This window comes from Microcoleus sp. B6-A1, from assembly GCF_036705085.1.
GTDB lineage: Bacteria > Cyanobacteriota > Cyanobacteriia > Cyanobacteriales > Microcoleaceae > Microcoleus.
Genome location: NZ_JAUBTU010000053.1, coordinates 1 through 49215 on the forward strand (window position 1 = coordinate 1; position 49215 = coordinate 49215).

Below are 49215 nucleotides of genomic sequence, written 5' to 3' on the forward strand. Positions count from 1 at the left end.
ACCGCAGAGGGCGCAGAGAACGCAGAGGGAGAGAATACAGAGATGAATACAGGACGATGCTACCGGATTTGATATCATACAAAGCTTATTGAGAATGGTGCAACATCTCCCATTACTAGCAACTTGAGTTATCATACAATCTGGACGTAAAGAAATGTAAAGGGATATGCACGACAAAGTTGTGGTTGTGGTGGGTGCGACTGGCGGCATCGGTTCAGCCGTGGCCCGGAAACTCGCTGATGCGGGTGCGAGGCTAGTGCTCGCCGCCAGAGACAGCAGTAAATTAGACGCTTTAGCTAGCGAACTTTCGGCAACAGAGGTACTGTGCGTACCGACAGATATCACTGATTTGCCGCAAGTCGAGACACTGATGCACAAAGCTGCGGCGCATTTCGGACAAATTGATGCCCTCATAAACGCCGCTGGTGCCGGAATTCTCAAGCAGTGGAACAAGTTAGAACCTGCTGATTTAGATGCCATGCTTGACTTGAACTTAAAAGGCAGTTTTTACACGTCTCAAGCAGCGGCGAATGTGATGAAAGAGCGTAAATCCGGCCACATTTGCAATGTCATCGGGATTTTGGGCAAGCATTCGATGGCGATGGGAACCGCTTATTGCGCTTCAAAGTTTGGGGTAGTTGGTTTCAGCAAGTGCATGGCAGATGAACTGCGACGCTACGGCATTAAGTTTACGCTATTCTATTTTGGCGGGGTGGATTCTCCGTTTTGGGATAATGTGAGTTTGAAGGTAGACCGGTCAAAAATGCTGAGTACCGAAACTGCTGCAAATGCGATTATGTTTGCTCTTTCGGCTGACCCGCAAGCTGTGCCGATGGAGATTAATATTCAGCCGGAAAGTCATTTGTTCTTTTAGCTATTGAGGAGTGATTTGAAGGCAGAACGCAGCGGAAGCTGAAGGCAAGAAAAATTATGATAGTTTTAGGTTTGAGAACTTGTACAGCACTTAATTATGTAGGGTGCACGGGCTGGCGCACCTTACCCCTATAATTCGCGCGTAAAACTATTTGTTTTTTGCGTAAGTCCTTTTGGCGAAGGCGTCGCGGCAAACCCAAGTTATCCCAGACACCGGGTGTCTTTTCTTTTAAGTGCTGACTTATTTCTGCCTTCAGAGGGAGCTAGGATATTCAATCTTTAGGTTATTATTAAGTGGGCGCGCAATAAAAAATATGAAAAATATCCATTACTCACTCCCTTCCTTGCAATTTCCCCTTGAAAATCAGCAGATTTTCCATTTTTCACTTTCCATTTTCAATTATTGATTATGGAGTTCGATCGCATTCAATTTTACGTTGAAAACGCTCAAGTATCCCGCGACTGGTTTGTCGGCAAGTTAGGCTTTCAATCAATAGCAGGTTATGCCAATAGCCACACTCACACTGAAGCTGTCAGCAGCGGCAATGTATGTTTTATTTTATCTTCGCCCCTGACACCCGCTAGTCCCGCTGCTAGTTGGTTGAAGTTTCATCCTCCAGGGATTGCCGATGTGGGTTTTCGGGTAAAAAATGTTGAATTAGCGGTAGCTAGAGCGGCTGCAAAAGGCGCTAAAATCCTGGAACCGATTCAAGAAGACCTAAACGCAGGAGGTTATTTTAAGCGGGCAAAAATCGCGGGCTGGGGGGATTTAAGCCATACCCTCGTGGAGCGAATTGGCAGCCATTCACTGCTATCGGCTTCGGATAAGCTGCCGTTGTTTACCCGGATTGACCACGTAGTGTTAAATGTTGAATCTGGGGATTTGTCAAGTGCTGTTAGTTGGTATCAAAAAATATTAGGTTTTCAACCGCAGCAAAATTTTGATATTCAGACTGAGAAATCGGCTTTGCGGAGCCAAGTTATGGTGCACGCTGAAGGTGGGGTGCAATTCCCGATTAATGAACCGGCATCAGCTAATTCTCAAATTCAAGAGTTTTTGAGTGCAAATCGAGGGCCGGGAATTCAGCACATGGCTTTGCAAACTAATAATATTGTGGGGGTTGTTGCCGATTTGCGATCGCGCGGTTTGCCTTTTCTGCCTGTTCCTCCAACATACTACTCCGAATTACAGCAGCGACAAAACTATTTGCCCGCAGATTGGCAAGCAATTGCAGCTTGTCAGGTTTTGGCAGATTGGCAAGAAGATACTCCCGCAGCGATGCTGCTGCAAATATTTACCCAGCCAATTTTTGCAGAACCGACTTTCTTTTTCGAGATTATTGAGCGCCGAGTTAGTTTAGTTAACGGCAAACAGGTGCAAGCTGGAGGTTTTGGGGCGGGGAATTTTCGAGCTTTGTTTGAGGCAATTGAACGGGAACAAATGAAAAGAGGCAGTTTGATAGATGATTGACAAAAATTCCACTTTTTCGGTCATACCGGCGGGTTAATCAGCACTGCGATATCTTTCCAACCGTAGGCAATTTCTTTGAGTGCAACTCCTGCTCTACTTGTTTGCTGTTCGTCTACTTTTTCACCTCCTAATAATTCATAAAACCTATAGGCTGAATTGTCTCCTAGTACCCAAACTAGCATCGAGTTCAAACTTAATTCTGCCAATTTTGTGGCAACGGTTCTCACGAGTTGCCGTCCGATTCCTTGACGCTGATATTCCTCCAAAATATAGATGGCAAATAATTCTCCTTTATATATATATTTGCCCGTGCGCTCGCAACCACCCGCAGCAAAACCCACAATTTCTCCCGATTCATTCTCCGCAACGCACACAAAATTTTTACTTTTTTCTGCGTTTAGGAGGATTTCTTGCCAATTGCTTTCTCGCTTTTCATAGGATAACTGTGCGAGGTAATCTGCTGGTACAATTTCCCGGTAAGCTGTCCGCCAAGTATCTAGATTAACTCGTGCGATTGCAGGTGCGTCACCGATTTTAGCTTCTCTCACAATCATCAGAAAATACTCCTTTGGGGCCCTGAAATTCTCTTTTCAAGTCGAGGGCAACTATACGATCGCGCCCTTCTAGTTTAGCTCGATACAGCGATCGATCGGCCTGTCCAATTAACCCCTCAATCGATAAACCAGCAGCAGGCACAGTAGTAGCCATCCCCATACTTAGAGTTATAAACTTACTTACCTTGGAAGCTGCATGAAAAATTGCCGCCGCTTTCAAATCGCTGCGAATTGCTTCAGCTACCCGCATTGCTCCCTGCACATCAGTTTGCGGCAAAATTACCGCAAATTCTTCGCCGCCGTAGCGGGCGGCTAAATCTCCTGCCCGCTGAGCGTTGTTAGCTAAAATCTCGGCCACTTTTTTTAAACATTCGTCGCCTCCTTGATGGCCGTAATGATCGTTGTAAAGTTTGAAAAAATCGATATCGCACAAAATTAAAGACAGCGACTCTTTTTCTCGCTCCATCAACTGCCATTCTAACTCCAATTTTTTGTCAAAACAGCGGCGGTTGGGAATTTGAGTCAATCCATCCACCGAAGCGAGCCGCTGCAATTCCATGTTAGCTGCTTGTAATTCTACTTTGGCTTGTTCTAAAGCTAAATTTTGCCGAGCTAATTCTTCACTTTGCCGTTTTTCTTGTTCGTACAAAAATCGGATTGAAGCTTCAGCTTCGTACAATTCTTGCTCTGCATATTTGCGCTTGACAAATTCTCCTAATTGAGAACTTACCACAGCTATTATTTGAAGTAAATCTTGATCCGGCTGCAGTTCTTCCCGGCAAAAAAAAGTCATTACTCCTACAACTTGGCCCCTAGCGTGAATGGGGAAACCGAATCCCGATCGCAGTCCCGCTTCCTCGGCCAAGCGCGATCGCACGAAATTGCGATCGCCCACCAGATCAGTAATCCACTGCGGAGAACCGCTTCTGGAAACTGCTCCGGGCAAACCCTCACCCGCCCCCAAAGTAATCTGCTGGTCGTTTTCGGCAAACTCCCTAACTTCCTCCGCTGCCTGCCAAACTGCCACCCGTCGCAAACCCGCAGTTGCCTCGATCGGACAGCAAAGTGGCAGGCACCAAAGTGACTCTTTTTCAGATTTTATTTCCCCACCCAATCTAGTTTCTTCCTCCGCCTCTGCAGGCGTCCAAAGTTCGCCAAGATCCCACCCAAAACTTTGGCAAATAGCTTGCAAAATTCTCGGAGTTGCGCTATCTAGAGAACTTGATTCTGACAGGATATGAGTAACAGCATACTGTGCTTCTTGACACTTTTTTATGCGTTGTTGTTTGGTAATGTCTTTGCCGATATAAACAAAATCTTGTATAACCTCGCTATCTGCATCCGGGCTTCCTGTGCTTGTCTCGAAAGTAGAGCATGAAAACGCAACCATCAGCTTTAAACCTATTTTCGTTTGGCAAGCTACTTTTACTTGAGGCCAATATTCGCTTTTAAGTGCAGGAGGTAGCTGGCTGACTTTGCGTAACAATTCCTCCTCAGCCGTAATCATGGATATGGATTGGCCGATTAATTCCGATTCGGTATATCCAAATAATTGCTGTGCAGCTTGATTCACTTTTTTGATTTGGCCCGATGTTCCTGTTACGAACAAAACATCCCCTAGGGAATTAATAATTTTGTCAATATAATCGCCAGCCGCAGCTAAGTTATCGCCTTTAATACTTTTTTTCTTGGCAGCCTGAACGATGGTTGGCGGAGATCCAATGCTATCTGTCACATCTTCGCATAAAATAATCAATCTGTCAGCAGTGGCTTGTCCCTTACAACCAAAAATGTACAAATTTAGATAGAAATAAGAGCCGTCTTTGAGAACTCTGCTAATTGATTTTAACTGAAAGTCTTGCTGTCGTTCTTCAATAATATCTTCAAGGATTCCTTCAATTCCGATCAGTTCGGGAAAACTATCGCGCACGTCTTTTCCTTCGCCTACTTCCTCATGAATGTAGGCAAAATCTTGCACTTTCAAAGATATTTCTTGAATCTTAAGTTCGCGATCGACTGTGAGGTATTCAATCCTGCGTAAGGATAACAGCTTATAAAGAAGAATATTAATACTTCGGGCGCTGCTCTCTACAGTTAATGTGGGAAGCATCTCGTTATTGTAGAGCATCTCTCTCAAAGGTTAGCCGGTAAAGTTAGTTGTTGTTTGGCGGCGATTTCTCATGGGAATTTTTATACTGGCAAATGTCATCACCTGTTACCGCTGGCTAATTTATGCAAACAGTACACTTTGGATTCTCCAAGCAGTTTTTTGCTTATTTTAAAAATGGTGCCAAATATTAATTTGACCCACTTTTTGAGAGAAAGCGCAATCAAAAGCATCCTCGATTGAGGTGGAGATTTATAAATAATATGTAGCGGTTTACACTATTTGTGCGACACATTTTAATTTTAAATTCCCCGCTATGGGTTACAAACGCTAAAGTTGAGGAACAGCACAGTTTAATTCAAATGTTTGCTTTAATTAGCACCATTCCTATAGACCTTACCTCCCCTGGGTATTTGTGTCAATTTTTGTAAAGAAAGTGTTACCTTTAAATGATATATAGCCTTTCTCAGTAACATGAGGTGCACGCTTGATAAGCGGGCATAGGCCTCCGTGGGGGAGCATCTCATATTTGTAAAAACACTTCTTCTGGCTCCTTCCTTCTTCCTTCTTCCTTCTTCCTCTTTTCTCCTGGCTCCTGACTCCTGACTCCTAACTCGAATTTCTAGCGGAGGGCGGCTTTCATTGAGATGCTCTCCTCCGTGGCCTCCGTGGGCGTACCTCACCAAGATTGAGAACTGCTATAGTATCGAAGGATTTGTATAAAAGCTTAAAAATACTCTGCTAAATGCTGAGACTTATTACCGACTTTGACGGCCCGATCATGGACGTGTCCGATCGCTACTACCGAGTTTACCAGGAGTGTCTCGCCGAGACTAAGCGTTCGGGCCAAGCAGTGCGCGAACTCCCCAAAGCCGAGTTTTGGGACTTGAAGCGCGCGCGGGTTCCCGAAACCGAAATCGCCATCCTCTCAGGATTAGATGCAGATCAAGCCCGCGATTTTGCCCAGAAACGCCGTCAAACCGTCCACACCCTACCCTACATGATTTACGATCAACCAGTTCCCACCGCTGTGGAAACCCTCGAAAAGGTGCAGCGCGCTGGAGTAGACTTAGCGGTGATGACCATGCGCCGCGTCAGGGAACTAGACGAAGCCTTCAACCGCTGCAATTTAGGGCAATTTTTCCCAGAAAACCGCCGCTATTGCCTCCCCAACGATTACGTTAAAACCGGGGATGTCAAAGATAAGCCGCTGTTGATGGCAAGAGCTCTCGCCCAACTGCCGCCGGCTTCTGACACTTGGATGGTTGGCGATACAGAGGCGGACATTATAGCAGCAAAAACGCACGGTGTCAAGGTAATTGGTGTTTTGTGCGGAATTCGCGATCGCACCCAACTAGAAATGCACCAACCGAATTTAATTGCCAACAATTTGAGCGAAGCAGTTGAGATTATTTTAGGTGGCAAAAATTAGTCATTAGTCATTAGTCATTAGTCATTAGTCATTAGTCATTAGTTATTAATTGTTAGCTGATGTTATTTTTCAGAGGTCTTGATTTCACAGTTATTAGTTGTTGGTTGCTGACTAATAACTGCTGACTAATGACTGCTGACTAATGACTGCTGACTATCGCAGAAAACCGCTGACCAGCCACAGAATTAAAAACGTAAACAAAGCGATAAATTTCTCTGTTGTTATAAATGCCGGACTGACCAAAGAACCCAAAAATCCTCCTAGCAACAAGCCTATAACCAAGCCAGCCACAGTCAGCAGCACGGCGCGACCAAATTTTTGTTCCTTGCGATTAACAAAATAAAGACAACAGCCGACCCCAAGAGCCAGAGTCAACTGTAGTAAACCATCATTAGCCGCCGGATAAATACTCAGTCCGCCTAACCCCACATACACCCCAGCCGGCCACAAAATGTCCGATCGACTAGGAGTATCGATTAACCGCTGCAACCAAGCTGGGCTGCCACTAGGAGGAGACGGAGTAAAGCTTGGGGGTGGGGGAGTCAGCCGTTCGGGAAAGCGGATGCGTTCGGGTACTTTAATTTTCCCTTCCTGTCGCTGCCGCAGGCGATCCATGAGGATCGCATCGTAAGCGGCTTCGATCAATTCCAAACGTTTCTTGTCACCGCTGTACTGCTCACCTAGGCGCGTGCGGGCCTCTTGCACTTCATCAAAGGAAGCATCTTCATCGACTTCAAGCAGTTGATAGGGAGTTGGCTCACTCATTGTAATAACCCGCTGAAGACTCTCGTTATAGAGTAATCTTAACAAGAGAGGAAAGCGGGGCGGGGGCGATCGCCGCTTTCCCAAAAGTTTTGCTGCTAGTTTTTGGTGGTTTAAAACAGGAACCAGCAAACCTTACGAAAATAGAAACTAGAAGGCATTTGGCATTCGTAAATAAAAAATAATGAATCCAAAGATTTTTATTTTTATCTTGGCCGTCTAAAATTTTACCTTCTGCCAAATGCCCTCAGAAGGGACTTGTCCCGCAGGCACTCACAATTCCCGACCACTGGACTTTTTTAAGTCGATCGCGGCGGTAGGAAAAAAAGTGAGCCGAGTCAGAATAAGTACAGAAAGGAGCGATCGCCACTTGAGAAACATCGATTCCCAACTGCTGCAATTGCAGAGCATTGCAGAGGCGAACATCCAAGCGTACTTTTCCCGGTTCTGGATCGGCTAAGACAGGCGTTTCTGGCAGTTGGTGCAAAAACTCGCAGATGCCGTCGGCTGTCGCACTAACGCCACTCTTAGGAGCAATAGTGGCTCCCAGTTCCGCTGCTACTTCCACAGATACCTGGTAAACCTTTCCAGCGATCGCCGGCCCCATAGCAATCTTCAGATTTTCTAGTTGACTGCCTTGTGCCACAAGTTGAGCGATCGCCTCTGGTAATATCTTAGCAGCAGTCCCGCGCCAACCCGCGTGAACTGCCGCAACCAGTCCCGTGCGATCGTCAGCAATCAGCACCGGCACACAGTCAGCCGAGCACACCCACAGCGCCTCCAATTCTCGCTCGGCCACCAAGCCATCAGCCTCAGCATAGCTTGGGACATCGGTTTCCGGGCCCGGAGCCACAACCGGGGACAACTCACTCGTTTTGAGTACCGCATTGCCGTGTACCTGTTGGAGTCGGTAAACCTTAGCTCCAGGTGCGAGAACTGCCGTCAGATCGATCGGCCCCTGGGGCGAGAAATCGCGAGTAAAAAAGCCGTGAGACCAGCGAGAAAGCAAGCTGCAAGTCAGATAAGGCAAGCCTTGCCAGCTCTGCCAGTCCCAACTGATACCGTCAGGTTGTCCGGTGCATTCAGAGTCAGGAAAATTTGTCAAGCGATCGCCAGCTAAAGTCATGAAAACCCATCCCTCCCCAAGCGAATCATTTAGCTTGTATTCTAAACAATCAAAAATTTTGTCCGCGAAGTTTAAAGGCAGGGCCAGGTTTCAGGAAAAAATCACGATGAGTCGGCGGTTTTAGGACGACTCACATCTTGCACCATTCTCGCTTAAAAGGCTGGACGGCCTGTTCCACAAAGAGTAGATTTGGGAGCATCTCATATTTGTAAAAACACTTATTCTGGCTTCTTCCTCCTTCCTTCTTCCTCTTTCCTCCTGACTCCTGACTCCAATTTTGGGCTTGGCTGCTTTCATTGAGATCCTCCCGTAGATTTTCTTTTGGGGAGTAGGGGTTGGGCAGGAGAGCCCGCCCTGAAAAGATTATTGAGAATGGTGCAATATTTCAGGACGACCGACTGCGCCGAAATTTTGCATAACCCGAGAAATCTAGGCAACTAATTAACATAGACGAACGCCAAAGCGCTATCATCAGTGTGGCCCTAAGACACTTTTACGCAAGTGCCATCGGGATCAAAAAAACCGGATATCGATCGCGACTGAATGTGCAAGGCATTCGAGCTTGTTCTAGGGGCAAAAAAAATTGCCTCAAGCCCGGTAAAATCAGTTAGGCCTGTATATAAAGACAAGGATTGCCATACATTCGATCCTGACTTCGAGATCCTTGTGCCCCCTGTTGAGTTGGGAAAAAAAATCGTGAAACCAGTTCCAGACAAGCAAATAACAGCCCACTTGAACACCAAACAGCAAAAAAAGAACCCTACAGGCGCCCGGACTCGATCGCGCCTTTTGTCCGATCGCTCACTGCTGGTGGGACTGGGTTGCCTTGCCAGTCTGGGACTGCTCAGCAAAGGCCTAGTTTGGGCCCAAGCCGAAACTCCGCCCGCAGAACAAGCCGTCCCCGGCGCAGCAGACCTCCAGCCATTATTTGAAGCTCCTCTCCCGCCCCCGGAACCCGAATTCAGCCAAGGGTCGCCAGAACCCTACCCTGAACCGCAGGCAGAAGTTCCGCCGTCAGAGCCTTTCGATGCCCAACCGCCGTCAGAGCCGGAGTACGCCAGCGAACCACCTCCCACCCAATATTATCTGCCAGAGCCAGCGCTGATTCCTTTGCCAGAAGCGACGGCCCAGGAGCCGCCTTTTGAAGCGCCAGTTAACCCAGCCCACGCTGAAATCGACCAAACAGACTACAGTGTTGGCGCTACCACCCAGTACGAAGAGTACGAAGCGCCAACCAGAATAGAGTTTGCAGAACGATCGACCGGCTGCGAAGGAGAAGGCGGTTTGTGCGCGCCTCCTCCTGTTTCCGAGCCAGTGACGGCAGATGCCGGAGAACCAAACTACAGAGAGGAAACTCCGATCGCAGACGACGGCTATATTGCAGCCCCTCCTCCTCGAAATCTGCCAGAAAGCCTTCCGGGCGAGGTTCGGGGAACTGTTGCCGGAAATAGTAGCGGAAATCCTGTGAGTAAACTCGGTCAAGCCGTTCAACAAATAGGCACCCAGGTTTGGGGGAGTTCAAACCCGCCGGAATCTGCTTACGCACCCCCACGCTACTCGGCTAACGCTGGATACTCCGCAGACACCGGCTACTCGGCTAACATCGGATACTCCGCAGACACTGGATACTCCGCAGACACTGGGTATTATGCCGGATCTGCATCTTACGGCGGCGGCGCTCCAGCGCCCAGCATGGGACTTGGGCCGGTTCAAGTCGGTGCCGTTAGTGTCAGCAGCGGCAGCAATACCGGTTTTGCTTACTACAATCTCACGCCGCGTCCCCCAGGCCTGCCCGGAAATGGCAACACCAGCTTGCTGTTTCCGCTATCTATTGCTTCGGCAATTACTTCGCCCTTTGGGTGGCGGACTCATCCAGTTCTGGGCTACGGCAGGTTTCACACCGGAACTGACTTGGGAGCCCCGATGGGAACGCCCGTACTGGCGGCCTATGCGGGTCAAGTGGCGATCGCAGATTGGTTGGGCGGCTACGGTTTGACGGTGGTTCTCAACCACAGCAAAAATTCTCAGGAAACTCTCTACGCCCACCTTTCGGAACTTTTTGTGAAACCGGGAGAGTTCGTGAAACAGGGAGATACGATCGGCCGCGTCGGCAGTACGGGAATGTCTACAGGGCCTCACCTTCACTTTGAGGTTCGGCAAATGACTGACCAGGGTTGGGTGGCGATCGACCCAGGTTCTCAGCTAGAATTCGCTCTGGCAAAAATGATCGGCAGTTTGGAAACCGCCAAAGTACCGCAAATGCCGAAAATGGTGGAAATACAAACCGCTAGCGGACTCAAGGATTTGGAAAACGATCTCCCCCAGCTTCCACCTCTGCCGCTGGGAATGGACATCGAAGTTCACAACCTCCAGCCGCCATTCCCCGAACTGTTAAAAGCTGACATTTCTAAGCCCAAAGATCCCGAAGCAGTCAAACAACCCAAAACTCAGAAGCAAGCTAACAGGTAAAAATTGGGGATTGCGTAGATAAATTTTCTTGTGGAACGGTCGAAAAGCCCAACCCCTACTCCCCACAAGAAAATTTATGTTTTGTGCAACGAGCTCGCGTGTCCGTTACTTTTCCTCGTTACCAGGCTCTTTCGGGTAACGAGGAAAAACTGATAAAAAATGGTAACTTGCAGCTTATGCTAATAGCGCAGCATTTGTGGGAATTAATTTTATTTCTAATTATTCTAGTTGGCCCGATTCCCTTAAGCTTGTCTCTTGCCTTCGAGAATCAGAAAGAAAACAATAACTATTCATTTCCCCATTTTCTCCTCGTACTCCTGACGGGATGGAGTATTGCCCAAGTTTGTATCGGCTTGATTTTAGGAAGTGCCGATCGACTAAATATTGCTGCGGTGATTATAGCAGAAATTCTGATTTGTGCGATCGGCTTCATCCTGATTTATACCAAAAACCACAAAACTTTTACCTTCTCGCAGTGGCCGATTCCCCAACTCAAGCAACCTCTGGGATTATCCGAATCCCTAATTATTGTTGCCACGGCTGTTGCAGGATTTGTGCTGTTAGAAACTCTCGCAAGCAAACCCACAACCAATTATGATTCATTGTGGTTTCACCTGCCTGCGATCGCCCGATGGTATCAAACCCATTCATTTACCTTATTAGATGCCGCCGGAAATTGGATTTTCGATCACGAGCAAGCACGAGTATATCCCTACAATTGGCACGTTTTGTCTGCTTTGTGTTTGCTGCCCTTCCGAGAAGATTTTCTCACAGCTTTTCCCCTGCTAATTGCGTGGGTACTTGAGGGAATTGCCGTTTATCTGTTGAGCGTAAAATTTGGAGCCACCCGAATTCACGGTATGGCAGCAGCATCTTTAGTCTTGACAGTACCGATGGTGCTCAACCAAGTTAACACCATTCACCCAGACTTACCGCTAGCTGCAATATTTACAGTGGGTTTGTATCTAGGTTTATCCTATCATAGCAGCCGATCGCAATCCGAACTTTCCCTATTTTTGGCAGCCACAGGAATGCTAGCCGGAATAAAAATTACGGGGATAGTCTATGCAGCCTCACTTTTAGGAGGATTAGCAATATTAGAAATTAAAAGATTCGCGGTTAATAAAAATTCCACACCAGATAAATTTAGAATTCGCCACTTTCTCAAACCAGTGTTACTGTGCGGCATAGCTTGTTGCTTGCTTTTAGGATGTTTTTGGTATGCGAGAAACTTGCTGCACATCAATTATCCTGTCGCCGATGCCAGCGATATTAAAGTTCCCTTACAGCCTGTTCCCTTACCGTCTCCAGTACCTGCGCCCACACCTCCCATACAGCAGCCCACACCTATCCTACCTGCGCCGCCCGCTTCGCCGTCTTTCAATGCTTGGCAAAGCACTTTACTAGCTCAATTTAATCCCAGCAATATTTCCCACTGGCAAACTGTCGGCTTACAAATTATCATTAGGTTGCAACTGCCCTTTCTGGCGATCGCACTTCAGGTATTGGCAGCACCTCTGGCTTTTATCCAGGGTAAAACCAGAATAATTAATCAAAATAATATTATTTTAATTATACTTCTCGCCAGCACAGGAATTCTGTATCTAATTACACCTTACACGTCCGGTACTGCCGGAGAGTCGATCGGTCAACTCAGCCCTATACTCGGTTTTAACCTCAGATACGGATTTACCTTTTTAAGCGTACTCGCCATCGCCGCAGCCGCTACAGCAACTCTCTTGAAAACTCCAAATCTAGTTGTTCTGGCAGTGGTTTTGGTTAGTGGTTTGTTCGGAATTACTAGCAACACAATTTTTGATTATATTAAAAATGCTTCTTTCACCGGAGATAGCATTGTGTGGGGAAGTTTGTTGATTGACAATTTGAAGTCTAACCCAAGACAAGCTATTAATACTATCAGAAAAATATTAGGCCCCAGTTGGCCATATATATTACCATATCCGATCTTTTATCTTGTGTCAGTGACGCTGGCTGCAATATGGTTGAAAATCAATCCTGGCTATAGATGGCTGAATCATCTATTTCCCACCCGAAAAAAAGCGATTTACCTAGTGATAATTGGTGTCTGTATAGGATTGATAGTAATCGGTCATTGGAGGGAAAAGCGAGATTTTGCACGCACCGAACTGTATCGTGGTATTTACGAATATATTGATAAAAATACAGTACCAGATGAAAGAATAGGATTCTGTTTAAGTTCGCGCAGCTACCTGTTTTACGGGAGAAATTTGGACAAAAAAGTTTTATATGTACCATTTAGAGCCGATCGACTTTCGGCATGGATTGACAACCTGCGGCAAAATAAAATTAGGACTGTGGGATTCGGGCCCCTGACAGAGACAGACTCAGCTACCAGAAAAGCTTTATCTTGGCTGACAAGTGCCCAGGGCCCGCTGCAACCAGTTTTCGGTAAAGATGTTAATACTGAGTCGGTGCTATATCGCTTGAAAAATTAAAAGTTATTAGTTATCATGAACCAAGCTAAAACTCTATTTTCAATTATTGTTCCGACCTACAATCGCCCCGATAAATTAGCGGCCTGTATTCAGTCTTTTGTTGAAATTGAATATCCCCGCGATAAATTTCAAGTTATCGTCGTCAACGATAGCACCGAAATCTCTGTCGAAAATACAATTTCCCCTTTTCAAAATCAGCTAAATATCACACTGCTGACACAACCCAACTCCGGCCCTGCAACGGCGCGAAATACTGGATATTTTGCCGCAGAAGGCAAATTTTTAGTGTTTACAGACGATGACTGTACTGTGGGGGTAGATTGGCTGCAAAATCTGGAAAAGCGATTTGTGGAAACACCAGATTGCTTAATCGGAGGTCGCACTGTAAACGCGCTGCCGGATAACATTTATTCTACTGCCAGCCAGCAACTGATCGATTACCTTTACAGTTACTATAATGCTATTGGCGATCGCGCGCAATTTTTTACTTCTAACAATTTTGCCCTTCCCGCTGAGGCTTTCCAAAAAATCGGCGGCTTTGACACGACTTTTTCTCTAGCGGCTGGAGAAGACCGGGAATTTTGCGATCGGTGGTTGCATTCGGGCAATGCCGCAATTTACGCTCCCGAAGTTATAGTTTATCACTCCCATGCACTAACTCTTCGCAAATTTTGGAAACAGCAATTCAATTATGGTAGAGGTGCTTTTTTGTTTCAGCAAATGATCTCGAAACGCGGGACTCATGGGAAACTACAACATCCGTCATTTTATTTGAATTTGCTAACTTATCCATTTTTCCACGCACCGGGCTTTCAAAAGCTATTAATTGCTGCCTTGTTTTTGGTTTCTCAGGTGGGAATTGCGGCGGGATTGTTTTGGGAGAAAAACAATTTTGTTGAGGAATAGAGTGGGATTATTGAACCGCAGAGAACGCAGAGAACGCAGAGAGAGGAGTAAGAGTTAGTGGGGTGCGTCTGCTTTTAGCCGTCAATTATTGATAAAATAATTCGCGGATTACGCACCCGACAAATTTATTCTTTAGTCCGCGGAGGCGGACTTCGTTTGTATAGTAGCGGTTTCAACCGCCGAGTGTGATCTACGATTAAATAAATCCGTGTTCTGCTAAGAATTCTGGTGTAATTGTTCCCAAACTGTTGATTGTGGGGGTTTCTTCCCACGGTTCGGGATGGGATTTTGAGCCACTGCGGAGAAATTTGGCGACATATTTGCCCAGAATATCTGCTTCTAAGTTTACTAAACTTCCTGGTTGCAAATAGCTGAGGTTTGTCTCACCAAAACTGTGGGGAATGACAGCAACTTCAAACCAATTGCCGTCAGCATCGCAATCGGCCACGGTTAAGCTGATGCCGTTGACGGCGATGCTGCCCTTGGAAACGATGTAAGGTGCGATTTGACGTTGCCATCCCGAATTTGCTGTTGGTGGGGCAGTAAACCGCATCTCCCAAGCGTTGGCGGTTTGGGTTGATGTGGCTAAAGTGCCGATCGCATCTACGTGCCCCGTCACAAAATGTCCCCCCAATTTGCTACCGGCGCGCAGGGAGGTTTCTAGGTTCACAAAAGCATCGGGGAATGATCCCAGAGTAGTGCGGCGGAGAGTTTCTGGGGAAGCGACGGCGACAAAACCTTGGGGCAGAACTTCCACTACCGTCAAACAGACTCCATCCACGGCTACGCTGTCCCCAATGGCTAAATCTTGTAAAATCTGGTAGGAGTTGTTTGAGGTGCAGGAAATTTGGAAATAATCGTTGCCTAGCGACTTCAGTTTTCCGAGAGATTGAATTAGTCCTGTAAACATAAGTATTTTTCCTTAGTCGATCGCCTATTTACATCAAACCACAGTCACAAACCAGATGCAGGAGCTTTTTCTATCCCCCCTCTCCCTCTTTGTCAATTCTTTAATTTAAAATCGACAGTCCCCGATCAGTTGCAGATTCAGGCGAAGATCGAGTCATACTGGATTTAGGTCATCTTTATGTCCGAGTTTTCTACCGCCTTGCAGTTTCTTAATTCTGTCAGTAACCCAGCCCTAAAACCAGGGACTGAGCTTGTAAGAGCAATCGAAGCAAGCTGTGCTGACCAGCCTCAGCCTTAACTGGCTACGTTATTTGAGTCACGACACCGGAGAATGCGACGCTAGTTTTCCGCCCTGTCATTTGCAATTAAACAGTCTTAAGGTCACTGAGACAGTGTTGCAAGTCTAACAAGCTCTCATAACATTGACCGACAAGCGAACATTACCCCGAAAGGGAGCCGGAGACAACCATATCTCCAAAGAGGGGCAACCATACCCCTCTACCCCCGAAAGGGGAAAGGGGATTCAAGGTGGTGCTCACTGAGCGTAGTCGAATGTGTTGAAACCGCCCATGTTGTTTCCCTCTCAGGACTAAAGTCTCTGAGTTTCCCACTTACCGAGCATTTTTATGATTGAAATGAAAGTCGCTGGAATTGCCTTAGATGCAGCCACGCGCAGTCCTATTGTCTTATTGAGAGACGCTACTGAGCGACGCGCTTTGCCTATTTATATCGGTCAGGAGCAAGCAAAGGCTATTATTAGCGCGATCGAAGGTCACAAGCCTCCTCGACCCTTAACTCACGATCTGATGGTCAATTTTTTAGAGGCATGGAGTCTTACCTTGGAGCGCATAGTTATTCACTCGCTGCAAGATAACACATTCTATGCCGTCCTGATCGTCCGTCAGGGAGAAGTTAAAAAAGAGATCGATGCCCGACCTAGCGACGCGATCGCCCTAGCCCTGCGAACGAACTGCCCCATCTGGGTGATGGAAGAAGTTGTCGCCGATGCTTCGATACCGGTCGATCGAGATGCTGATGAGGCAGAACGCCGCGCCTTCCGGGAATTTATCTCAAACCTCCGTCCAGAGGATTTGATTAAGAGAAGCGGCTTGGGCCCAGGCGAAACTTCCTAACCTTTATGCGCTATCGACGGTTTGGCAAAACGGAGTTGCACCTGTCGGTATTTTCCTTGGGAACCATGCGCTATTTGGCTTCTGAGGAAACTGCCTGTCAGACTGTACAACAGGCGGTGTCTCTGGGAATCAATCACCTGGAAACGGCGGCGGGTTACGGTTGCAGCGAGGAATATCTTGGCGCGGCCCTTTCGGCTGGTTTGTCTGTCGATCGATCGCGCCTCCACATCACTACAAAAATTTCCCCAACCGAGGATGCAGCAGCAATGGAACGCTGCATCGACGCATCCCTCAAACGCCTGAATTTAGACTATATCGATTGTCTGGCAATTCACGGTTTGAATACTTGGGAACATTTGGCGATGGTGCGATCGGCCACAGGCTGCATGCAAGCAGTACGCAAAGCCCTGGCTGATAATCGCATTCGGCACGTCGGCTTTTCGACTCACGGGCCTCTGGATCTGATTTTGGCTGCAATCAATACAGATTTGTTTGAATTTGTCAATCTGCATTACTACTATTTTTTTCAGCGCAACGCCCCGGCAATTGAACTCGCCCATCACAAAGATATGGGCGTTTTCATCATTTCCCCGGCAGACAAAGGAGGGCAACTCTACACGCCCCCGGAAACTCTCGCACAATTGTGCTCGCCTTTCTCGCCCTTAGAGTTAAACTATCGGTTTTTACTTAGCGATACTAGGATTGGAACTTTGAGTGTGGGCCCTGCAAATGCGACAGAATTAGAGCAACCCCTGAAATATTGCGATCGCGACTGTCCCCTCACCAACGCCGAAATCGCTGCGTTCGATCGGCTAGAATCTGTTATTGCAGCCACTTTGAAAACCGACAAATGTAGCCAGTGCTATGCCTGTTTACCTTGCCCGGAAAACATCAACATTCCCGAAGTATTGCGACTCCGCAATCTCGCCGTCGGGTGCAACATGACTGACTTTGGCAAATACCGCTACGCCATGTTTGAAAATGCCGGACACTGGTTTCCCGGCAACAAAGGCAACCGCTGCACCGATTGTGGCGAATGTTTGCCCCGGTGTCCCGAAGAGTTAGACATCCCAACTTTGCTCAAAGATACTCACCAGCGACTGGGCGGCAAAGCAGGCAGGCGGTTGTGGGATTGAAACAAAGGTGAAGCAGGGAAAAGGTCGATCGAGCGTATCTAAAGTTTTGCAATAATTACGCTAAACTTTGGTTTAACCTTACATCTTGCACCATTCTCCAGAACAGGCAAGATGCCTGTTCCACAAAGAATTAATTTCTTGTGGGGAGTAGGGGTTGGGCAGGATGCCCACCCATAAAAACCTGATTGAGAATGGTGCAACATCTCTGTTTAACTGAATTTACGATACAGTCGATCGATAAACTACTTCGTTTTACGACAGTATGTGAGAGCATCCCGATTTTGCAAAAAGCGTTTTTGAGGAATGGGAGTATCTTGCACAGCCAAGCCTACATCTAACTGCGAGCACTCCTGTGAAAGCACTCGTTTGGATGCTCCGAACCAACTGTAAATAGGAGCCGATAGTATATGTAAAAACAGCTAAATAAGATAATCTGATTAATACCTAGAAACTGATTTATTTGAGAAGGTCCCAGTCATTTTATTGCTTGGTTGGCGGCGAGAGGCAACAATTTTATGATGATATCATGTCCGCTCGATTAACCATAATATCCCAGTAGGGGCGGGTTTTTGAGATTGTCAATTATTGGCAAGGCAGGTATTGTTGGTGAGGGGAACCCCTACAAAAATCGCTGTCGCTCGACCGGATAGGATATGAGTGATTAACCGAACTCGATATAAAATCTAAAATCGTTCAACTGAGCGCTCACGCCGAAGTCTAAAATCTAAAATCTAAAATCTAAAATCTAAACTTGATTGCCTTCCCGATTAATTGATCGCCTGTCATCTATAACCGATCCCGCATCTACTACTATGGCTCATACTCAGTTAAACGACAGCCAGCCAAATTGTCTGCAGCAAACTAAAGTTGCGACTTCCGAAAGAAGATTGAAAGCAGCTTTCAAGCCGTGTACCTACAACTTATCTGTTACCAGAAAACAGCTAATCGGACTGCTGACTTTACAAACAATCTTGCCCGTCGGACTAACGGCTGCAGCACTTTGGCTAACATCGGCAGTTGGAAGCAATCAACTGCAAAATCAAGCTAAATCAGAACTGAGCCTTAGTGAAATTAACTACAATCTCCAACTCGATCGCGCCGCCGACCGTTTGCAAAACTCCTCTGACAGCAAAACGATCGCCCAAATAGCCTTATCTTACAACAGCGGTAAAAAAGTATCAGATTTGCAAAAATCTGTCAAGCAAATTCTAGAAAATCAAGTCAAAACAGGGGAAATAGACAGCGCGGCCTTAGTTGGAAAAAACAGGCAGATAGTGGTTAGCGTCAACCCCAGCCAAAAGGGAAAAAGTTTTAACCTGCAAAAAATAGTCGATCGAGTATTCGCTACAAAAAACCCAATTACAGCTACCGAAATCCTTGCCAAATCGGAAGTTCAGGAACAATTGGGATCTTTGCCCCCCGGAAAGGGATCTCGACCTGTTCTCCTCCACTACGCAGCAATTCCCATAAAAGATCCCAAAAATCAGACAGTGATTGCTGCCTTAGTTTTAGGAAAAATTATCAGCAAAACTTCGGCAGTTGCTAGCACCGAAACCCTCAAATTACAAGACGGCGGATATCAGGCTATCTACGCACCGCTGGCTGACGGCAAATTTGTCTTGGCAAGTTGGCCAGCAGTTACAAAAAACCAACAGTTACCAGACTTGCTGGCAGAGAAATCGCTGCTGAAATCTGCACTCGCCGCCGGCGGCAAACCAGTCGCCGGAAACGTACAAACAGGCAGTCAAACTCATGCAGTAGCTGCCAAATCCCTCGGCAATTTAGCCGGGAAACCCGCAGCAATTTTAGTGCGATTTATCCCCAAAACCTCGATCGCAACTTGGTGGGAAAACAACTGGCTGCTGGCCATGTCTGCGACTGCCATTGTTCCCTTCGCCTTGGGAGTTGCCGTCACTCGCCGGATTGCCAAACCCGCTAACTCGGATTTATCAACAGCAGAGGGGAATTGGGCATTTAACTCCAGCGCCGAACTGCCGCAGCAATCGCGGACATTTGATATAATTTATGACAATTTAAATTTCGGCGAATTCCCCGATTTATTTCCCAAAAAATCGAGTTTAGATGGTCAATTAGCCGTAGATTTTCGATATAATAAAAAATTGGCGGGCGCTCGCCCGATCGCAAATCCCCACATCCCGCTCGCTTTCCAACCCCTAGAATTGCCCGAAAACTCCGTCTCAAACCAGTCGCGGCAGGTAAATACAGAAAATACAGAATTAGAAAAAAGCGCGATCGCCTTAAATCTAGTCCAGGAAGCTTGGCAAGACTTAAATCGCCTCAACTTGGAATTGCAGCCAGAAATACTCGATCGCCAAAACACTCAAAAAGCCCTGCGAAAGAGCGAAGCACTGCTGCAAGCGATTTTAGACAACTCAACAGCAGTAATTTACATCAAAGACCTTGACGGAAAATACCTGCTCACCAACCGCCATTTTGACAATTTGTTCGACATCACCAAAGAGCAAATAACAGGTAAAACTGATGGCGATATTTTTCCCCTAGACTCTTCAGCAGCCTTGCGAGAAAACGACCTGAAAGTTCTCGAATCCTCCTCGCCTCTAACCATCGAAGAAATCATCCCTCAAGACGACGGCCCGCACACTTATATTTCTCTGAAATTTCCCCTCTGCAACTCCAAAGGTAAAGCTTATGCAGTCGGTACAATTTCTACAGATGTGAGCGATCGCAAACTGGCCGAACTCACCCTAGAAAAAGCCAAAGCAGAACTAGAAATAGAAGTCGAACAGCGCACCCTATTCCTCAAACAAGCCAACGAACTCTTGCGGTTTGAACTCGCCGCCAGAGTCCGCGGCGCCATCACAGTCAGACAAATGACGGCTCAAGTAGCCCGACACGCCAGAACAGTTGACGGCATTCTCGGCGCTTCTCTTGACCTAATTTTTCTAGTAGATCGATCGGGAAAATACACCTATGTCAGCCGCACCGCCGCTCAAGCTGCCGGCATGAACCCCAGAGAAATGATTGGCAAAACCTGGCAGGAATTAGGCTGGTCGCCAACAATTATGCAGCGGGTTCACCAAGAATGCGACGGCCTATTTGCCACAGCCGAGCCCGTGAAAGGCGAAGTAATTGTCCCCACGGCAAGCTGGGGAACCCGCGACTACGAGTACATTCTCAGCCCGCTTTGTGCGACAGACGGCAGCGTCGAAGCGGTGGTGGCGACACTGCGGGATATCACCGAACGCAAAGACGCTGAGGAAGCATGGCAGTTGGCCAAAGAAGCCGCAGAACTCGCCAACCGCGCCAAGAGTGCTTTTCTGGCAAACATGAGCCACGAGTTACGCACTCCCCTCAACGCGATTATCGGCTACAGCGATATGCTAGCGGAAGATGCCGAAGAGTTAGGCAACTTACAGGTAGTCTCGGATTTAGACAAAATTCGCACTGCTGGCAAACACTTGCTGCGCCTAATTGACGACATTCTAGACATTTCCAAAATTGAAGCTGACAAGATGGAGATTTACCTCGAAAGCTTCGATGTTGGAGGCTTAATCGAGGAGGTGGTAACAACTATCAAACCGCTAATGGATAAAAACGGCAATACTTTGGAAGTATTGAGTTCTGACAATATCGGCGCCATGCACGGCGATTTGATGAAAGTGCGACAGGTAATGCTGAATTTGCTCAGCAATGCTGCTAAATTTTCTGCTAATGGGAGGATCGTGCTTACTGTCGAAAGAATTACCAGTGAAGAATTAAAAAATAAATATCAACCGAGAGTTGCTCAAATGTTAATTTTGGATGCAGATTTTTTAATTTTCCGAGTGACGGACACGGGTATCGGCATGACATTAGAGCAGCAAGAGCGCCTGTTCCAACCTTTCACTCAAGCGGACAATTCAACTACTCGCAAGTACGGCGGTACGGGTTTGGGGTTGGCTATCAGTCAGCGTTTTTGTCAGATGATGGGCGGCGATATTGAAGTTACTAGCGAGTTAGATTGCGGTTCTACTTTTACTGCTTGTCTGCCTGCTTCATTGTTTAGGCGATCGGAATTTTAACAATGAAAGCAGCAGCAATAAGAGTCGGGGGTTGAAACCGCTACTATACAAACAATGTCCGCCTCCGCGGACTGAATAATAATAAAATTAACTTGTTCCCAGGCTCTAGCCTGGGAACCTAAATCTAGAGGCTCTGCCTCGCTTGGAAACATGGAGGCAGAGCCTCCGGATCTGCGTTACTAGGCTCCAGCCTAGTAACGAGTAATTTAAAAAATTATCTGCGTTTATCCGTGTTTATCTGCCTTACATCTGCGGTTTCTGTATCAATGAATGATTTATGCAATCTTGTCTAATAATATGATGAATTACCACAATTTTAGCCACAGAAATCAAGTTTACCGCCGCAGGCACGGCATTTTGACAAAAAGTTTATTTTTGTTCCCGATCGCCTGTGCTGCGTGCCTCGGAGCCTTCCTGTGGGAGCAATCTGCGGCTTTTTCCCAGGAGCCTGTCTGCCCGACTGGCAGCGCTGTTAATTTCCCGTCGCCCCCGCTTTCGCAAACGGAAAAAAGCGTGCCGAGTCTGTGGTTAGCTCAAAAACAGTTTGGCGGAAAATTGCTCGATCGCTGGTTTGTCGATCCCGGTAATACTTGGGTAATTATCATAGTCAACCGCCAACTTTGGAGTTTGCTCGATTATATGGAACGCTATCAGTTTGTTAACCGCTTTGGCACTGTCGCCAACGATTATGGTTACAATGTGCGAGTTTGCAACCGTCAAGGCACTGCTTTGGCAGTTTATTCGTGCAAGGGCGATCGGCTTGACTGTCGGATTGAGTTAGAATCTCTCTCAAATCCAGGTCTTCGAGGAAGGGTGAAAGGCTTTTAGTAGGGTGCGTCAGCCGCGAGTAATTTTCTGGATAATCGATAAATCAAGAGCTGACGCACAGTGCATTTGAGTTGACAAATGCAGTTTATAATACGTAGTAAAAAATGAAAACAAACCTTGATCTTCCTGCTGAATTAGAACCGTTTCGCCAAGAAATTGAAAGTTCAGAAAAGCCTGTTATCAAAATCACTTACGAACGAAAGGGGACTGATTTCTGGTCAAGCAAATTTGGCGGAGTGCCTTACTTGCCGAAAGGTTACGATTTTCCCAAAGATAGTGATGGAAAATATATGCACCTTTTGGCACAACTCAATTTTGAGGAAATCTTTGCCCAAGTGCCATATTTAGCGCCTTTCCCCAAAAAAGGAATTTTGCAGTTTTATATCGGTGACACAGATTTGTATGGCATGGATTTAGACAATTTGGAGAACCAAAAAGATTTTAAAATATTGTATTTTCCCGAAACTGACACAAATAATTGTCAAACACATTTTGCTTTTTTGTTGGATCAAGAACTTAAGGAATTTTCACCTCTAAACTATAAATACGTGAATAATCCGCAAGAATGTTTGGCTTTACAGTTTAGTCCTGACTATGAGTGGGTTTGCCCAGAAGACTATCAAATTACTAAGATTTTGGAAGCACCAAAAATTAAACAATTCTTTGATATAATTGAGGTAGATGATTACAAATTAAATGATTGGTATTATGATAATTTATACGAGATTCACCATAAAATAGGGGGATACGGCTACTTTACGCAAACTGACCCTCGTGAGTATAGCCCGCAATACCAAGACCATAAAATTGTAGTCTTACACATGATTAGTGATGATGAAATTTGTTGGGGTGATGATGGAGTAGGCAACTTTTTGATTCGTGCTGAGGACTTAGAAAAATTAGATTTTTCTCAGGTGATTTATAATTACGATTGTTATTGAAATTAAAATACTAACACTTTCCGCTCCTGCGGTTTTGTTTGTTATTTCACTGCCGTTTGTTGCTTTGCTACACACACAAGGCTGGTGACTGCCGAACCCTACGGTTTAAGGTGCGTCAGTTTTGATAATTTTCTCGGCGCTTTTGGACTGGTGACTGACGCACCCTACATTTTAACTTCTCACTACTTGCCTAGTTTCTTGCCAGAGCGATCGATACAGCGAGATCCCCGCATCCCCAAAAGGCAGCATAAAGTCGCTAGCAGCAAGAATCTTAGCATCCGGCAACAACACAGGATTGGTGCGAACAGCTTCCGGTAAATCTTCTGGTTTCATGCCGACAATTATGGGCGAACTAGCCTTAGCCAGCAAAGATAATTGAGGAGCAACCCGAGGTTGTAAGCAAAAATCAATCCATTTTTCCACTAAAGAAACTGGATTCCCTGATGCTGGTTGTACCCACAAATCTGTCCAAAGTGCAGTTCCCGAAACCGGAACTACTAAAGCAATATCCTTTTGAGTTTGCAGCAGTGGCAGCAAGTCTCCAGATGAACCTACTGCCAACCAAGTATCGCCTAAAATTAATGGTTGCAGGTAAGCGTCAGAACTATAAAGTTTAACTTGTTGGTGCAAATTTGCGAGTTCTTTTTTGAGATTTGGGACTTGATCTAATTGCTGCGTATTGTAAGATTTTCCGAGTTTTTTTAATGTTAAACCAATAACTTCTCTGGCACTGTCGGGCAGAGAAATTCGATCGCGCAATTCGACTCGCCACAAGTCTTTCCAATCTGTCGGAGTCCACCCCAAAGCCTTAAATTTGTCGGTTCGATAGGCAATTACCGTACTTCCCCAGCGGTAAGGTGCAGCCCACACTTTACCTTGAGGATCTAATTTACCCTCATCGTTGCGCCTGACGAGTTTTTGCCATCTTTCGGGCAATTGTTCCCAATTATCAAACTTAGCAGGATCGATCGGCTTAATCAATTTTTGCCTAATTGCCAAAGTCAGCCAGTAATCTCCCAACATCACCAAGTTAGCTTGATTTTTGGATTCGGGAACCCGTTTCCACTCCTGCAACAGGGCGAATAATTCTTTTAATTGTGCTTCTTGCGTTACCTGTAAAAGCGGAGACGGTTGTACATCGCGCCTAAATTTGCTTACCAGTTGGGCCGGAATACCGTTTTTGAGCGATCGAATTTTGAGAATGGGCTTCGAGTCGCACCCTGCCGCCAATTGACTTAAAGTTAGGGTGGCGGCCCCCAATAGCAAAGACCTTCGTTTCACCTGTCAATCCGCTTTTCTAAATATTGACCGATCGTTTTGTGTTCTGCAGCCGAGGAAATAATTGTTTGTCGAGTCCGGTAGTTGGCGCCGATTTGTCTTATTTCTTTTTCAAACACAGAGCCATTGTACTCGGTTCTGCTGCCAAGAGAGTCGGTTTGACCGAAACCATCCAGGATACAATCCCCCGGATTCATTCCGAAAGCAGAGTCAGGACCGAGAAATAAAAAACCTGTATCCGATGAAACTTGCCGAACGTATTTATCTCGCGCAAGTCAATGCTTCAATTCTTTAATCTTTAATCTAAAATCTAAAATCGATTGGCTCTTGCCCTGATTTTACCTTCTACATTGTCGATCGAGCTTTCCGATGCCGAAAACTCCGTCAACTTAACGCCTAATTTCTCTGATCCAAGTTCCTTTGAGCCAGTTTTGCTCGTCAGCCGGGTCGATCGACTGCATCTGTGTTACATTTTTTAACTATTCGAGGGGGTCTGGGGGAGCAATAAGTCCCACACCATAATCTTTGATTTGGTGTTGCGATACATGGACGCCCCCAGACCGATTTTATCCGGTCAATCAGGCGTGAAATCGGTAGCATATGTAGGTTTATAGACCCGTAGTTCTGTGTTAGAGTTGACTGTATGACTCTGATCATGAACTACTGCTACCGAATTTATCCCGACGCCAACCAAGAAGAAACGATGCTTCATTGGTTGGAAATTTATCGCAAGGTTTATAACTACGCTTTGCGAGAAATCAAAGATTGGGTCAATTCGCGTAAATGTAGTTTGGATTATTGTTCGCTGGAGAGAGAATACATCATTCCAGCCGACAAGCCATTCCCTACCTATTACGCTCAACAGAACGAACTTCCCAAAGCGAAGAAAAAGTTCCCGTTGTTGGGCGAAGCCCCTTCTCAAGTTCTGCAAACTACCATTCGCAGATTGCATGACGCTTGGAATTATTTTCAGTCGCGGGGGTTTGGCTTTCCTCGCTTCAAGAAGTTTGGACAAATCAAGTCCATGCTGTTTCCTCAATTCAAAATCAACCCCATTACGGGATGGCAGATAAGCTTGCCCAAAGTTGGGAAGATGCCTATCAACTTGCATCGACCTATCCCAGAGGGGTTTGTGGTTAAGCAAGCACGGGTTTTGAGGAAAGCTGATAGGTGGTTCGTTGTAGTGACAATTGAGTCTGATATGTCGATACCTGACGCTCAACCGCAGGTCGATGCGCTGGGTATCGATTTGGGACTGTCCAAGTTTTTGACAACCTCGGATAAAGAGTTTATTGCTAGACCCCGATTCTTGACATCTTTGTACCGCAAGCTGGAATTGCTGCAACGTAAGTATGCCAGAACGAAAAAGGGTTCTAAGAACCGTGAGAAAGCTCGAATCAAGGTTGCCAGATTCCACAACCACATCGCTAGAGTTCGGAAGGATTGGCAATTCAAACTGGCTAACCATTTGTGTACCAAGGAAGGTATTGGGATGGTCTTTGTTGAGGACTTGAACTTGAAAGCGATGTCCAGGGGGATGTTGAGAAAACATACCTTGGATGCTGCTTTTGGTCAATTTCTCAATCTGCTGGAGTGGGTGGCTAAAAAGCATCAAATCTACTTCCTCCGGGTCAATCCAGATGGAACATCTCAAACTTGCCCTAAGTGCAACACGCATACGGGTAAAAAAGAGCTTTCCGAACGAGTTCATAGATGTGGTGAGTGCGGATACGAAACAGATAGAGATCATGCAGCATCAGAAGTCATTAGGTTGCGTGGTTTGGAACTCATCAGTACGCAAGGACTTTGCGGAATAGAAAACGCCTATGCAGTCGGTCTGCCGGGGATTGATGAAAGTCAGTCGGCGTCAGAGGCGAAATCCCGCAAGGGGAAAACTAGGAAAACCCAGCAGTGATGTTGGGAAGCCCACACCATAATCTTTGATTTGGTGTGGGAGGATGTCACTAACTAAAAAAACTAAAAATCCACTCATCTGAATCCTGAAAGCACGGGCGAGAGCGAAGTCAATCTAATAGGACGCTCTGCGATCCGACTCTCAGAAACCAGACGTTTTAACTCTGATTGAAGGTTTGAACCAAGAATGGGGGTTAACCCACCCGGTTGCTCTGTCCAAGACTATGTAAAACCTAAAATCTAAAATCTAAAATCGACTCACCAATGGCGAGCGATTATCTTCAAGCTGGCTCCCTAAATCTACCGTCAGGATTAGGAACACAACAATTACGTCAAAAATTAAATAATTTAGTGATAAATCCAAGTTATGTAAAGATTTACCTAAAATGTAAAGATATTAAGTTACGAGCCAAAGGATGATTGTATGGAAGCGCTCCGCCAGCAAGTTACAGTATTGAGCCAACAAGTCGAGGCCCTCTACAAACTCATAGAAAACCTCAATGAAAAGCTCTTGGAGTCTGCCAAGGAGACGAAGCTGACCCAGCAACAGAGAAACGATCGCTCTGGAACGGTAGGAAATGACAAAACCTCGCCCTATAAAAGCTACAGCAGTCTCGACGGCCTCCTCGAACACAAAGACATACTGTTAGATGACAGCTACTTCGACAAAAATTCTCAAAGCTTGGAAAAAGAGCTGAGCGCAGAGATTCAAATCCAGCGCTTAACAGCTCAGCTAACAGCAGCTTACAATCGAATTGCCGCCTTGGAAGAACAGTTGCTCTCCAAAAGAATGCACTCGCAACATCTAGGCGGGCCTAATTAAATATTGCTACCGGGTATCGGGTATTAATTTCAGAAAAAATACAATTTGCGTCGATTTATGCTCGTCTACTTATAGAGTGATTGTAGGGAGTTTTTGGTCTCGCACAAGTAGGATGGAAATAGCATATTAAGGCGAGATTTGGTATAGAAATAGCAATCCTCTTTGTTTGGTGAACAAGATTTTTTTTGATGAACCGCAGAGGGCACAGAGGGCGCAGAGAGAGAGCAGAAAGAGCAGAAAGAGCAGAAAGAGCAGAAAGAGAGAAGTTCGCAAATCCGGGATCGATTGCTATAACTACGTACTTAATTTTTAACTTCACACCGCGAGGCTAAAGCTTCAACAGCGTGGAGGAGTTGAGTTGGAGTCCAATTTGCAGTCAAGCCACTGGCGATCGCACACGCTCCGGCACCGACACCTTCCTTAACATAGCCGCGATCGTAAGCTTGCAGTTGCCCGTAGCGAGATCCAGCAAAACTTAGCTGCGCCGCCAACAGAGGCACACCGCCGATATCATTAGCAAGTCCTACAGTGTCTCCTGTAGGGTCTTCGGCCACCCAGCGCGTAGTCCCCACCGCGACTTGTTCGGGACTCCATAGCAGAGCATATTCACGGGCTAAGGCTTCCATCAAAGCGTACACTGCCAGCATTTGCGTGCCCCCGGCCAGAAGCACCCCGCAAGTCCGACTCGCGGCGATCGCCATTCCCGCCACCGCTATTTGCATCGGATCGCCTACCGCCGCTACCAATTCCAAGGGAGTGCTGTTTTGTCCGCCCATTTCCCACTCGGCATTATTGAGTCCCGCTGTCACTGCAGCCAATTTTTGAGCGTGATTGCAGCGAGGATGAGAACTATTAACTTTGCCCGCCGCTGCAATACCCAAACCCATTAACACGCCCAAAGCAGTAGTCGTTCCCCCAACTACGCACTCCCCTAAAATTAAATAGCTACCATTAGTTTGAGCAGCCAATTTAGCTCCCCAAATTAATCCTTGTTCGAGCAAATGTTTGACTGTTTCGAGTTCTAAAGCATTCCCAGAAATCAGACACTTTGCCGGAGTGCCGCCCAAATCAATTGCAGGTACGGGAGGTGGGAGGGGCAAACCAGCATTAAATAGGTAAAGCGGAAGTTCCAAAGCTTCGACTACAGCGCGAGATATTAGTACGGGCGAGGCACCCGCTTCTAGGGGCGGCAAAGGATATTGGGGCGACGGTTGGGGGCCGTTATACAAAAATTCTGCATCGGCTAAACAAGTAAATTGTCGATCGTGCGGGGTTGCTCCTGCTGCTGAAATTCCCGGAATTAAGCCAGTAGCGGTAAATCCTAACACGCAGGCAAATATCGGTTTTCGTCCCCGATAGCGATCGAGCCATCGCTGCCCCTGTTCTATTTCTGTATAAATACCAATCATAAATTAGTCATTAGTCATTAGTTATTAGTTATTAGTCAACAGTCAACAGTCAACAGTCAACAGTCAACAGTCAACAACTCCCAATAACTACTCTTCATAATCGATCAAAACTTGCACCCAGCTTGGCGGCCGCGGAATTGGGTTTCCCAAACGATCTAATAGCAGCAAAGCTACTAAATGCACTACAAATAAATAGACAATATTGTTAACCAAAATCATCCCGGCGGCGATCGCCCCAATTGTGTTCAAACTCGGTACATTAAGCCAGCCCAGCTTCACAAACACCCATTCCACCATCTCTGTTACCTGGGCCGTTACGTAAACCCATAGATCTTGACCCACCAACGCTGACAGCAGCCAAAACCGAAAAAAGAAGCCTACAGTACCAATGAGAGCGCCCACACTAATAGAGAGTGACCAACTCGCTTTACGCCTCCAAAGTCCTCCCAGCGCAACTCCCATAATTCCAAAAGGCATCACGTATAAAATGCTCCGTGTCGGGCCCATCAGTACCGACAGCAGCAAGCCCGATACCAAAGCTGCCATCCAAGCTGCTCGGTTGCCCCAGCGCAAGTAAACTAGGGCGATGGGTATCGGGAAAAACACCCGCAGCAAAGGCCCCAGCGGAAAGTAATAATTTACCAGCCAAATTAAGCTAGCGGTACTTGCCAAAAAAGCCGTTTCTACCAGCCTTAAAGGCGCTTCCCCAGAGATGTGCTTCCCCGGATCGGGATTTGGGCGCTCGCCAGCCATTGCTGAAATATCGGCGGTTTGCGGGTCGTTATTTGTACTGGGTGAACTGCCGGAATTAGACGCAGCATCTGCTGACAAAAAATCACTCATCCGATTTTAGATTTTAGATTTTAGATTTTAGATTTTACGGGACTTGCGCCCCATACGGCTGATTCCCGATTTTCCGATTTTAGATTTTAGATTTTAGATTTTAGATTTTACGGGACTTGCGCCCGATACGGCTGATTCCCGGTTTCAGTGTTTGGATGCCTCGCCGCCACATTTAATATTGCTCGCAGAAACCGGGTTTCGGTAGGAACGCAAGTCTTATTTTAGATGGATTTTCTCAGCAAAAATTTTCAGCAGCATTATTTTTCGATTTTGGCTTCCTGGATTACCAAAACCGAACAAGATGCGTGGTGAACGACATAATTACTGACGCTGCCGAGGAAAGCTTCTGCGAACCCCGTGCGGCCACGCCTCCCCAACACTATTAAATCTGCGCCCCAATTTTCGGCGGATTCACAGATACAATGCCCCGGATCGCCGTCCTTTTTGCAGTCAAATTCTACCTGCAATCCTTTTTTTGCGGCAGCGTCGCAGTAATTTTTCAGCAAACCCGAAGCGTGTTTTACGTCGCTTTCCAGCCGCAAACGTTGAGCTTGATAAGCTTGATCCATTAACTCGACATTCATGCCCAAATCTACCGGAATTGGCACTGCCGTCTCCCCCATGGTGCTGACAGTAACGCAGTTAAATAGCATCACCTGGGCGCGATCGTTCAGAGCTAATTCTAAAGCTTGAGTGAAGACGCGGTGACCGAGTTCAGAATCATCTAAGGCGGCGAAAATTTTCTTAAAACTCACAGCTTTACCTCCTGCGGGAAATCATTAATATCAGTTAGTTAACAGAGAGTGCTTTTGAATGAGATTCAATAAAAGCAAACTCTGATACTTCTACACTAACAGACGCTCTAAGGCGTGCAGGTCGGGAATGCACAAAACGTCACGTTCGCGCTGAATAGTTCCTTTTTTTTCCAACTTGCTCAGCACTCGCGTTACTGTTTCGCGAGCCAGCCCGCTGAGGCTGCTCAGTTCTCTGTGTGGCAGGTTCGGTATTTCTGTACCTCCTGTTTCCAGGATTTTTTTGCCTTGTCCCTCGGCCAAAAATAATAGAATATCTGCTACTCGCGAGGTACTGTCCGACTCTCGCAAACGCAGGCGGCGGTTGACTTGTCGCAGGCGACGCGCCATCAGTTGAGCTAGCCGAATGCCTGCTAGCGGCTCGGTATGAATGAGCTGCACAAAATCCTGAGATGGCATATTGCCGATCAGTGTCGGGGCTAGGGTGATCACATCTGTCGATCGCGGTGCTTCTTCGATCGCGGCCATTTCCCCGAATAATTCTCCTTTCCCTAAAATATTCAGTGTTACTTCTTTTCCGTCTAGGTTGTAGGTGCGAATTTTCACCCAACCATCCAATATAAAATACACTGATGTTCCCCAGTCATTTTCTAGTAAAATCACTTGATTCGACGGATGACTGCGGGTAACGATGTGGACAGTTGCTCTCTCGATTACAGGATCGGGTAATCCTGCAAAAAACGGAGTAGAAACTATCAATTGATTTATATTTGAATTCGGATCTCGGGTGTTAAAGCGGTCTTCCATGAGGCCATCATTTTAATTTACGCGCTTGATCTGCGCTGGGCAGTTAGAAATAGCTTGCAGCCGAGTCATTCGATTTGAGAAACAAGATTTGAGAAACAAGGATCTAAAATCGGCAATTTTACCTCTAAAGTTTTGCGGTCAAAGGCCCAATATGGGAATTAATGGCCTCAAGCTCTGATTGGGAGCTAGAAACCAAAGAATATACCATAATTTTTTAGATATATACCACTGAGCAAATTTTATTAACAAAATTTTAGCAATGTGGCAAACGACTGAGCCGATCGAATTACCGAAGACAAGCACTTCGCGAAGACAAGCTTAACACTGCTGAGAGATTTGTTGTCACTCTCGCCCTGCAGTCGATCGGCACAATGCACCAGCACAAGCCGGAAAGCACGGTAGACAGATCCCAAATCCGAGCAACTGCCTAGAACCTGGCAAATGTCAGCACGAGCGGCAAAATCCACAGCCATTGCGAGCCTAAAGACTGGCGCACTTGGCGAGCGAAACCCACCCACTTCCAGCAAACTTTTCTGCTACCCCAAGATTATTGTACCATTAGTATCTAGCCATCAATACAGAGAAAAGGCTATGATAAAAGGTTACTCAAACCGACTCAACGGGGACAATCCCGAATCTCGGCATCCCAAATCGCAAATTGTTTGAGGTTTTTTCCAAGTCGGTGAAAGCTCAAGAGACAGTGGCGCGCCACCATGCTAACGAAACTCGCGGTGACAGTGTGCGGCCCGCCGTTTCAGCCGGTGAAGGCAAAAGTTCGTCGGGATCGCAGCTATTCCGAGCAGGAATCAGCCTCCGGGCAGGGAAACTCGCCCCTGAGTCGCAGAATTTGAAAGCACTTGGAATTGATAGAAGCGGGCATTTGGTGCGGAAGTACCGGCTAACCTATGATAGGCAATAGAAGTTATCCGAAGACAAAACGTTAATTAACAGTTGTCAGAAAATATTAGTGAATTATTGAGCGAAAGCATCCAGGATACCCGCCACGTGATTCATCGGTCCAGAAATAAAAAACCTGTATCCGAGAAACTTGCCCCCCGAAATTATCTCGCGCAAGTCAATGCTTCAATCTAAAATCTAAAATCTAAAATCTAAAATCGATTGACTTCAGTCTTTTTTTGGTAAAGTTTCTCCCTAGCCGCATTCCCAGAGGTTCCGCCCTTGAATTCTCAGAAGTACAAAATTCAAGCACTGATTGCTGAGATAGACGAGGTACTCAGCAAGCCCGCACCCCGCTTGCCTTGGACGGGTTCTCTTGATACTGTCCATCAGCGCCAACTTTTAGAGCGAGTTCGCGCTTATCTGCTTTCCTCGGACTCAAAGCTAACGGCCCCAAAGGCCCCCGCCCGCCCAAATGTCCGCCCCGAACCAGTTCCAGTGCCCAAAGTGCCTCTGCCCCCCCCTCGCCCCTCAGCAGCAGAGCAAATCATGCTTGCCGTAACCGGAGAAATCAGCCACCTGCGTTCAAGCCTGACAGGGCCGCTCCAAGAAGACATAGAAGCTCTGCGGCAAGAGCAGCAAGCTCTAATTCAAGAAATCAAACAGCTAGAAGCAAAACGGCAGCAGCAACAATCCCTCGCTCAGCAACAAGCCAACCAACAGCAAATCATTGGTGAATTCTTGCAGGTACTGACTGCCCGCTTGGAAGAAACCTTGACTAGCGATTTCTCCCAAATTCTAAGTTCGCTAGAAAATCAGTTATTGCAAAGCAGCGCAGCACCATACTCTTTGGGCACGGCGCCTGATCAACAATCGGCTATTGACGTAACACTTAACCCACAAACCTCGGAAGAACACCCGCTGCTGACGCCAGCTCAGAGGTTCGAGCAAATGCAACTTTTCCAATCTCATGCTGACAGTCTGCTGATGAGTCTCGATTCTAGGATGGCTATCGTGTTCGAGGCTTTGCAAGCAAATCTGCAAAGCTATCAAGCTTCCTTGAGACAAGAACTCGAAAATATGTACGGTTTGAGCCAGCAGAGCGAGGCGATGTTCGCGGCTTTGGTCAACCACTTGGCCTCACAGTTGGGGCGAGAAGCTTCTTCCTACGTTCAACAGCCGATCGATTTAGCAAATAATCTCGAAACCGTCACCCCAACGGCAGCGGATGAATCTCCTGTCGCTCCCGCCCTTTCAAATACTGCAGAGACTCAGACGGGAGACTCGGTGCAGGAAATTCGCACCGGCGAATTCGGAGAACAAGACAGATTTCCCTACGCCGGTACAGAAATTTCTCCGCAATTCACACAGTTGAGGCGCGACCGCGACCGCATTCAAGCCCCAATTTTGCTCCCGGAGTCGGAAGATAATTTGTTGGGTTCTACCCCCGAAATATCTCGAAATGCAGCTCGGTTTACTGGCGGTGACTCGGAGAATAGGTTAACAGAAACCGAAGAAGAGATTGAGGATTTGTATGCAAGTTTGTTCGCGGGAGAAGCGGTTCCTGAAGTAGAATTACAAGTCGAAAATTTCCCGGTAGAAAATACTGTAATTGAGACAAAAAGTGAAGGTGTAGAATATCAAACGGCGACGGAGAAGGAAACTGCCGAAGCGCTAAAAATGACCGAAGATTTGTTTGTAAATCTGCTGGATGAAGGCGAATCTCAGGAAGAGATTTTAGTAGATGAAGATTCAGACTTTGTAAGGGGTAATTCTCTAGAGTCTCTAACTTTAGATAGTGCCGATTTATTTGAACCGCAAGTGGCAACAGTACCTCAAGTTTCAGAAGCACCAGCCTCAACCGCCGAGGTGCAACTTGACGCGGACGATCGAGAAAATCTAGAAACGGCTCAAAACCTCAGCGAGCAGTTCGGCGCTACTGTGCCTCAATCAGCAGCTTTGCCGTTGAGAACGCCTGCAGAAATTAGCCCAAACCCCCCCAGTGCCGGGCCCCGTGTGCCGAGTGCCGGTGACGTTCAAACTGGCGAGTTCGACTCATCCTCCCAGGGGCTCGATGATGGGTACATCCAAGCTTCGCCGGACGAGGATTTGCTGCCCGTCGAGGCATTAGAAGATGACCTCGATCGAGCTCTAAATTTGGACAACAATACTCTGGAACTTTTGGAGGCAGACCTCTACAATCTGGAGGGATTGGAAAATACTAGCTTCGGGCGATCGAATTTCTCAGCCGCTAACAGCTTGGATTTATCGGCGAGTTCCCCCGAAGGCATTGCAAACAATCCCTTTGCGGAGGCGGCAGAGGAAGAACTCGGCACGCTGGAGGATTTGTTCTCCGATGTGTTGGAACTCTCCTCTGATGATGAACCCTTTGTTTTGGAAAACGAACTTGAGGATGATTTGTTTGCGGAGGAAGAGGACTCGAATTTGACGCTAGACGAGATTTTGGCTAGTTTAACCGAGACCGATCGACCTTTGACTGATTCTCCCCCTCCAGAAACTGCAGAAACTAACGAACTGCGATCGAGTGCTCCAGAAAGTCAAAAAAAAAACCTAATTTCGACAGAGAGTAAAGCAGGAGTTGTTGAGGGGAAAACCGATTTTAGCGAGTTTGCCGAAACACAGCAGCAAGACTCGGCTGGGCATTCTGCAGCAGGTGCGATCGCCCCATCCCCAGAACGCCAGAATTCTAGCTGGTATTTGGGCATTGATTTTGGTTCCAGCGGCCTGTCTGCGGCTTTGCTCGATCGCACCAGCGGCGAATTGCACCCGATTTACTGGGAAACATCGCAGGCTGAGGCTTGGGCAGCAGACGCCAGTTGTCGGATTCCCTCGGCTGCGGTGCTGGCCCAAACAGCCCCAGGGAGCCCAGGGTCAGAGGTGACAGTCAAGTCGGTGGGATTCCGACCCCAGGCTTTGCCTGTCGGAGAATTTTTACTGGAAAATTTTAAATTGCCTTTAAAGGTGGGCATTCCTTATCAGCGGGAGGCTGCTGGGATGTACGAACCGCTGTTGCAGTGGTCGCCCTTGCAGGCTTTCTCGATCGCCTTGCCGCTGCAATGTGTGCGGGCACTGCTGGCTACTTTGAATCCGAGGACGCAGGGGCAAAAATTTGCCGAATCAGGGGAAAGTTTGGATTCTGCACCAAGGGCGAATTTTGCAGGATTGCCAGTTTCTAATTTAATCTGTAGGGCTTCGGGACTGACGCCAGAAACTCTCGATGCGGCGCTTTTAGACTTGCGGGGTGTAATTTTGGGGACTCCGGCGGGTTGGTCGGATGTTTATCGGTTTAATCTGCGGGAGGCGGTTTTGGGCGCGTCTCTGGTGGCTTCTGGTTCGCAAATTTTTGTGGTGGAAGATGCGATCGCCACTTTGCTTGCTGCTGTAACTCCTGTGAAAAATGGCATGGAAGTCGAGTCGTCAGCCGTGGATTCTGCTAAGGACGGTGAAGAAGCTGCACCGCTGACTGTGAATGCTTCGTCTTTTAGCGGGGGAACTTTGATTTTGAATGCGGGGGCGGCGACGGTGGAATTAGCTTTAGTTGAGTTGCCGTCCAATCTTCAAGATTTAACTCGTGCTGATTTTACTTGCCAGAGTTTTGGTTTTGCTGGCGATGCTTTCGATCAGGATATTATCTGTCAGTTGTTGGCTAAAAATGAAACGTGGGGAATGTCGATCGATTTGCCACGTCCGGGGCATCCAGATTTGCCGAACCGCTATCAATTGCAGCAGCGGTTACAAGGTTCTGCTTTTGGCCTGCAATTGTTAGAGGCGGCAAGACAAATAAAAGTTATTTTGCAACATCAAAAAAGTTTTACTTTGGATATTGGCCAGCAGCATTGGGATGTGAAGCGCAAAGATTTGGAAAGTCTGGTTTTAGTGCCTTTTGTGCAGCAGTTGAACCGTGAATTGAATGCTTTGCTCAGCCGCGCGGGAATGTCGCCGGCGGGGATTAATCAGGCGATTTGTGCGGGGGGTATGGGTGCTTGGCCTGCGATCGCCCGCTGGTTGCGGCAGAAGTTGCCGAATGCGATCGTGGTTCAAGACCAGGAATTGCAGGGCGATCGAGATATTTTTGAGATTGACAATTCTGCATTAAATTCTGTATCTCAAAGTACAAATTTCCCCCAAAAAATTGGTCGAGTTGCCTGCGGGTTGGCGAGTTTGGCTCTCTATCCTCACATTTTGGATGTGTCGCAGCAGCAGTACAGCGACTTTTTTCTGCTGTGGGAATTAATGCAGGTTTTGGGCCAGGAAACTTTGAGCTTTCAGGAAATTTTGCAGTTGTTGGAACGCCAAGGCGTGAATACCCGCACCTGCGAGCCCCGGATTTTGCGGATTTTGGAAGGAAATTTGCCGGCGGGACTTGTGCCTGCGGAGGAAGATTTCATGCTGCTGGCCGAGGAGTCGAGGCAAAATCCTGATTGGGAAGCAATTTTGGCTGAGCCACTTTTCTTTGAAGATGTCTCACGGGGTTATCGTTTGAATCTGGAACACGCCTCTGTTGTTCGCGAATATTTAGGCAAACTCGCCTCTAGCAGCCAGCAAAAATTGTTAGAGCCGCTAACACTTGCTTGGGATGTTCGCACCGATATTTATCGCTAAACGGCAGAAAACCCGGTTTCTCAGTAGAATCCTCCCTGTCTTCCGGGAAGAGTCCTAGTCGAAACCAGGTTTTTTTGCGTCCAGGACTAACTTTTTTTTGTAAATGTACGTAAGTTTACATAAAATTTATACGTTTTCATAGAAAATACATAGAAACTTTATAAAAGTGTGATTGATTTTTAAAGATTGTGCAAAGCTCAGCATTTCAGGTTCTGCAGATTTGGGATGGCTAATAAGATGGACGTAAGAGATCGTTAAAGTTGAGACCAATCATATGAAATTTCCGATGGGTGCCTCGTCGAAATCATCATTATCAGAAATGCTGTCCTTATTTTTTCAAGAATCTACTTACAAAGTCTGTGTATCAAAACAACAGCATCACCGATCCGTAACGAGCAAGGTAAAACGGTCGATCGATATTTTGGGTGCGCTGCTGGGACTGGCAATTGCTGCTGTGGTGGCGGTGCCGGTGGCAGTGGCGATGCTGTTGGACGATCGGGGCCCGCTGCTGTACAGTCAAGTCCGCTGCAGCTTCCAAGGGCGACATTTCAGAATGTGGAAATTTCGATCGATGGTTGTCGATGCAGAAAAGCTCAAACATTTAGTTAGCAACCAAGCCAAGGGTCACATTTTTAAGAATGAAAATGACCCGCGAATTACCCGCGTCGGCCGCTTCTTGCGGAGCACGAGTTTGGATGAGTTGCCTCAATTCTGGAATGTGTTAGTCGGCGACATGAGTTTGGTGGGAACTCGACCGCCAACTCCCGATGAGGTTGCTGCCTATGAGGAGAACCACTGGCAGCGTTTAAATGTCAAACCCGGGCTGACTGGGGAGTGGCAAGTCCACGGACGGTCTGGAGTTAAAGACTTTAACGATATTGTGCAGATGGATCTCGACTATCAGGGCAAGTGGTCTGTTGTCTACGACATCACTCTGATTTGCAAAACAATTTGGGTGGTCTTCAGCAAAAACGGTGCGTGTTAGATAGGTAAGTTGTTTTGGGTTGTTTTTTTTATTATTTTAGGAAAAAACTGGGGATGAAATAGTTGGAAACGGATTAAATATATGTTAATAGAATTAGCGATTGGTGACGCTTATGGTGCGGGTTTTGAGTTTGTTGACCAGCAGACGATCGAATTGTACAACAATCTCAACGGTTACATCAAGCATCCCCGTCACGATATCCCGCCTGGATGTTACACAGACGATACGCAGATGAGTTTAGCCGTTGCAGAAGCTATCGTCAGCCGAGAACCTTGGACGCCGGAACTTTTAGCCAGCAAATTTGTTGCAGCTTTTCACCGCGATCGGCGATTTGGTTATGCTGGGAAATTTTACAATTTTTTGCTACAAGTTCAAGACGGAAAAGAATTCTTAGAAAAAATTAACTCCGCTAGCGATAAAAGCGGATCGGCGATGCGAGCCGGCCCCATTGGCTTTTTTCCTACTATTGAAAAAGTCATCGAAAATGCTACCATTCAAGCTGCAATTACCCACAATAGTCCCGATGGCATTAATGCAGCTATAGCGGCCGCTTTGATGTCCCATTACTTTATTTATCAGCTAGGTTTAAAGAAGAATTTGGGAAATTTTCTAGAAAGACACGTCCCTGGGGAGTGGTCGATACCTTGGCAAGGAGAAGTCAGCACTAAAGGTTTGGTCTGTGTTAGAGCAGCTATTACTGCTGTCATGCTCCATGATAGTATGAGCAAACTGCTCCAAGATTGCATTGCCTTTTCGGGAGATGTCGATACAGTAGCAACTATTGCTTTAGCTGCTGGTTCCTGTAGCAGTGAAATTGCCCAAGACCTGCCAGAAAATCTGGTACAAGGATTAGAAAATCTATCTTACGGCAGAGATTATATCATAGAACTGGATCGACAGTTAATGAATTGCAGGAGCGACTTCTGAGCGAAAACATCCAGGATATAAGCCCCCGGATTCATTCCGAAAGCAGACTCAGGATCCAGAAATAAAAAACCTGTATCCGATGAAACTTGCCGAACGTATTTATTCGTGGGGTCAATTCTAAAATCTAAAATCTAAAATCTAAAATCTAAAATCTAAAATCTAAAATCTAAAATCTAAAATCTAAAATCTAAAATCGATTGACTTCTTCCTGATATCTGTTACATCCGTTAAATCCCCATTCACTGCGCGTTGCCGAACTTCTTTCTATTATGAATTTGCCTAATTTAATTACTTTTTCTCGCTTGCTGGGAGTGCCTTTTGTGCAGTAGTTTAACTGTGAATTGAATACTTTGGTCAGCCCCGCGGGAATGTCGCCGGTGGGGATTAATCAGGCGATTTGTGCGGGGGTTATGGGTGCTTAGTCTGCGCCGCTGGTTGCGGCAGAAGCAGCCGAATGCGATCGTGGTTAAAGACCAGGAATTGCAGGTCGATCGAGATATTTTTAAAATCCACAATTCTCCATTAAATTCTGTATTTCCAATTACCAAATTATCATAAAAAAAATAGTCTATTTGCCTGCGGGTTGGCGAGTTTTGCTCTCTATCCTCTAGCAGCAGCAATGCCAAAAATTGTTAGAGCCACTCACAATTCTTGGGATGTTCGCACCGATAGTTATCGGTAAGTATATAAACTTATGATCGCCCTTAGATAAAGATCATAGTCCTGGACGCAACTGTCACACTTAAGTCAACTTGTATGGTGCGTCAGACCTCGTTGTTATTGGTCGATTATCAAGGGTTTCAGGTTTCGGGCAACCCTACCAATTGTGCCAGTTGCGTAAGTTTTGAATAAAAAAAGTATACCCAGAACCCGCAGCACTTACAGCAGAATTCAGGAGTCAAGAGCGTTGCCCTGACGAAGGCCATAACAGCGAATAGCCAGAATCAGTTTGTGCTTTTTCAGTAAAAATACTGGATTTTATTATCATGAATTATGCTTTTTTAGAAAAAATTTACACAAACTTTATAAAAGTGTGCTTTTTTTTAAAGCTTGTGTAAAGAAACTGTTAACTTCAAGAATCTTTACCAATTCTTTACCGGTGCTATTTAGTCTTCCAATATGCAGGCAAGGGCAAAAAAACAGTGTCTCTGGTGGGGGCGGGTTTAGCTAAAAATCTATGATACAAGCCAGTTATAAGCCAATACGCTTGGTTTAACACTGTTTGTTACTCGGAGATCCGCCTCGCATCTCCCTCCCAGGACGGGAGAGAACACTCTTGTCCCGCCCTTTTTTTAGGAGCGATCGGGCTTATCTGAACCGTATGGGCTCATAAGATGTAGCCAGATTCAGCTATTAAAAATATTTGAGTCTAAAGTCTCAAGTCCAGACCAATTCCTTCATGCTCTTCAAAACAGATGTTTTCACTTTTGGGTAACTACAAATGGTAGCACAAGACTTTAGCAATCAAAGTTTAGTCGGCAATAACTTTAGTGGGCAAAACCTGAATGGTTCCACATTCTTCAAAGCCCGACTAGAAAACGTCTTGTTCAGGCGCAACGCTCAAGGTACGCGCACTCAACTCAGAGGTACAAACTTTGAAGAAGCCTTTCTGCTGAATGTAGATGCAACGGATGCCATCTTTGCTGCCAATGCCAGCTTTGGACCAGCAAATTTTTCTCAAGCGAACTTAGAGAACGTCAATTTCAGTGGCGCCAACCTAACTGGGGTAAATCTGTCGCTGATCAGCACAAAATTCATCAACCTGTCCAACGCCAACCTGACCAATGCCATTCTCCATGAGGCTAATCTCAGTGGCGAACAGTCGGAGCGACCTAATCTAAGAGGAGCCAACTTTACGGGTGCTGATTTCTATCAGGCGAATCTGAAAGCGGCTGACTTTACGGGTGCCAATTTGACGAATGCCAAATTCCAGGGTGCTAGTCTCGAAGGAACCTTGTTGATCGATGCGAACTTTACCGGCGCTCAATTCGACATATCGACTAATTTCACAGACATTATCCTCAGCAACGCCATCTTTGACCTTGCCAACCTGAGTGGGGTTAATCTGACCGATACCAACCCACCCGAGGGGTTGACACTGACAAATTCTCGCTTTCGCGGAGCCAATTTGACTGGCTTTACTGCCGAAGATGTCAATCTCTCAGGTGCTGACTTCAGCCCTCATCCAAATGGTACGCGCACTCAAATGGGCGGTGCTAGTTTCGCAGATTCTGAGTTGAACAACGCGAACCTGACTCAGGTGATTGCAGAAGGCATATTCCTGGACGGTGCTGATTTGAGCAATGCAATCATGGTTGCTGCTGATCTCAGCAATGCCAACCTGGGTGGAGCAATTCTCCTTGGCGCTAACCTGACGGGTGGAGTCGAGTTAGACAACGCTTTTATTGAGAAGAGTAATGTGGCTGGAGCCAACTTTACAGGGGCAAACCTGGCAGGCGCAAACCTGAGGGAGGCGGTTGGGGATAACCTGACCAAGTTTAGAAACGTCAATCTGACAGGCGCCAGCCTGGAAGTGGCGAGTTTTATCGGTACCGACTTCACTAATGCCAACTTCACCAATGCCAACCTGGGCAAAGCCAACTTCACCGATGCCGTTATGGTCGGGGCGAACATGACCGGGGTCAATGCAGTCGATGTTGTGGGTCTGACGATCGGGACTAGCGGCAACGATACCCTAACTGGAACCTCCACCAAAGATAATATCTTCGGGCTTGACGGCGATGACTCCCTCAACGGCGGTGACGGGGATGATTACCTCGATGGCGGTAGCGGTGCTGATATCCTGATCGGTGGGCCGGGTCAGGATGCGTTGTTTGGTGCTGCGGGAAATGACACCCTGACGGGCGGGGGTGGCAGAGATACCATTCACTACCGCAGTGGTCATGGTTCCGATCGCGTGAATGGTTTCACCCTCGGAGCCAGCGGAGACATCCTATCCTTCAGTGGCATTCCAGCGATCGATGTGGTGCAGTCTGGCGCGAACACTCTATTGCGATCGGGTAATGGCATTGCTGGCGATGCCGGTTTTGGTACAGGCGCGCTGTTGATCACCCTAGCTAACACTTCATTTACGGCGGCTAATGTGACCACCAATGTCAGCTCGACCAATCGTCCAATCTTCCAGTTCTCGTAACCTCAATTCCGATTCTGTCTAATGGGTGCTCACGGTTTATTTTTTCTATTGGGGCCTCGCTCCCCCCCTCTTTTTCCAGGTTGGAAGGGGGAGTTGTGAGGATTGCCAGCGGTAACCAAGCACCGAATTCTAGGGTGCATAAATAACTTTGGGGCTATGTGCCCAGTTCACTTGATATACCTCACCGTCTCTTCATGAGCAGTGATTCTTTGACGCGACCTTGAGATGTAGTACCGAGGTAGTCTTACCTTCTATCCACGTTTGTTGAGAGTCTCCTAATGGTCTGCCTGTGGCGACTTGTTTACATTCTAGCATCAAGCCGTCAAGCGAAGGACGGGGTTTAAGACCCAAATTTTCGATAACCACGAGAAATTTACCTAACACTAGGAGAAAATTATGGCTGTCAGAAATGGAACAGAACTGCCCGATACTCTGACCGGAACCAATAACCCGGATACTATTCGCGGCTTTGGCAAGGAAGATCTGCTGTATGGCTTAGGCGGTAACGATAGCATCTACGGTGGAGAGGACAAAGACACTGCATATGGTGGTGCTGGAGCCGATCGACTCTTTGGAGAAAACGGCGAAGACGATCTATATGGTGAGGATGGTAACGACTTCCTCTACGGTGGGCTGGATAAGGACAACCTGTATGGTGGAATGGGAGCCGATCGACTTTTTGGCGATTCAGGCGAAGACTCATTGTATGGCGAGGATGGCAATGACACCCTGTACGGAGGCTCAAATGCCGACGATGGCAACGATGGTAAAGATTTCCTCGATGGTGGGGCTGGAAAAGACCAACTCTTTGTAGGTTTCGAGGACACAGGATTGGGCGGTGTTGGCGATGACACCGTGATTGGCGGCTTTACCGATGACGTGATCTACGGCGATGACTCAGAAGGTTTAGTGTTTGGGGGAGCGGATTCCCTGGTTGGCGGCGACGGTAACGACACTCTCTACGGAGAAGGGGACAGCTTAGCGGGCGGCGGCAACGATATCCTCGATGGCGGCAACGGTAACGACACCCTCTACGGCTATGCCGGAGATGACCTCCTCAATGGTGGCGATGGCATTGACTTCCTCGATGGTGGGGATGGCAATGACATCCTTGATGGTGGCGCTGGCTCTAGCACCCTGTTAGGTGGCACTGGCTTAGAAACCATCAGGGGTGGCGCTGAAGGCGACTTCATTGATGGCGGCGAGGGCAATGACAACCTCAATGGTCTGGGTGGCAATGACACTATCTATGGCGACGAGGGAGTTGCTGAAACACTGGCTGGCAATGATGTCCTCAATGGTGGCGCAGGCGATGACTTCCTGGATGCTGGTGCAGGTGTCGATCGCATCATCGGTGGTGCTGGCATTGACCTGCTGTTTGGCGGCGAAGATGCGGAAACTCAAACCGCCCGCGACACGCTAACCGGCGGGGCTGACACCGACTACTTCCAGTTGCTGTTCACCGATTTTGTGCCCGAACCAATCGATCCCGGTGAGCCAGTTATTACTCCTCCTGCTGGTGACTACATCGTGGACTTCGTGAAAGGGACTGACTACTTCTTACTGGAGGGGATTACCTTTGAGCAGCTATCGTTCCAGAACATCTCGCTGACAGTTAACGGGGTTGCTACTCCGAGTACCCGGATCTACGTCACGCCTGAAGCCGGAATTCCGATTTCTCAAGCGGAAACGCTAGCTGTGGTTCAAGGAGTGCGTCAATTTAACGCCTCGCATTTCGTTGAGGAACCACTCATTTAATTAACGGGACTTAAACAAATTTTAAGCCCAAACCAAGCGCAAACTGGCTTTAGACGCGGTAAGTAAGTTCATGTTTTCTTGCCACCACCGCACAAATCTATATTCTGTCCCTTGACAGTTTTTATCTCCTGCTGTCTCTTTAAAGGCAACAGGAGTTTCGTCTTTGACCAGAAATCCGCAGATCCTTTTTCTTCATGCCAATTTCCCAGCCCAGTTTCGCCTTCTCGGTAGCTGCGATCGCCAAAGATTACCCTGAGCTAGTGAACTCTGTTGCAGAATTTTTCTAGCCAGTTACGATCGCCAATCGGCAGTAAAAATCGAATTCGAGCGCGTGAGGCGACACAACAAATTGATCCGATAAATTATCCAATCTTGTCACAAGTATAATCAGAATGTTTTTAAATTAAGTAAATCCACCTGATTATCAGTCGTGTAAATGTTAAATTAAGGAAAGCCTCCGTAGAGTAGCCCTTAATTTTTGATTTATGAATTTGCCTAATTTGATTACTTTTTCTCGCTTACTGGGAGTACCTTTTCTGCTCTACGGTTTGTACGACCCAAGCGCGCAAAGCCGCTGGATTTGCACCGCAATTTTTGTGGTAGCTGCGGCTACTGATTGGCTGGACGGCTATTTGGCTAGGAAGCTGAATCAAATTACCGATTTGGGTAAGTTTCTCGATCCTTTGGTGGATAAATTGTTGGTGCTCGCGCCGCTTTTAGTGTTGATTGAGTTGGGGAAAATCCCGGCTTGGGGAGTGTTTTTGATTTTTGGTCGGGAGTTGACAATTGCGGGGTGGCGTGTTAATAAAACTACGATTTCGGGAGCTAATATTTGGGGGAAGTTGAAGACGGTGAGTCAGATTGTGGCGATCGCACTTTTAATTGCTCCTTTGTCTGAAGCGTGGAATTTTCCCGCATTAATTGCTTTTTGGGTTTCTGTGGCTTTAACTTTGATTTCTGGCGCTATTTATCTGTGGCCGGAAAAGACTGGTGAGGAAAAGTAAATCGGTTTTTAAGCCGCAGATGAGGGCAGATGAACGCGGATTAACGCAGATAAAAACTTCGATATATTTGTAGGGACACGGCAATGCCGTGTCCTAGCCGTAGCTTAATAATGACTCCCAGATTTCCGGTAATGCACCGCTGTCACTCCGTCATTTTGCAGCAAATGACCGTTTTCAACCGCCGCATAAACTACCCAGTGATCGCCGCATTCCATCCGACTTATCACTTCGCATTCCAGATAAGCTAGAGCCTCAGTTAAAACCGGACAGCCGTTGCTAGCTTCCATTGTTTCGACTCCGGCAAATCTGTCTTCTCCGGGAGCAAAGTTTTTCATGAAATACTTCCGCAACTGTCGCCCTTCTGCTAAGATGTTGAGCACAAATTTATCTCCGGCATACATCAAAGCTTCGATCGATCGATCTTTCGCCACCGCAATCGTCACACCGGGCGGATTAAACGTTGCTTGCGAAACCCACGAAGCCAGCATCGCACTGGCGACTTCCCCCCGCTTCGCCGAGAGTACGCACAGCGAACCAACCAATCTCCCTACGGCTTGTTCAGTGCGATCGCTACCCGCTGCTAACTGCGGTTTCGGTGCCCGCAATTTTTGCGATCGAATCAAAGCTTGAGCAAAATCCGTTCCCGCTTCTTTACACTCGTGAATCGTCGCCGCCGTCGGCTTAAATTTGGCTCGAATCGGCTCAAATCCAATTCGATAGCCAGCATCTTTCAGCTTATTTTCCACTAAGTCGATCGCTTCTCCACTCCAGCCAAAAGAACCGAAAACCCCCGCTAATTTGCTCTTAGTTGCGGTAGATAAAACAATTCCCAAAGCAGTTTGAATTTGCGTCGGAGCGTGTCCTGCTAGCGTGGGAGTTCCGATGATAAATCCCGCGCATTTTTCGATCGCCTCTTGGATTTCTCCGGGTTCGGCAAATTCGCAGTTGATACTTTCCACCGCAACGCCGGCTTTAGTAATTCCTTTGGCGATCGCCTGCGCTAAAGTAGCCGTATTTCCGTAAGCCGAAGCATAAATCAAAGCAACTGTCAAGTCTTTTGAATTTTGTTGCTGGCTCCATTCCCGATACAAATTGCTCAGTTCATTAAGGCCGTAACGGACGATCGGGCCGTGACCGGGAGCATAAAATGCTGCTGGTAAATCGGCGAATTTATCCATTGCAGTCAGCACTTGTTTTGCCTGAGATGCGTGCAGGGAATCGTAATAATAGCGCCGATCTTCGCTGTAAACGCTCCACCCTTCATCGAATACTTGGTCGCCGCAAACGTGAGCTCCAAATAGTTTGTCAGTGAACACGATTCGAGTGTGCGGATCGTAGGTGCAAAGTTGATCGGGCCAACGGGGAGTTGGAGTCGCGATGAATTTTAAGGCGTGACCTTTTCCTAAGTTGAGAGTTTCTTCTCCCCGAACGACCATAATGTTTAATTCTTGGTCTGGAAAAGCGGCTCGCAAACTAATTGCCGCAGGATTCGTGCAAACCAAAGCTACTTCAGGAGCTAATTCTAACAGAGCTTTAATTGTTACTGACCTGTTAGCATTGAAATGCCCCAAAATTATGTAATCCAGCTTGGTCAAGTCCACCCGTTGCTGTAAAAAATCGATGTAATTTTGAGTAAAAGATTCCCCCGGCGGATCGAACAAAGCAGTTTTGTCAGCTTGAATAATATAGCTATTGGCTGTCGTACCCTTTTGCAGCGAATACTCGACTTCAAATTTTAGTCTATCCCAAGTGCGCGATCGCAGAATAAATGTATCAAGTGCGATCGGGATAAACTGCACATCGCGGGGTTTGGCATCCGATGCGAGTCTAGGAGTCAAAGTGTTAGTCATTAATTGCACCTATGAGAAACTGAACTACAGAACTTCTTTTGATTTCGTGCCAAAACTTGGTATCTACAATGTCAAACTTTGCACCTCTACCCTGTAAATTGGTATCCAGGTCAGTCAGAAATTTCCTGGTTTTCAAATCATCCCCAATTTGGATAAAGCTCACTCCAATTTCTTCATCTTTATCTATTTTATTGGCCGCACTTACAATTATTTCGGCAACAGCAGCGGTATTTTCTGGTTGTTGATCTATGACTGCAACAATTATTGCTCCGTTCTTCCCTTTGGGATTTGGTTTGCTTGCGAAATAATCGCTAAAAGTTGCTTTCAGAGCTTCTTCCAAATTAGTTGCATTCGGGATTTCTGAATGCGGTTCCGTATTTTGTCGCTGCAAAATTTCAGCTAACCGGCCAACATTTGAATTTTTGTACTTCCACATAGGAGTAGAAGCTTCGTAAACGGTGATGCCGTCGCTGTCAAATTCCTGACATTTTTTTGCTAAGTCAATCAGAGATGCCTGTGCTTCTACCCACTCCTCGTACCAAGGATGGTGAGGGTCTCTGCTGGCATCGCTTCTGGCAATAATAATTGTGTAATCTCGGTCTTCTAAAAGATTGGCAGGCATTGGCAATTCCCCTCGTTAAAATGGAGTCTAAATGACAACGGTTTGCCCGGTTTGCTGCTGGTGGCGCACCCAACACCCAGAAACCCCGTAAGGTGCGCCACAAGCACCCAACGTTGAGAGTTTGTGCGTAGCCAGTTGCGTCCTGGACTCTAATTGTAGGGTGCGTCAGTAGATAGTCGATGATGAAGTCGAATAAAACATCGGCTGACGCACCTTACTAATACGTTTGGGGTGTGTTGATTCAGACAGTCAATCAATATATCGTTGAATTTCCCTCTTGCTTCTGACAACTGCCAACAGCCAACAGTCAACTGACAACAGTCAACTGTCAACCGTCAACTGACATCCTAATAGTGATTTCCCACTTTGCGGTGGTGAACTGCCGGCAGTGCATCGGGATTGGATACGCGACCGTTATCGACGATCGCATATACGATATGATGATCCGAAAGTTCCATCCGGCTGACTACTTCGCATTCCATGTAAGCCAAGGAATCTGTCAAAATCGGAGAACCGTTGGTTGCTGGTTGAGTTTTAACTCCGGCAAATCGATCGGCACCAGGAGCAAAACGCTTTAAAAAGTGCCTCATCAAAGTTTGATAATTGCCTTCTTCGAGCACGTTGAGAACAAATTTATCTCCCGCGTGCATCATCGATTCAATCGCCCGATCCTTCGCAACTGCTATTGTTAAACCCAGCGGTTTAAAGCTGGCTTGAGTTACCCAAGAAGCCAACATCGCACCGCTAACCTCGCCTTTTTGGGCGGTAATGATGTACAGTCCGCCGCTGATCCGTCCCAAGGCTTTATCGAGGTCGCTGTCGAGGGCCTTCATCTGTTTGACAGCCTTGTCGCGCGTCAGCCACTGTCCCAAGTCGGTGCCGGCTTCGTCGCAAAGTTGATAAATCGCTTCTGTCGGCGTTTCTTTAATCAAAATGTTGGGAAATGCCTCTTTTAAACCCAACTCTTTGAACTTGTTTCGCAGCGGGTAAATCGATGCGTCATCGCCACCGCCGGATTCGCACAAACCGAAAGATTGTTTGTTGTTAGCAGCAACTAGAATTGTGTTGATAGCAGCTTCGGCATTCACAGCAGCAGTACCACTACTCGGCGGCGAACAAATCACGATACCGACGGCGATACCGACAAGTTCGCGGACTTCTTGCAAGTCGGCGATTCTCAAATCCATCATTTCCACAGCAACACCGGTTTTGGTGATACCGTGGGCGATCGCTTGGCTGAGTCGATCGCTAAATCCGTAGTCGGAGGTGTAAAATACCGCTACAGTGGTTTCTGCCTTAGCTTGCGCTTGGCTCCACTTTTTGTAGCGTGCGGTAAGTTCCACCACATTGTGTCGCAGCAGCGGGCCGTGACCGGTGGCAATTGTACCAATTTCTCCCAACTCTGCCATCCGCTTCATCGCAGCGAGTACCGATCGAGCATTGGGACCCATCAAACACTCATAATAAAAGTGGTAATCTTCCTCAATTGCTGCTAAATCGTCATCGAAGGTGCTGTCGGAACAGTAGTGCATCCCGAAAGCGTCGCAGGTGAACAGCACTTGAGTTTTGCTGTCGTAGCTGAAAATAGTATCGGGCCAGTGCAAGTTCGGGGCCGATACAAATTCGATAATGTGGCCGTTTCCTAAATCTAGTTTGTCCCCGTTTTTGACTACCAATCGCTCAAATGGTTGGTGTACAAGGTTTTCTAAAAATTGAATTGCTACTTTCGCCCCCACGACAATCGCTTGGGGTGCCAGCGCCAGCACATCTTTGACTAAACCGCTGTGGTCTGGTTCGGTGTGGCTGATAATTAGATAGTCAATCTCTTTCGGGTCAATTTCGCCCGTCAGAGTGTCCATGTATTGCTGGCGAAACTTCTCGTGCGAGGTATCGACGAGGGCTGTTTTTTCACCGCGAATGATGAATGAGTTGTAAGTTGTACCGTTTTTGAGTCCGAATTCGATGTCAAAGCGGTCTCTATCCCAGTCCAGGCATCGAATTGCCGTTGTATCAGGGGCAATTTCGACTTTTTCCACCGTCAATCTGCGTTGGACTCGTTCAGTCAGCGCTACCATCAGTGCCTCCTTGTCTGTTACCCATTACCTTATTGTCTTCATTCTGACACGTTTCTTTTGTAAATCTTTATAAAATTTCCTATCACTCAGTTAAGCATCCCAAAAGTGATATCTATGTCTTGACAAAAAGCTAATATATGTGGTATAGAAACCAAGTTCGATCGGTTTGGCGATCGAGGGACTGAGTTTTGCATGGAAATTGCGATCGAGCAGTCAATTAGTTAGTAGCAACTTAAAAGCTGTACAAAATGTGCCGTAAGACGATCGTGGGATGGGCGTCCCCCCCCACCTTTGTTGACGGGCGGGACGCCCCACCCCCATTCAACA

The 49215-nt window shown here is 46.9% G+C and carries 36 protein-coding genes; 22 read left to right on the forward strand and 14 right to left on the reverse strand.

Going from position 1 to position 49215, the window contains the following annotated elements:
* The first annotated feature begins 166 nt into the window (after positions 1–166).
* Entirely contained in the window at positions 167–874 is a 708-nt protein-coding gene (locus QUB11_RS19430; protein WP_333198578.1) for an SDR family oxidoreductase, read from the forward strand.
* Between the two features lie 408 nt (positions 875–1282).
* The gene (gene hppD / locus QUB11_RS19435; protein ID WP_333198580.1) at positions 1283–2344 is read left to right on the forward strand and encodes a 4-hydroxyphenylpyruvate dioxygenase; all 1062 of its coding nucleotides are present in this window, start codon (positions 1283–1285) and stop codon (positions 2342–2344) included.
* Between the two features lie 20 nt (positions 2345–2364).
* Here the strand turns inward: hppD and QUB11_RS19440 are convergent, their stop codons facing one another.
* Positions 2365–2898, reverse strand: a complete 534-nt coding sequence (locus QUB11_RS19440; RefSeq protein WP_333198581.1) for a GNAT family N-acetyltransferase — start codon at positions 2896–2898, stop codon at positions 2365–2367.
* The gene (locus QUB11_RS19445; protein ID WP_333391434.1) at positions 2879–5026 is read right to left on the reverse strand and encodes a diguanylate cyclase domain-containing protein; all 2148 of its coding nucleotides are present in this window, start codon (positions 5024–5026) and stop codon (positions 2879–2881) included. Before QUB11_RS19445 ends, QUB11_RS19440 begins: the two co-directional genes overlap by 20 nt.
* Positions 5027–5750: 724 nt before the next feature.
* Between QUB11_RS19445 and QUB11_RS19450 the strand changes: the two genes are divergently transcribed.
* Positions 5751–6437 (forward strand): HAD family hydrolase, encoded by a 687-nt coding sequence (locus QUB11_RS19450; RefSeq protein ID WP_333198586.1) that lies wholly within the window; start codon positions 5751–5753, stop codon positions 6435–6437.
* Positions 6438–6590: 153 nt separating this feature from the next.
* On the opposite strand, the gene QUB11_RS19455 is transcribed toward QUB11_RS19450, so the two are convergent.
* Positions 6591–7202 (reverse strand): CPP1-like family protein, encoded by a 612-nt coding sequence (locus QUB11_RS19455; RefSeq protein ID WP_333156985.1) that lies wholly within the window; start codon positions 7200–7202, stop codon positions 6591–6593.
* A 244-nt stretch (positions 7203–7446) separates the two neighbouring features.
* A complete protein-coding gene (pgeF, locus tag QUB11_RS19460) occupies positions 7447–8325 on the reverse strand; it encodes a peptidoglycan editing factor PgeF (protein ID WP_333198588.1) in 879 nt (292 codons plus the stop codon).
* Positions 8326–9021: 696 nt separating this feature from the next.
* On the opposite strand from pgeF, the gene QUB11_RS19465 reads away from it, so the two are divergent.
* The 3 genes from QUB11_RS19465 (at position 9022) to QUB11_RS19475 (ending at position 14177) form a co-directional block, all read left to right on the forward strand.
* Complete coding sequence (locus tag QUB11_RS19465) at positions 9022–10794, forward strand: peptidoglycan DD-metalloendopeptidase family protein (protein ID WP_333391436.1); 1773 nt, start codon at positions 9022–9024, stop codon at positions 10792–10794.
* Positions 10795–10877: 83 nt separating this feature from the next.
* Entirely contained in the window at positions 10878–13271 is a 2394-nt protein-coding gene (locus QUB11_RS19470; RefSeq protein WP_333391438.1) for a hypothetical protein, read from the forward strand.
* Between the two features lie 15 nt (positions 13272–13286).
* Complete coding sequence (locus tag QUB11_RS19475; protein WP_333391440.1) at positions 13287–14177, forward strand: glycosyltransferase; 891 nt, start codon at positions 13287–13289, stop codon at positions 14175–14177.
* A 196-nt stretch (positions 14178–14373) separates the two neighbouring features.
* On the opposite strand, the gene ribE is transcribed toward QUB11_RS19475, so the two are convergent.
* The gene (ribE, locus tag QUB11_RS19480; protein ID WP_333391442.1) at positions 14374–15087 is read right to left on the reverse strand and encodes a riboflavin synthase; all 714 of its coding nucleotides are present in this window, start codon (positions 15085–15087) and stop codon (positions 14374–14376) included.
* Between the two features lie 625 nt (positions 15088–15712).
* Here ribE and QUB11_RS19485 point away from each other — a divergent pair.
* From QUB11_RS19485 to QUB11_RS19505, 5 genes are all read left to right on the forward strand, one after another.
* A complete protein-coding gene (locus QUB11_RS19485; RefSeq protein ID WP_015176672.1) occupies positions 15713–16219 on the forward strand; it encodes a bifunctional nuclease family protein in 507 nt (168 codons plus the stop codon).
* A gap of 5 nt (positions 16220–16224) precedes the next feature.
* Positions 16225–17355: an aldo/keto reductase gene (locus tag QUB11_RS19490; protein WP_333391444.1), complete on the forward strand. Its 1131-nt coding sequence runs from the start codon at positions 16225–16227 to the stop codon at positions 17353–17355.
* An 812-nt stretch (positions 17356–18167) separates the two neighbouring features.
* On the forward strand, positions 18168–21398 hold the full coding sequence (locus QUB11_RS19495; protein ID WP_333391446.1) for a PAS domain-containing protein: 3231 nt from the start codon (positions 18168–18170) through the stop codon (positions 21396–21398).
* 297 nt (positions 21399–21695) lie between these two features.
* A complete protein-coding gene (locus QUB11_RS19500; protein WP_333256187.1) occupies positions 21696–22226 on the forward strand; it encodes a hypothetical protein in 531 nt (176 codons plus the stop codon).
* 104 nt (positions 22227–22330) lie between these two features.
* Positions 22331–23167 (forward strand): DUF1963 domain-containing protein, encoded by an 837-nt coding sequence (locus tag QUB11_RS19505; protein WP_333198606.1) that lies wholly within the window; start codon positions 22331–22333, stop codon positions 23165–23167.
* A 171-nt stretch (positions 23168–23338) separates the two neighbouring features.
* On the opposite strand, the gene QUB11_RS19510 is transcribed toward QUB11_RS19505, so the two are convergent.
* Both QUB11_RS19510 and QUB11_RS19515 read right to left on the reverse strand, forming a co-directional pair.
* On the reverse strand, positions 23339–24448 hold the full coding sequence (locus QUB11_RS19510) for an extracellular solute-binding protein (protein ID WP_333391448.1): 1110 nt from the start codon (positions 24446–24448) through the stop codon (positions 23339–23341).
* Entirely contained in the window at positions 24445–24642 is a 198-nt protein-coding gene (locus QUB11_RS19515; RefSeq protein ID WP_333391450.1) for a phycobiliprotein lyase, read from the reverse strand. Before QUB11_RS19515 ends, QUB11_RS19510 begins: the two co-directional genes overlap by 4 nt.
* 123 nt (positions 24643–24765) lie before the next feature.
* Here QUB11_RS19515 and QUB11_RS19520 point away from each other — a divergent pair, with 123 nt between their 5' ends.
* The 3 genes from QUB11_RS19520 (at position 24766) to QUB11_RS19530 (ending at position 27182) form a co-directional block, all read left to right on the forward strand.
* Positions 24766–24924, forward strand: a complete 159-nt coding sequence (locus QUB11_RS19520) for a hypothetical protein (RefSeq protein WP_333391452.1) — start codon at positions 24766–24768, stop codon at positions 24922–24924.
* 164 nt (positions 24925–25088) lie between these two features.
* Entirely contained in the window at positions 25089–26360 is a 1272-nt protein-coding gene (locus tag QUB11_RS19525) for a transposase (RefSeq protein WP_333391454.1), read from the forward strand.
* Positions 26361–26783: 423 nt separating this feature from the next.
* A complete protein-coding gene (locus QUB11_RS19530) occupies positions 26784–27182 on the forward strand; it encodes a hypothetical protein (protein WP_333198614.1) in 399 nt (132 codons plus the stop codon).
* Between the two features lie 302 nt (positions 27183–27484).
* Here the strand turns inward: QUB11_RS19530 and cobT are convergent, their stop codons facing one another.
* From cobT to QUB11_RS19550, 4 genes are all read right to left on the reverse strand, one after another.
* The gene (gene cobT, locus QUB11_RS19535) at positions 27485–28591 is read right to left on the reverse strand and encodes a nicotinate mononucleotide-dependent phosphoribosyltransferase CobT (RefSeq protein WP_333391455.1); all 1107 of its coding nucleotides are present in this window, start codon (positions 28589–28591) and stop codon (positions 27485–27487) included.
* 87 nt (positions 28592–28678) lie between these two features.
* Positions 28679–29434 carry a DUF2232 domain-containing protein gene (locus QUB11_RS19540; RefSeq protein WP_333391457.1) on the reverse strand — a complete coding sequence of 252 codons (756 nt, stop codon included), beginning with the start codon at positions 29432–29434 and terminating at the stop codon, positions 28679–28681.
* Positions 29435–29691: 257 nt separating this feature from the next.
* A complete protein-coding gene (locus QUB11_RS19545) occupies positions 29692–30189 on the reverse strand; it encodes a universal stress protein (protein ID WP_333198621.1) in 498 nt (165 codons plus the stop codon).
* 90 nt (positions 30190–30279) lie between these two features.
* Positions 30280–30993 carry a Crp/Fnr family transcriptional regulator gene (locus tag QUB11_RS19550; RefSeq protein ID WP_190663937.1) on the reverse strand — a complete coding sequence of 238 codons (714 nt, stop codon included), beginning with the start codon at positions 30991–30993 and terminating at the stop codon, positions 30280–30282.
* Positions 30994–31651: 658 nt separating this feature from the next.
* Here QUB11_RS19550 and QUB11_RS19555 point away from each other — a divergent pair.
* From QUB11_RS19555 to pgsA, 8 genes are all read left to right on the forward strand, one after another.
* Positions 31652–31912, forward strand: a complete 261-nt coding sequence (locus QUB11_RS19555; RefSeq protein WP_333198623.1) for a hypothetical protein — start codon at positions 31652–31654, stop codon at positions 31910–31912.
* 260 nt (positions 31913–32172) lie between these two features.
* Complete coding sequence (locus QUB11_RS19560; RefSeq protein WP_333391459.1) at positions 32173–36513, forward strand: hypothetical protein; 4341 nt, start codon at positions 32173–32175, stop codon at positions 36511–36513.
* Between the two features lie 319 nt (positions 36514–36832).
* Positions 36833–37498 (forward strand): sugar transferase, encoded by a 666-nt coding sequence (locus QUB11_RS19565; protein WP_333391460.1) that lies wholly within the window; start codon positions 36833–36835, stop codon positions 37496–37498.
* Between the two features lie 81 nt (positions 37499–37579).
* Positions 37580–38425: an ADP-ribosylglycohydrolase family protein gene (locus tag QUB11_RS19570; RefSeq protein ID WP_333198629.1), complete on the forward strand. Its 846-nt coding sequence runs from the start codon at positions 37580–37582 to the stop codon at positions 38423–38425.
* Positions 38426–38839: 414 nt separating this feature from the next.
* Positions 38840–38983, forward strand: a complete 144-nt coding sequence (locus tag QUB11_RS19575; RefSeq protein ID WP_333198631.1) for a hypothetical protein — start codon at positions 38840–38842, stop codon at positions 38981–38983.
* Between the two features lie 883 nt (positions 38984–39866).
* Positions 39867–41579, forward strand: a complete 1713-nt coding sequence (locus QUB11_RS19580) for a pentapeptide repeat-containing protein (protein ID WP_333391461.1) — start codon at positions 39867–39869, stop codon at positions 41577–41579.
* A gap of 396 nt (positions 41580–41975) precedes the next feature.
* Positions 41976–43337 carry a calcium-binding protein gene (locus QUB11_RS19585; RefSeq protein ID WP_333391463.1) on the forward strand — a complete coding sequence of 454 codons (1362 nt, stop codon included), beginning with the start codon at positions 41976–41978 and terminating at the stop codon, positions 43335–43337.
* A 485-nt stretch (positions 43338–43822) separates the two neighbouring features.
* Positions 43823–44341: a CDP-diacylglycerol--glycerol-3-phosphate 3-phosphatidyltransferase gene (gene pgsA / locus QUB11_RS19590; RefSeq protein ID WP_333150896.1), complete on the forward strand. Its 519-nt coding sequence runs from the start codon at positions 43823–43825 to the stop codon at positions 44339–44341.
* Between the two features lie 104 nt (positions 44342–44445).
* On the opposite strand, the gene QUB11_RS19595 is transcribed toward pgsA, so the two are convergent.
* The 3 genes from QUB11_RS19595 to QUB11_RS19605 all read right to left on the reverse strand — a co-directional run bounded on the left by QUB11_RS19595 (position 44446) and on the right by QUB11_RS19605 (position 48888).
* On the reverse strand, positions 44446–46191 hold the full coding sequence (locus tag QUB11_RS19595) for a diflavin flavoprotein (protein ID WP_333391465.1): 1746 nt from the start codon (positions 46189–46191) through the stop codon (positions 44446–44448).
* A complete protein-coding gene (locus tag QUB11_RS19600) occupies positions 46184–46813 on the reverse strand; it encodes a hypothetical protein (protein WP_333391466.1) in 630 nt (209 codons plus the stop codon). The genes QUB11_RS19595 and QUB11_RS19600 overlap by 8 nt, the downstream gene beginning before the upstream one ends.
* A gap of 347 nt (positions 46814–47160) precedes the next feature.
* Complete coding sequence (locus QUB11_RS19605) at positions 47161–48888, reverse strand: diflavin flavoprotein (RefSeq protein WP_333391468.1); 1728 nt, start codon at positions 48886–48888, stop codon at positions 47161–47163.
* Positions 48889–49215 lie beyond the last annotated feature (327 nt).

What these genes read in the sequence shown, in the direction of transcription:
- QUB11_RS19440 (WP_333198581.1), bottom strand. Translation starts at nt 2,898, where the DNA reads ATGATTGTGAGAGAAGCTAAAATCGGTGACGCACCTGCAATCGCACGA.
- QUB11_RS19570 (WP_333198629.1), top strand. Translation starts at nt 37,580, where the DNA reads ATGTTAATAGAATTAGCGATTGGTGACGCTTATGGTGCGGGTTTTGAG.
- QUB11_RS19515 (WP_333391450.1), bottom strand. Translation starts at nt 24,642, where the DNA reads ATGAATCCGGGGGATTGTATCCTGGATGGTTTCGGTCAAACCGACTCT.
- QUB11_RS19505 (WP_333198606.1), top strand. Translation starts at nt 22,331, where the DNA reads ATGAAAACAAACCTTGATCTTCCTGCTGAATTAGAACCGTTTCGCCAA.
- QUB11_RS19455 (WP_333156985.1), bottom strand. Translation starts at nt 7,202, where the DNA reads ATGAGTGAGCCAACTCCCTATCAACTGCTTGAAGTCGATGAAGATGCT.
- QUB11_RS19430 (WP_333198578.1), top strand. Translation starts at nt 167, where the DNA reads ATGCACGACAAAGTTGTGGTTGTGGTGGGTGCGACTGGCGGCATCGGT.
- ribE (WP_333391442.1), bottom strand. Translation starts at nt 15,087, where the DNA reads ATGTTTACAGGACTAATTCAATCTCTCGGAAAACTGAAGTCGCTAGGC.
- pgeF (WP_333198588.1), bottom strand. Translation starts at nt 8,325, where the DNA reads ATGACTTTAGCTGGCGATCGCTTGACAAATTTTCCTGACTCTGAATGC.
- QUB11_RS19495 (WP_333391446.1), top strand. Translation starts at nt 18,168, where the DNA reads ATGGCTCATACTCAGTTAAACGACAGCCAGCCAAATTGTCTGCAGCAA.
- pgsA (WP_333150896.1), top strand. Translation starts at nt 43,823, where the DNA reads ATGAATTTGCCTAATTTGATTACTTTTTCTCGCTTACTGGGAGTACCT.
- QUB11_RS19490 (WP_333391444.1), top strand. Translation starts at nt 16,225, where the DNA reads ATGCGCTATCGACGGTTTGGCAAAACGGAGTTGCACCTGTCGGTATTT.
- QUB11_RS19565 (WP_333391460.1), top strand. Translation starts at nt 36,833, where the DNA reads ATGCTGTCCTTATTTTTTCAAGAATCTACTTACAAAGTCTGTGTATCA.
- hppD (WP_333198580.1), top strand. Translation starts at nt 1,283, where the DNA reads ATGGAGTTCGATCGCATTCAATTTTACGTTGAAAACGCTCAAGTATCC.
- QUB11_RS19485 (WP_015176672.1), top strand. Translation starts at nt 15,713, where the DNA reads ATGATTGAAATGAAAGTCGCTGGAATTGCCTTAGATGCAGCCACGCGC.
- QUB11_RS19540 (WP_333391457.1), bottom strand. Translation starts at nt 29,434, where the DNA reads ATGAGTGATTTTTTGTCAGCAGATGCTGCGTCTAATTCCGGCAGTTCA.
- QUB11_RS19445 (WP_333391434.1), bottom strand. Translation starts at nt 5,026, where the DNA reads ATGCTCTACAATAACGAGATGCTTCCCACATTAACTGTAGAGAGCAGC.
- QUB11_RS19580 (WP_333391461.1), top strand. Translation starts at nt 39,867, where the DNA reads ATGGTAGCACAAGACTTTAGCAATCAAAGTTTAGTCGGCAATAACTTT.
- QUB11_RS19450 (WP_333198586.1), top strand. Translation starts at nt 5,751, where the DNA reads ATGCTGAGACTTATTACCGACTTTGACGGCCCGATCATGGACGTGTCC.
- QUB11_RS19605 (WP_333391468.1), bottom strand. Translation starts at nt 48,888, where the DNA reads ATGGTAGCGCTGACTGAACGAGTCCAACGCAGATTGACGGTGGAAAAA.
- QUB11_RS19600 (WP_333391466.1), bottom strand. Translation starts at nt 46,813, where the DNA reads ATGCCTGCCAATCTTTTAGAAGACCGAGATTACACAATTATTATTGCC.
- QUB11_RS19595 (WP_333391465.1), bottom strand. Translation starts at nt 46,191, where the DNA reads ATGACTAACACTTTGACTCCTAGACTCGCATCGGATGCCAAACCCCGC.
- QUB11_RS19550 (WP_190663937.1), bottom strand. Translation starts at nt 30,993, where the DNA reads ATGGAAGACCGCTTTAACACCCGAGATCCGAATTCAAATATAAATCAA.
- QUB11_RS19530 (WP_333198614.1), top strand. Translation starts at nt 26,784, where the DNA reads ATGGAAGCGCTCCGCCAGCAAGTTACAGTATTGAGCCAACAAGTCGAG.
- QUB11_RS19585 (WP_333391463.1), top strand. Translation starts at nt 41,976, where the DNA reads ATGGCTGTCAGAAATGGAACAGAACTGCCCGATACTCTGACCGGAACC.
- QUB11_RS19525 (WP_333391454.1), top strand. Translation starts at nt 25,089, where the DNA reads ATGACTCTGATCATGAACTACTGCTACCGAATTTATCCCGACGCCAAC.
- QUB11_RS19475 (WP_333391440.1), top strand. Translation starts at nt 13,287, where the DNA reads ATGAACCAAGCTAAAACTCTATTTTCAATTATTGTTCCGACCTACAAT.
- QUB11_RS19500 (WP_333256187.1), top strand. Translation starts at nt 21,696, where the DNA reads ATGATGAATTACCACAATTTTAGCCACAGAAATCAAGTTTACCGCCGC.
- cobT (WP_333391455.1), bottom strand. Translation starts at nt 28,591, where the DNA reads ATGATTGGTATTTATACAGAAATAGAACAGGGGCAGCGATGGCTCGAT.